Origin of the sequence: Rhodoferax sp. (genome assembly GCF_028689305.1) — a bacterium.
Lineage (GTDB): Bacteria > Pseudomonadota > Gammaproteobacteria > Burkholderiales > Burkholderiaceae_C > Rhodoferax.
Genome location: NZ_JAQTWM010000007.1, coordinates 13,532 through 68,700, shown reverse-complemented (window position 1 = coordinate 68,700; position 55,169 = coordinate 13,532). Strand labels below are relative to the sequence as shown.

The 55,169-nt window shown below is 61.2% G+C and carries 43 protein-coding genes; 13 read left to right on the top strand and 30 right to left on the bottom strand.

Translation table 11 applies throughout. The features are described from left to right. Positions 1 to 3,419, bottom strand: a 3,419-nt coding sequence (locus tag PHW99_RS02925; protein ID WP_300173641.1) for an EAL domain-containing protein, incomplete at its 3' end; no start/stop codon positions are given. 9 nt (positions 3,420 to 3,428) lie between these two features. Beyond that, on the bottom strand, positions 3,429 to 4,199 hold the full coding sequence (locus PHW99_RS02920) for a sulfite exporter TauE/SafE family protein (RefSeq protein ID WP_300173639.1): 771 nt from the start codon (positions 4,197 to 4,199) through the stop codon (positions 3,429 to 3,431). A 190-nt stretch (positions 4,200 to 4,389) separates the two neighbouring features. Here PHW99_RS02920 and ald point away from each other — a divergent pair, with 190 nt between their 5' ends. Continuing rightward, positions 4,390 to 5,505 carry an alanine dehydrogenase gene (gene ald, locus PHW99_RS02915; RefSeq protein WP_300173638.1) on the top strand — a complete coding sequence of 372 codons (1,116 nt, stop codon included), beginning with the start codon at positions 4,390 to 4,392 and terminating at the stop codon, positions 5,503 to 5,505. A 37-nt stretch (positions 5,506 to 5,542) separates the two neighbouring features. Here the strand turns inward: ald and PHW99_RS02910 are convergent, their stop codons facing one another. Together PHW99_RS02910 and PHW99_RS02905 are read right to left on the bottom strand one after the other, a co-directional pair. Next, on the bottom strand, positions 5,543 to 8,242 hold the full coding sequence (locus PHW99_RS02910) for a cation-translocating P-type ATPase (RefSeq protein WP_300173637.1): 2,700 nt from the start codon (positions 8,240 to 8,242) through the stop codon (positions 5,543 to 5,545). 49 nt (positions 8,243 to 8,291) lie between these two features. Next, a complete protein-coding gene (locus PHW99_RS02905; protein ID WP_300173636.1) occupies positions 8,292 to 9,731 on the bottom strand; it encodes an FAD-linked oxidase C-terminal domain-containing protein in 1,440 nt (479 codons plus the stop codon). Between the two features lie 53 nt (positions 9,732 to 9,784). On the opposite strand from PHW99_RS02905, the gene PHW99_RS02900 reads away from it, so the two are divergent. After that, the gene (locus PHW99_RS02900) at positions 9,785 to 11,368 is read left to right on the top strand and encodes a hybrid sensor histidine kinase/response regulator (RefSeq protein ID WP_300173635.1); all 1,584 of its coding nucleotides are present in this window, start codon (positions 9,785 to 9,787) and stop codon (positions 11,366 to 11,368) included. 27 nt (positions 11,369 to 11,395) lie between these two features. Continuing rightward, the gene (locus PHW99_RS02895) at positions 11,396 to 11,974 is read left to right on the top strand and encodes a cob(I)yrinic acid a,c-diamide adenosyltransferase (RefSeq protein WP_300173634.1); all 579 of its coding nucleotides are present in this window, start codon (positions 11,396 to 11,398) and stop codon (positions 11,972 to 11,974) included. Positions 11,975 to 12,021: 47 nt separating this feature from the next. Here PHW99_RS02895 and PHW99_RS02890 read toward each other — a convergent pair whose 3' ends face one another. After that, entirely contained in the window at positions 12,022 to 12,240 is a 219-nt protein-coding gene (locus PHW99_RS02890) for a YdcH family protein (protein ID WP_300173633.1), read from the bottom strand. Between the two features lie 184 nt (positions 12,241 to 12,424). After that, positions 12,425 to 12,847, bottom strand: coding sequence for a PaaI family thioesterase (locus PHW99_RS02885; RefSeq protein ID WP_300173631.1), 423 nt, complete (start codon positions 12,845 to 12,847; stop codon positions 12,425 to 12,427). Between the two features lie 172 nt (positions 12,848 to 13,019). On the opposite strand from PHW99_RS02885, the gene PHW99_RS02880 reads away from it, so the two are divergent. Beyond that, the gene (locus tag PHW99_RS02880; protein WP_300173629.1) at positions 13,020 to 13,778 is read left to right on the top strand and encodes a hypothetical protein; all 759 of its coding nucleotides are present in this window, start codon (positions 13,020 to 13,022) and stop codon (positions 13,776 to 13,778) included. A gap of 13 nt (positions 13,779 to 13,791) precedes the next feature. Continuing rightward, a complete protein-coding gene (locus PHW99_RS02875) occupies positions 13,792 to 14,430 on the top strand; it encodes an MBL fold metallo-hydrolase (RefSeq protein WP_300173627.1) in 639 nt (212 codons plus the stop codon). Between the two features lie 110 nt (positions 14,431 to 14,540). Here PHW99_RS02875 and PHW99_RS02870 read toward each other — a convergent pair whose 3' ends face one another. From PHW99_RS02870 to PHW99_RS02855, 4 genes are all read right to left on the bottom strand, one after another. Then, a complete protein-coding gene (locus PHW99_RS02870; protein WP_300173625.1) occupies positions 14,541 to 15,824 on the bottom strand; it encodes a TRAP transporter large permease in 1,284 nt (427 codons plus the stop codon). Continuing rightward, the gene (locus PHW99_RS02865) at positions 15,821 to 16,534 is read right to left on the bottom strand and encodes a TRAP transporter small permease (RefSeq protein WP_300173623.1); all 714 of its coding nucleotides are present in this window, start codon (positions 16,532 to 16,534) and stop codon (positions 15,821 to 15,823) included. The genes PHW99_RS02870 and PHW99_RS02865 overlap by 4 nt, the downstream gene beginning before the upstream one ends. 52 nt (positions 16,535 to 16,586) lie before the next feature. Beyond that, positions 16,587 to 17,582, bottom strand: a complete 996-nt coding sequence (locus PHW99_RS02860) for a TRAP transporter substrate-binding protein (RefSeq protein ID WP_300173621.1) — start codon at positions 17,580 to 17,582, stop codon at positions 16,587 to 16,589. Between the two features lie 89 nt (positions 17,583 to 17,671). Then, the gene (locus tag PHW99_RS02855; protein WP_300173619.1) at positions 17,672 to 18,700 is read right to left on the bottom strand and encodes a DctP family TRAP transporter solute-binding subunit; all 1,029 of its coding nucleotides are present in this window, start codon (positions 18,698 to 18,700) and stop codon (positions 17,672 to 17,674) included. Between the two features lie 34 nt (positions 18,701 to 18,734). Between PHW99_RS02855 and PHW99_RS02850 the strand changes: the two genes are divergently transcribed. The 4 genes from PHW99_RS02850 (at position 18,735) to PHW99_RS02835 (ending at position 22,976) form a co-directional block, all read left to right on the top strand. Further along, positions 18,735 to 20,798, top strand: coding sequence for an ATP-binding protein (locus tag PHW99_RS02850; protein ID WP_300173617.1), 2,064 nt, complete (start codon positions 18,735 to 18,737; stop codon positions 20,796 to 20,798). Then, positions 20,795 to 21,418, top strand: coding sequence for a response regulator (locus tag PHW99_RS02845; protein ID WP_300173615.1), 624 nt, complete (start codon positions 20,795 to 20,797; stop codon positions 21,416 to 21,418). The genes PHW99_RS02850 and PHW99_RS02845 overlap by 4 nt, the downstream gene beginning before the upstream one ends. A 63-nt stretch (positions 21,419 to 21,481) precedes the next feature. Beyond that, complete coding sequence (locus PHW99_RS02840) at positions 21,482 to 22,591, top strand: ATP-dependent 6-phosphofructokinase (RefSeq protein ID WP_300173613.1); 1,110 nt, start codon at positions 21,482 to 21,484, stop codon at positions 22,589 to 22,591. Continuing rightward, positions 22,581 to 22,976, top strand: a complete 396-nt coding sequence (locus PHW99_RS02835) for a thioredoxin family protein (protein WP_300173611.1) — start codon at positions 22,581 to 22,583, stop codon at positions 22,974 to 22,976. The genes PHW99_RS02840 and PHW99_RS02835 overlap by 11 nt, the downstream gene beginning before the upstream one ends. A gap of 22 nt (positions 22,977 to 22,998) precedes the next feature. On the opposite strand, the gene PHW99_RS02830 is transcribed toward PHW99_RS02835, so the two are convergent. From PHW99_RS02830 to PHW99_RS02815, 4 genes are read right to left on the bottom strand one after another with little or no spacing between them, the layout of a single operon-like run. Next, positions 22,999 to 23,442 (bottom strand): CBS domain-containing protein, encoded by a 444-nt coding sequence (locus PHW99_RS02830; RefSeq protein ID WP_300173609.1) that lies wholly within the window; start codon positions 23,440 to 23,442, stop codon positions 22,999 to 23,001. 46 nt (positions 23,443 to 23,488) lie between these two features. Then, on the bottom strand, positions 23,489 to 24,544 hold the full coding sequence (locus tag PHW99_RS02825; RefSeq protein ID WP_300173607.1) for a 2-oxoacid:ferredoxin oxidoreductase subunit beta: 1,056 nt from the start codon (positions 24,542 to 24,544) through the stop codon (positions 23,489 to 23,491). Further along, entirely contained in the window at positions 24,541 to 26,391 is a 1,851-nt protein-coding gene (locus tag PHW99_RS02820) for a 2-oxoacid:acceptor oxidoreductase subunit alpha (protein ID WP_300173605.1), read from the bottom strand. Before PHW99_RS02820 ends, PHW99_RS02825 begins: the two co-directional genes overlap by 4 nt. After that, entirely contained in the window at positions 26,388 to 28,232 is a 1,845-nt protein-coding gene (locus tag PHW99_RS02815; RefSeq protein ID WP_300173603.1) for an FAD-dependent oxidoreductase, read from the bottom strand. Before PHW99_RS02815 ends, PHW99_RS02820 begins: the two co-directional genes overlap by 4 nt. A gap of 224 nt (positions 28,233 to 28,456) precedes the next feature. On the opposite strand from PHW99_RS02815, the gene PHW99_RS02810 reads away from it, so the two are divergent. Further along, the gene (locus PHW99_RS02810) at positions 28,457 to 28,951 is read left to right on the top strand and encodes a hemerythrin domain-containing protein (RefSeq protein ID WP_300173601.1); all 495 of its coding nucleotides are present in this window, start codon (positions 28,457 to 28,459) and stop codon (positions 28,949 to 28,951) included. Between the two features lie 9 nt (positions 28,952 to 28,960). Here the strand turns inward: PHW99_RS02810 and PHW99_RS02805 are convergent, their stop codons facing one another. The 7 genes from PHW99_RS02805 to PHW99_RS02775 all read right to left on the bottom strand — a co-directional run bounded on the left by PHW99_RS02805 (position 28,961) and on the right by PHW99_RS02775 (position 36,358). After that, positions 28,961 to 30,238, bottom strand: a complete 1,278-nt coding sequence (locus PHW99_RS02805; protein ID WP_300173599.1) for an amidohydrolase family protein — start codon at positions 30,236 to 30,238, stop codon at positions 28,961 to 28,963. Positions 30,239 to 30,644: 406 nt separating this feature from the next. Continuing rightward, on the bottom strand, positions 30,645 to 31,517 hold the full coding sequence (locus PHW99_RS02800; RefSeq protein WP_300173597.1) for a DUF6544 family protein: 873 nt from the start codon (positions 31,515 to 31,517) through the stop codon (positions 30,645 to 30,647). A gap of 32 nt (positions 31,518 to 31,549) precedes the next feature. After that, complete coding sequence (locus PHW99_RS02795) at positions 31,550 to 32,455, bottom strand: hypothetical protein (protein ID WP_300173595.1); 906 nt, start codon at positions 32,453 to 32,455, stop codon at positions 31,550 to 31,552. 28 nt (positions 32,456 to 32,483) lie between these two features. Beyond that, positions 32,484 to 33,299, bottom strand: coding sequence for an ABC transporter permease (locus PHW99_RS02790; protein ID WP_300173593.1), 816 nt, complete (start codon positions 33,297 to 33,299; stop codon positions 32,484 to 32,486). Next, entirely contained in the window at positions 33,296 to 34,180 is an 885-nt protein-coding gene (locus tag PHW99_RS02785) for an ABC transporter permease (RefSeq protein WP_300173591.1), read from the bottom strand. Before PHW99_RS02785 ends, PHW99_RS02790 begins: the two co-directional genes overlap by 4 nt. Then, complete coding sequence (locus PHW99_RS02780; RefSeq protein WP_300173589.1) at positions 34,177 to 35,259, bottom strand: ABC transporter ATP-binding protein; 1,083 nt, start codon at positions 35,257 to 35,259, stop codon at positions 34,177 to 34,179. Before PHW99_RS02780 ends, PHW99_RS02785 begins: the two co-directional genes overlap by 4 nt. Positions 35,260 to 35,266: 7 nt before the next feature. After that, positions 35,267 to 36,358: an extracellular solute-binding protein gene (locus PHW99_RS02775; protein ID WP_300173587.1), complete on the bottom strand. Its 1,092-nt coding sequence runs from the start codon at positions 36,356 to 36,358 to the stop codon at positions 35,267 to 35,269. 147 nt (positions 36,359 to 36,505) lie between these two features. Here PHW99_RS02775 and PHW99_RS02770 point away from each other — a divergent pair, with 147 nt between their 5' ends. Further along, positions 36,506 to 37,978 (top strand): PLP-dependent aminotransferase family protein, encoded by a 1,473-nt coding sequence (locus PHW99_RS02770; protein WP_300173585.1) that lies wholly within the window; start codon positions 36,506 to 36,508, stop codon positions 37,976 to 37,978. A gap of 80 nt (positions 37,979 to 38,058) precedes the next feature. Here the strand turns inward: PHW99_RS02770 and PHW99_RS02765 are convergent, their stop codons facing one another. The 7 genes from PHW99_RS02765 to PHW99_RS02735 form a co-directional block, all read right to left on the bottom strand. Beyond that, positions 38,059 to 38,766: a DJ-1/PfpI family protein gene (locus PHW99_RS02765; protein ID WP_300173583.1), complete on the bottom strand. Its 708-nt coding sequence runs from the start codon at positions 38,764 to 38,766 to the stop codon at positions 38,059 to 38,061. Beyond that, complete coding sequence (locus tag PHW99_RS02760; protein ID WP_300173581.1) at positions 38,763 to 40,175, bottom strand: amidase family protein; 1,413 nt, start codon at positions 40,173 to 40,175, stop codon at positions 38,763 to 38,765. The genes PHW99_RS02765 and PHW99_RS02760 overlap by 4 nt, the downstream gene beginning before the upstream one ends. Continuing rightward, positions 40,165 to 41,796, bottom strand: a complete 1,632-nt coding sequence (locus PHW99_RS02755) for an ABC transporter ATP-binding protein (protein WP_300173579.1) — start codon at positions 41,794 to 41,796, stop codon at positions 40,165 to 40,167. The genes PHW99_RS02760 and PHW99_RS02755 overlap by 11 nt, the downstream gene beginning before the upstream one ends. Beyond that, positions 41,793 to 42,635 carry an ABC transporter permease gene (locus PHW99_RS02750; RefSeq protein WP_300173577.1) on the bottom strand — a complete coding sequence of 281 codons (843 nt, stop codon included), beginning with the start codon at positions 42,633 to 42,635 and terminating at the stop codon, positions 41,793 to 41,795. The genes PHW99_RS02755 and PHW99_RS02750 overlap by 4 nt, the downstream gene beginning before the upstream one ends. Beyond that, on the bottom strand, positions 42,632 to 43,606 hold the full coding sequence (locus PHW99_RS02745) for an ABC transporter permease (RefSeq protein ID WP_300173575.1): 975 nt from the start codon (positions 43,604 to 43,606) through the stop codon (positions 42,632 to 42,634). Before PHW99_RS02745 ends, PHW99_RS02750 begins: the two co-directional genes overlap by 4 nt. Before the next feature lie 18 nt (positions 43,607 to 43,624). Continuing rightward, the gene (locus tag PHW99_RS02740; protein WP_300173573.1) at positions 43,625 to 45,175 is read right to left on the bottom strand and encodes an ABC transporter substrate-binding protein; all 1,551 of its coding nucleotides are present in this window, start codon (positions 45,173 to 45,175) and stop codon (positions 43,625 to 43,627) included. Positions 45,176 to 45,390: 215 nt separating this feature from the next. Beyond that, a complete protein-coding gene (locus tag PHW99_RS02735) occupies positions 45,391 to 47,775 on the bottom strand; it encodes a TonB-dependent receptor (RefSeq protein WP_300173571.1) in 2,385 nt (794 codons plus the stop codon). A gap of 882 nt (positions 47,776 to 48,657) precedes the next feature. Between PHW99_RS02735 and PHW99_RS02730 the strand changes: the two genes are divergently transcribed. Together PHW99_RS02730 and PHW99_RS02725 are read left to right on the top strand one after the other, a co-directional pair. Next, complete coding sequence (locus tag PHW99_RS02730) at positions 48,658 to 49,827, top strand: M20 aminoacylase family protein (protein WP_300173570.1); 1,170 nt, start codon at positions 48,658 to 48,660, stop codon at positions 49,825 to 49,827. A 54-nt stretch (positions 49,828 to 49,881) separates the two neighbouring features. Beyond that, entirely contained in the window at positions 49,882 to 52,254 is a 2,373-nt protein-coding gene (locus tag PHW99_RS02725; RefSeq protein ID WP_300173568.1) for a penicillin acylase family protein, read from the top strand. Positions 52,255 to 52,278: 24 nt separating this feature from the next. Here the strand turns inward: PHW99_RS02725 and PHW99_RS02720 are convergent, their stop codons facing one another. Together PHW99_RS02720 and PHW99_RS02715 are read right to left on the bottom strand one after the other, a co-directional pair. Beyond that, positions 52,279 to 54,333 carry an FAD-dependent oxidoreductase gene (locus PHW99_RS02720; protein WP_300173566.1) on the bottom strand — a complete coding sequence of 685 codons (2,055 nt, stop codon included), beginning with the start codon at positions 54,331 to 54,333 and terminating at the stop codon, positions 52,279 to 52,281. A gap of 141 nt (positions 54,334 to 54,474) precedes the next feature. After that, positions 54,475 to 55,169, bottom strand: a 695-nt coding sequence (locus PHW99_RS02715) for a TetR/AcrR family transcriptional regulator (protein ID WP_300173564.1), incomplete at its 5' end; no start/stop codon positions are given.

Below are 55,169 nucleotides of genomic sequence, written 5' to 3'. Positions count from 1 at the left end.
AATTCATCCAGCATGATCTGACTCAGGGCTTCGAGTTCGGCCAGGCTGGCATTGGCGTCGATCAATGTATTGTTCTGAACACTGTCCAACAACTGCGCCGCCACTTGGTGGATGGCATGATGGGTCTGCTCAAGATGAACAAACAGCGGACGGCGGCCAAAACGCTGGCGTGTGGTCGGCTTGTTCAGCCACAGCCCAAAACGGCAGGTGACATCGTCATTGCCAGGTACTTTCGAGATTTGTCGGGCCACATAGGCATGTATCTGTTTGCACCAGGCACGGTGTTCAACTTCCGCCAGCAAAACCGGGACGTCACGTGGTGCAACCGCCTCACTCTGCACCCAGCTTCCGGGGGCTCGCCAATGCGCCAGCCAATGTGCCACCTCGGCTGCGGGCATCGGTCGGGCAATGAAGTAGCCTTGGCCATAGTCGCAGCCGAACTCGATCAGTAAACAGCCATGGGCTTCGGTTTCGATGCCTTCTGCCAGCGCCAGTCGGTCAAAGTTGCGGGCCAGGCCCAGCACGCTGTTGACAATGGCAGCATGCCCGGCGTCATCCAGCATGCCGCGCACAAAACTCTGGTCGATCTTGATGGTGTGTGCCGTCAGTTGTTTCAGAAAAGTCAGCGACGAATAACCGGTGCCAAAGTCATCGAGCGCGCAGGACATGCCCATGGCTTGCAGGCGGGCGATCAACGCCGAAACCTGAGCCATGTTCTCCAGCGCACCGGTTTCAAGAATCTCCAGTTCCAGTTGCGCCGGCTGCACCATCGGGAACTGGCCCAATTGCTGCTGCAGCCGGTCCGCAAAGTCCGGGTCCAGCAATTGCTGGGCATCAATGTTGACACTGACCGTGGTACGCAAGCCCTGGGTCTTCCATTGGGCCAATTGCCCCAAGGCCGTCTCAATCACCCAGTCACCCAGTGTGATCGCCAGTGGATGCTGATCCAGCAAGGGAATGAACACCACTGGCGGCAGCAGACCCCGCTCGGGGTGCTGCCAGCGGATCAGCGCTTCAAAACCAATGACTTCGCCACTGCTGAGACGAACCTTGGGCTGATAAAACAGCACAAATTCGTTGTTGCTCAAGGCTTGGCGAACCTCGTCGATACGCGTCAGCCGCGCACGCGTGCTTTCGTCGTTGACCGGGTCAAACAGGTGGTAGCGGTTCTTGCCAGCCAATTTGGCCAGATACATGGCTTGATCGGCCTGGCGCAGCAGTTGCTCGGCATCCACCTTGTCATGTTGCGGAAACAGCGTGACACCAATGCTGGCCGTCACAGCCAGGTTCAGTCCGTGCACACTCAGTGGCTGGGACACCACAGTCAACAGATGACCGACCGGTTCGATCAAAGCTTGCGGCTCTGCCAGATTGCTGAGGATCACGGCAAATTCGTCGCCACCGATGTGGGCCAACTGCTGGTGTTCGCGCATGGCCAGCGCCAGCCTGCGACTGACTGCCACAATCAGCTGATTGCCAATTTCTTCACCATGGTCCTGGTTGAAGGCCGCAAAACCATCAAGGTCGATGTAGGCCACCGCCAGATGGTGCTGCACTGAGGTGGCGGCCATGCTGGCGGCCAGCAGATCCACAAACAGTTTGCGGTTGGGCAACCCGGTCAGGGCATCGTGATGGGTGAGGTAATCCAGTTGTTCACGGTGGGTTTTCTGGTCGCTGATGTCAATGCTGATGCCCGCCACCAGCGCCGGTTCCCCTGCGGCTGCGCGTTGCATGACCCGCCCCAGAGTGCGCCACCAGACCCAGTGGCCGTCCCGATGGCGCAGACGCAACTCTGCCTCAAAACGCGGCAATTCACCACTGAGATGCCGTGCCATCAGCTCATGCTGGCGCGGCTGGTCGTCCGGGTGGAGCAGGTTGACAAACTGTTCATACGCACCCTGCCGGAGTTCCATGGCTGGATACCCCAGCATGGTGGCAGCACGTTCGCTGAAACGCACCTGCCCACCCGGAACATCCCACTCCCAGGTGCCGGCTTGTGCTGCATCAATGGCGTTTTGCAGGCGCAATCGTTCCGCTTCCAGCGCTTCAGCATGGGTGCGGCGTTCGGTGATGTCGTGGCCAATGCCCAATACCCCTAGTAAATGGCCTTCCGGGTCAAGCATCGGCACCTTGGTGGTCTCCAGCAGTGCCCGCTGGCCGTTGTCGGCAAAAGTGATCCACTCCTCGTTGACCACGGGCCGTTGCGCCGCCATGGCCGCCTGGTCTTTCTGACGGAAAAAGTCGGCGAGTTCCTTGGCAACAAAGTCGTGGTCGCTCTTGCCCGCGATATCCGCCTCCTTGGCACCAAAAAAGCGCTCAAAAGCCGGATTGCAGGAGAGATAGACACCCTCGGTATTCTTGAGCCAGACCAGATCCGGGATGGTGTCCACCAGCGTGCGCAAATGTGATTCACTGGTCCGCAGCGCCTGTTCGGCCTGCAGACGTGCCGTCACGTCGGTAAACACCGCCAACACACTGAGTTGGCCCTCCAGCTCAATCGGCACCCGCTCGATGTTGGCCATAAAGCGGCTACCGTCCTTGCGCAGCGTGGGGATGGCCAGCGAGTCCCTTTTCTGGCCGACCTTCATGCTCTGAATATCCTGCTCAACCTGCGGCATGACTTGCGCCGGGTGGATGTGTTGCGGCGTCATGTCGAGCAATTCATCCAGACTGTAGCCGAGCATCTGACTAAACCAGGAGTTGGCAAACACAAAACGCTGGGTCCGGGCATCCACCACCACCACGCCAGCAGGCACATGGTCCACCACCACCCGCAGGCGCTGTTCCAGCGGTGTGCCCGGCATGTGGCCACCCTCGTCATCACCGAGGAAAAACCGCCAACGCTGCCTGCCGTGGCGCAGCGCCTCTTCGGCACGCTGGCGGGCCAGTTTCTCGTGCATCAACTCCAGCGCCTGTGCGCTGACGGTCTGGTACATGGACAGCACGGTCTGGATCAATACAGCGGTGGCCCCGCGCATCTGCGCGTCAGCACGCTGGCGCGCAGCCTCCACACTGAGGCCTTCACGCACCCCTTTGACTGCCAGGGCCATGCGTTTGTCGTTGTCCAGGATGTGGTAGGTCAGGTACGAAAACAGGTCGTCCAGGATAGCCTGGAAAGGACGTTGGCCTGATCGCAATTCAACGATGTGCTCAAAAAAGCGCTGATGGCTGGCGATGTGCTCCTCAAGCCAGCTGTCCCCAGGCATCGCCGTTTGCCAGACGCCTTCCTCGGTCTGGAAGTGGTAATGGGCGTAATCCGCCAGCTCCGCCAGGATGGCGTGGATCTCTGCCTCCGAGGCGCCCTGCACATGCTGCTGGGCCAGACGGTTGAGCAGGCTCACCAACATCCGGTGCTGCTCATCAATTTCGGCAATATCCGTTTCGAGCTGTTTGTTCCACGGAAAGATTTCAAACATCATGCTGTCCCATCAAGCCTGTCGGACAAAAAAGGCCCCACTCATCACCAGTCCTGTGACGATCACCCCGGCGCGGATCCAATGCACCGGCCATTGTCTGGCCCAGCGGGCACCCATAAAACCACCCGCCGTGGCCGCCAGCATCATCAGGATCCCCGCGCGCCAGACGATAACACCAGCCATCACAAAAGTCGCCACGGACAACCATGACAACACCAGTGAATTGAGGTTTTTGAGCGCATTGGCCGTATGGATACGCGATTCACCCGTCACGGCATACAAGGCCATCAACAAAATCCCCAACCCGCCATTGAAATAACCGCCGTAAATGGCCACCACCAGCAGCCCTGATTCACGCCAGCGCGCCACCCCCTGGCCAGCGTGAGACACCACACTGGCACGCCGTGCCAGGGCCGGACCAGCGGCGAACAGCAGTGTGGCAAACAGCAGCAGCCAGGGCACCAAGTTGGCAAACAGTTTGGCGGGTGTCACCAGCAGCAACAGCGCGCCGACCATGCCCCCGACCGCCGACAACACCATTTCACGCTTCAAACGAATCAAGGGAAGCTGACGCAGCTCGGGGCGAAAACCCAGGGTGCTGCCCAGATAACCGGGGCTAACCGCCAGCGCACTGGTGGCATTGGCCATGATCGGGGGCACACCCACAAACACCAGTGCCGGCAGCGTCAGAAAGCTACCACCACCGGCAATGGCGTTCAGCACGCCAGCGGCAAAGGCAGCGCCAGCCAGCAGCAGCGAAGAGGTCCAGATATCGGTCAACATGACCAGATTGTCACCGGGCAACCGTGGGTACCGCCGTCGGATTGTCGATGGCCCTTCAGAGCTCCATGGCAAAGCCATCCACACCTGATCGCCATTAGCCACGTGAATGCCGCGCAGATTAATCTGATCCTTGTTTCCTTGTTGCCTGACCTGTCACACACTGCGGCTTTCGCAACTCATGGAGACAAACATGCTGATCGGACTCCCCAAGGAAATCAAGAACCACGAATACCGCGTCGGCTTGACGCCGGCCAGTGTGCGCGAGCTCACCAGCCACGGCCATCAGGTGCTGGTGCAAAGCGGCGCCGGTGCCGCCATCGGACTGACCGACGCACAATACCAGGCCGCTGGCGCCACCCTGGCGGCCACACCCGCCGAGGTGTTTGCCGCCGCCGACATGATTGTCAAGGTCAAGGAACCGCAGCCGCAGGAGTGCGCCATGCTGCGCCCCGGCCAAATCCTCTACACCTACCTGCATCTGGCGCCGGACCCGGAGCAAACCGCAGCGCTGGTGAAATCCGGCGCGGTCTGCATCGCTTATGAAACCATCACCGGCCCCGGCGGCGGCCTGCCGCTGCTGGCGCCCATGAGTGAAGTCGCTGGCCGCATGGCGGTGCAGGCCGGTGCCGCCCACCTGGAAAAGTCCAAGGGCGGCATGGGTATCTTGCTGGGTGGGGTGCCGGGGGTGCCGGCCGCCCAGGTGACCATTCTGGGCGCGGGGGTGGTCGGCACCCATGCGCTGCAAATGGCCGTCGGCATGGGCGCCCAGGTGACGGTGCTGGACAAGAACGTCGACCGGCTGCGCCAGCTGGACCTGGTGTTTGGCAACCGCATCCACACCGTGTATTCGTCCGCCCAAAGTGTCGACGACGCCGTGCTGGCCGCCGATCTGGTGGTCGGTGGGGTGTTGATCCCAGGCGCAGCTGCGCCCAAGCTGGTGACCCGCGCCATGATTGCGCGCATGAAAAAAGGCGCAGTGGTGGTGGACGTGGCGATTGACCAGGGCGGCTGCTTCGAGACCTCACACGCCACCACCCATGCCGAGCCGACCTTTGAGGTGGACGGCGTGGTGCACTACTGTGTGGCCAACATGCCCGGCGCGGTGGCACGCACCTCGACCTTTGCGCTCAATAACGCCACCATCGGCCACGCCGTGGCGCTGGCGGATAAAGGCTGGAGAGAAGCGCTCAAGGACAATCCGCACCTGAAAAACGGTCTCAACGTGTGTGCCGGCCAGGTGACGTATGCCGCCGTGGCCAACGATCTGGGCTACAGCTACGTCAACCCCGACCAGCTGCTGGGCTAGTCCGACACACCCTCAACCGCCATCGGACGGCGCCGCTTCAGGGCGCGTCCATGGCGGTGTCCGCGCCAGACTCGCGCCGCGTGCGCCGCCAGGCCTTTTCGACTTCCACCACCACCCAGACCACAGCGGCAGCGGCCAGGCACAGCCCCATCTCAAACGCCGACAGCGGCTGGGTTTTGAAAATCGGGTTGAGCGCCGGCACATAGATGGTGGCCAGTTGCAATACAAAGGTCAGCAACACCGCGCCCAGCAGTGGCCGGTTGCTCAGCAGGCCCTGGCGCCACAGGGCTTCGGTTTCCGAGCGGATGGCCAGCACATGCGCCATCTGCGCCAGGGTCAGCACGGTGAACACCATGGTCTGCCAGTGGGCATGGCCGGTGTTGATGGCCCAGGCCTGCACCCCCAGACACAGTCCACCAATCAGCAGGCCCACGCCCAGGATGTGCTGCCACATGCCATGGGCAAACAGGCTTTCCTGCGGTGGCCGCGGTGGCCGCTGCATGATGCCGCGCTCGGCCGGTTCGGCGGCCAATGCCAGGCCGGGCAGACCGTCGGTGACCAGATTGACCCACAGGATGTGGATCGGCAGCAGCGGAATCGGCAACAACAACAAGGGCGCCAAGAAGATCGTCCAGATTTCGCCGGAGTTGCCGGTCATGGCGTAGCGCACAAACTTGCGCACGTTGTCGTAGATGCGTCGGCCCTCACGCACCGCCGCCACGATGGTGGCAAAGTTGTCGTCCAGCAGCACCAGGCTGGCGGCCTCACGCGCCACATCGGTGCCGCCCTTGCCCATGGCCACCCCGATGTCGGCGCGTTTGAGCGCGGGCGCATCATTGACACCGTCGCCGGTCATGGCCACAAACTGGCCATGGGCCTGCAGCGCCATCACGATGCGGATCTTCTGCGCCGGATCCACCCGGGCATACACCCGCACCTGGGTCACGCGCGCCTGCAGCGTGGCGTCGTCCATGGCGCTCAGGTCGGCGCCGGTCAGCACCGGGGCCTGTTCGTCAGTCACGATGCCCAGCCGGAAGGCGATGGCGCGGGCGGTGGCCGGATGGTCGCCGGTGATCATGATCGGGGTGATGCCCGCGCCAATGCAGTCGCGCACCGCGGCCATGGCCTCCTGCCGCGGCGGGTCGATCAGGGCGATCAGCCCCAGCAGTTCCAGCTGGCTTTCCACCGCATCCAGCGCATTGGTGTCCGGCAGGCGGCCATGGTTGCGCCGCGCCAGCGCCAGCACGCGCAGGCCACGCGCCGCCAGGGCCTGGGCGGCCGCCATCTGGGCCGCCGTGTCCAGCGCCACCGCACCCTCGGGCGTCCATTGCGCGACACAGCGCGGCAGGACCGATTCGGGTGCGCCCTTGGTGTAAGCAATGCAATGGTGCTTGCCACCCGGCGCCACCCCGGCCGGATGGTGAAAGGTGGTCATGCGCTTGCGTTCGGCGTCAAACGGTTGCTCCTGCACCCGTGGCCAGTGGGCGTCCAGCGCGGTCTTGTCCAGTTGGGCACTGTGGGCCGCCAGGACCAGCGCGGTTTCGGTCGGGTCACCCTGCCACTGGCCGTTGGCGCCGAGGCTGGCGTCATTACACAGGGCGGCGGCGCGCAGGGTTTCGGCGTGCACGGCCGAGGGCAGCGGGTCACCGGGCAACCAGAGCTGGTCCAGCGCCAGCACCCCTTCGGCATGCATCCGGTTTTGCGTCAGTGTGCCGGTCTTGTCCGAGCAGATGGTGGACACCGAGCCCAGCGTCTCGACCGAAGGCAGGCGCCGGATCAGCGCATTCACCGCCACCATGCGCCGCGCGCCCAGCGCCAGCAGCACCGTCACCACGGCCGGCAGCGCCTCGGGGATGGCCGCCACGGCCAGACTGATGGCGGTCAGCGCCATCAGCAACGGGGCTTCTCCGCGCAGAATGCCGACGACAAACACCACGGCACAAATCGCCAGCACCGCCAGCGCCAAGCGTTTGCCAAACGCGGCCAGGCGCTGCTGCAGCGGCGTGCTGCGGTCGGCGCTGTCAAGCAAACCGGCCACCCGGCCCAGTTCGGTGGCCGTGCCGGTGGCCACCACCAGCCCACGCGCCCGGCCATGGGTGGCGGTGGTGCCCTTGAAAGCCATGTTGAGACGGTCACCCAGAGCGCTGGAACCAGCGTCAGCCAACGCGGCGGTGTGTTTGGCCACCGTCACCGACTCCCCGGTCAGCGCCGATTCGTCCACCTGCAGCTGGGCAATCTCCATCAGCCGCAGGTCAGCGGGCACCTGGTTGCCGGCCTCCAGCAACACGATGTCGCCCGGCACCAGGGTGCTGGCCGGCACCACCTGGATCTGGCCGTCGCGCAGCACCGTGGCCTGCGCCGCCGCCAGCTGGCGCAGCGCCGCCATGGCCTGATCGGCGCGCCACCCCTGGAACAGGCCAATGGCGGCATTGAGCACCACGATGACCAGGATCACCAGGGTGTCGACCAAGTCGCCCATCACCCCCGAGATGAGCGCAGCAGCCAGTAGCACCAGGATCATGAAATCACTGAACTGCTCCACCACCAGTGCCCACAGGCTACGCTGGCTGCCCGTGGGCAACTCGTTGGCGCCATAGCGCAGTCGGCGCTGGTTGACCTGCGCCTCCAGCAGGCCATGGTTGGGGTTGACCTCATGGACCTGGGCCAGTTCGTGGGCCTCGCGCAGGTGCCAGTCGCCATTCACTTCGGTGGTGGCGGGGGCGTTGTGGTGGTTCATGGCAACAAAGTGATGAACAAAATTGGCCTCCAGCCCGGAAGGAATATGCCTAGATAGCTACATTATCTATAGCAAATATCTTGCCAGGGTTCATGATGTTGTCCGGGTCCAGCGCCCGCTTGATGGTGCGCATCATGGCCACGGCGCCGCTACCGGTCTCTTGCACCAGGAAGTCCATCTTGTGCAGGCCCACGCCGTGTTCACCGGTGCAGGTACCGCCCAGCTGCAGGGCACGCTGCACCAATTGATGGTTGAGCTGCTCGGCAATGTCACGCTCCGAGGCGCTGTCAGGGTCGATCAGGTACCCCATGTGGAAGTTGCCGTCGCCGACATGGCCGACCAGGAAATAGGTCAGGCCGCTGGCCTGGGCCTCGGTGACCGAATCGAGCAGCGCCGTGGCCAGGTTGGAGATCGGCACACAGGCGTCGGTGGTGATGGCCTTGCAGCCCGGGCGCGACTGGACACCGGCAAAATAGGCGTTGTGCCGCGCCGTCCACAAGCGGGTGCGCTCCTCCGGGGTGTTGGCCCACTCAAAGGTCTGGCCACCCAGCTCAGCCGCAATCGCCTGCACGGTTTCCACTTGCTCCTGCACGCCGGCTGGTGAGCCGTGGAATTCCATCAGCAGCATCGCCCCCTCACGCAGGTTCAGCCGGGAATGCTGGTTGACCATGCGGATGGTGTTGGCGTCCAGCAGTTCACAGCGGGCAATCGGCACGCCCATCTGGATGATCTGGATGGTGGTGTTGACGGCATCGGCCAGGGTGGGAAAGCTGCAGGTGGCGGCCATCACCGCCTCGGGCAGCGGGTAGAGCTTGACGGTGATTTCGGTGATCACGCCCAGGGTGCCCTCGCTGCCGACCAGCAGCCGGGTCAGGTCGTAACCGGCGCTGGACTTCTTGGCCCGGGTGCCGGTGCGGATGATCTCGCCCTGTGCCGTGACCACTTCCAGCGCCAGCACGTTTTCGCGCATGGTGCCGTAACGCACGGCGTTGGTGCCGCTGGCGCGGGTGGCCGCCATGCCGCCGATGGTGGCATCGGCGCCGGGGTCGATCGGGAAAAACAGGCCGGTGGACTTGACTGCCTCATTGAGTGCCTTGCGGGTCACGCCGGGCTGCACCGTCACGGTGAGGTCTTCGGCATTGATGGACAGGACCTGGTCCATGCGACTGACATCCAGGCTGATGCCGCCCTGCACCGCCAGCAGATGGCCTTCCAGCGACGAGCCAATGCCAAACGGGATCACTGGCACCTTGTGGGCAGCGGCCAGTTTGACGGCGTCGGCCACATCCTGGGTACTCTGGGCAAACACCACCGCGTCAGGCGGCGGCACGCTGAAGGAGGATTCGTCGCGGCCATGCTGCTCGCGAACGATCTGGGCGGTGGACAGCTGGCTGCCAAAGCGCTGGCGCAAGGCGTCGATCAAGGCACCGGGAACGGCGCGGACGTGGATTTCAGGCAGCTTGTGGCTGCCGGCAAGAGGTGCATTCATGGGAGGTCTCCGTGATAATGATCCATTATGCAAAATCGTCCTGGTCCACGCCCATGAACCTGCACCAACTCAACTACCTGATTGTGGATGATCTGGAACTGATGCGTGCCGTCACGGTCAACCAGCTGCGCGGCATGGGGTTCGAGCGCGTCAAGGTGGCACGCAACGGCGCCGAGGCGCTGGAGATGTTGCGCGCGGCCAAGTTTGACGCCGTTTTGTCCGACTGGAACATGCCCGTGATGTCGGGCCTGGAGCTGTTGCGGGCGATCCGTGCCGACGCCAAGCTGGCCCAGCTGCCATTTCTGATGATCACCGCCGAGGCAGAACGCCAGCGCATCGAGGAAGTCATTGCCGCCGGGGTCAGCGCCCTGCTGGTCAAACCCTATAACGCCAGCAGCCTGCGCGCACGGCTGGAGCGCATGCTCAGCCGCCGCCCGGTCACCGTGGCCAAACCTGCGCAAACCCCGGCTGCCGCGTCGGCCGGCCCGTCGGACGCGCTGGAGCTGGGGGCGACCATGCCGCCGTCGCGCATTCTGGTGGTGGACGACTATCCGGTCAGCCTGAAGCTGATGGAGCAGTTGTTCAAGGACGAATACAGCGTGCTCACCGCCACCGATGGCGCCAGCGCCCTGACCCTGTGCCAGGCCGAACCCGCCCCCGACCTGGTGCTGATGGATGTGCTGATGCCGGGCATGGACGGTTTTGAAGTGGTGCGCCGCCTGCGCGAGCAAGCCGCCACGGCCAATATCCCAGTGATTTTTGTCACCGCCATGGCCGACGAGGAAGCCAGGCTCAAGGGCATGGCGCTGGGTGCGGTGGACTTTGTCTCCAAGTCCTCCGATCCCAAGGCCTTGCGCACGCGCGTGCGCAACTTCATCCAGTTTGTCGACATGCGCCGACGCCTGCAGGCCGACTACGACGCCATGCTCGACGCCGCGCGCATCCGGGAAGATGCGGAAAACATCACCCGCCACGACCTCAAGGGGTCACTGGCCGGCATTGTCGGCATGGTGCAGACCCTGGCCGACGACGACAGCATGGCCCCCAAACACGCCGCCATGCTGCGGCTGGTGAAACAAACCGCAGAGCAGGTGATCAACATGGTCAACCTCTCCGGCGAGTTGTACAAGATGGAAATGGGCCGTTTCAAGCTCAAGCCGGTGGCGGTGGATGTCGGCGACATCCTGCACCGCATCGTCGACCTGTCACGCGCCGGTTTTTCCGACAAACACCTGACGATTGAGGTGGACACCGATACCCAAGTGGGCACGGAGCTGCCACGCGCCGAGGGCGATGCCATGCTGTGTTATTCGCTGTTCCAGAACCTGATCAAAAACGCCTGTGAGGCCGCGCCACCCGGCAGTCGCGTGCTGGTGCAGCTCAAGGACGAAACCCCGCTGCGCATCCTGATCATCAACCAGGGGGTGGTGCCGGCGGACATGCGGGGGCGGTTTTTCGAGAAATTTGCCACCAGCGGCAAGACCGGTGGCAGCGGCATCGGCACTTATTCGGCCAAGCTGCTGGCCAAGGCACAAAACGGCACCCTGGAGATGGCCACCAGCGACGCCCAGAACCGCACCACCCTGACGGTGACGCTGCCGCGCCATACTTTTGTGGTCGGCGCCGCACCCGCCTGACCTCTCCTGACCAGAAAGACTCCTCTCATGGGCAACCGACTGACACAGATCGCCACCCGCACCGGCGACGACGGCACCACCGGCCTGGGTGACAACACCCGGGTTTCCAAAAACAGCTTGCGCGTGCACGCCATGGGGGAGGTGGATGAACTCAACTCCCACATCGGCGTGCTGTTGTGTGAGGCCATGCCAGACAGCGTGCGGGCACTGCTGGTGGAGATCCAGCACCAGCTGTTCAATCTGGGCGGCGAGCTGTCGATCCCGGGGTTTGAACTGCTCAAGGCCGAGGCGGTGCTGGCCCTGGATGAGGCGCTGGCCGAGCACAATGCCGCCTTGCCCCGGCTGCAGGAATTCATTTTGCCGGCCGGTACCCGGGCCGCATCGCTGGCCCATGTCTGTCGCACGGTGGCGCGCCGGGCCGAACGGGCGGTGGTCGGCTTGGGTACGCAGGATGCGCTGCGCGACACACCGCGCCAGTACCTCAACCGCCTGTCGGACCTGATGTTTGTGCTGGCACGGGTCCTCAACCGCTACCGCACTGACGGCACGGCAGGCGACGACGTGTACTGGCGCAGCACGCGGCTGGCGCAGGCCACAGCAGACTGACACACCTGCCAGCGCCCAGGCGGCAGGCAGGCGTGTCTCGCGCCAGTTCAGGTCTGGGCGGCCTTTTTCAGGAGGGTGTAGATCTCGTCCTTGAGCTGCAGTTTTTCTTTTTTGAGCCGTTCCATTTGCTCCGAGGTGCTGGGCTCGTTGTGGGAGGCCATGCGCTGAACCTGCTGGTCCAATGCGTTGTGCCGTTCAAACAGACGAACAAAATGCGGGTCCTGGGTCTTGAGCTGGGTGATTTGGTCGCGGTATTCAGGGAACATGGACACTCCAAGTAGTTGAACCGGGCCGTGCACAGATGGCATGGCGCGTTGACCATTATGCGTCAATCCCGGGCCCGACCCAAGCCCTTTGGCGGCATCGGACAGGGTTCAATTTAGCTATTATTTATATAGCTAAACATAACCATTTTATGCGGGCTAGAGGCCTGTTTTGTGCATGATTTGATCAGTTCGGGGCCAGGATCGCCATGGTGATGCGCGACACACAGCTGAGCTCCCCGGCTTCGTTGCGCAGCTCAATCTGCCACACCTGGGTGGTGCGTCCCAGATGCACCGGGCGGGTGATGCCGGTCACCCAGCCGCTGGTGACCCCCTTGAGGTGGTTGGCATTGATGTCCAGCCCCACGGCCCGGTGACCCGGTGCGCAGGCAAAGTTGGCAGCGCAGGAGCCCAGCGTTTCGGCCAGCACCACACTCACACCACCGTGCAGCAGGCCAAAGGGCTGGCAGGTGCGCTCGTTGACTGGCAGACGGGCGGTGATGCTGTCCTCACCCACCGCCACAAATTCGATCCCCAGGTGACTGACCGCCGTGTTGGTGCACAAGGTGGTGAGAGTTTGCACAGAGATGGGTTGTTGCCAGACGGACATCACGGGTTCCTGGTTTGAAAAATGGGAACCGCACTATAGCCAATGGCAAAACGCCGCCGACCATATGGTCCACCCTCTAAAATCCGGTGCCAGCGTTGGACATCCTGTCTCAACCATCATGGCGGGTGAGACTCACCCCCGGTTTTCCTGTTCGTCAATCAAGGATCCTCCCATGTCCATCCCAAGTTCGACCCTCACTGCGATTCAACAAGTCGGCGCTGCGGCGTTCGCGGCAGATGCCAATCTCAAAGAAGTGGTCAAAGATTATGCCGAGCGCGCCCGAACGGCAATCATGCAGAACCCGTACGACCTGGGTAACGACACCCTGATTGAAAACTGGAAGACCGCCGCGCGGCTGTCCCAGACCTTGTCACTGATCGAGGAAGATCTGCGCAAGGTCTATCAGGTAGCCAGCGAGCTCAACGACGATCACCAACTCGCCGTCAGCGATGTCCTGGTGCTGACGGCCCCCGCGTCCGTCAAGGCCAAGCCCCACAAGAAAACCGCCAAGACCACACCTGCCGCCGCCAGGAAAAAGCCCAAGGCCGCCGCCCGGCCCCAGGCCACCAGCCAGACCAGCCAGCCGATTTCGGACGCCGTCATCACAGCCAAGAAAGCCTCGGCCCCGGCCAAGAAATCACGTTCTGCCGTCAAGTCGCCCGGCGCGGCCACCCCCGGTCAGGTGCTGCCACTCAGTGGCAACGCTGCGAAATTGCTGCAGCATCTGGAGAGTGTGCTCAATGCCCAGACCTTCACCGAGATCAACCAGACCGCAGTGAGCCAGGCCACCGGCATTCCCATGGGCTCGATGACGGCGGCCCTCAAGAAGCTGGTCCAGACGGGGCACCTCAAAACCGGCACCAATGGCAGCCTGAAGCTGGCCAAACCGGCCGCTGCCATGGCGGATGCCCAGGCACCATCGGCAGCCTGAGTGGGCTGATGCCATGTTTCAGTACCTCACCATTCCAGTCACTGCTTTTGCCCAGAACTGTTCGCTGGTCTGGTGCGACCAGACCCTGAAGGCCGCCGTCATCGACCCCGGTGGAGATCTGGATGTGGTGCTGGGTGAGGTCGCCCGGCTGGGTCTGTCACTGGAGCAGATCTGGCTGACCCATGCCCATATTGACCATGCTGGCGGCGCTGGTGAACTGGCCCAACGGCTGCATCTGCCCATCATTGGGCCGCACGAGGGTGACCAGTTCTGGATCAACGGCCTGCCGCAACAAAGCCAGGCCTATGGCTTTGCCCCGGCGCAGACCTTCACCCCCACCCGCTGGCTGCATGACGGCGACACGGTCAGCGTCGGCCACTGCACCCTGACGGTGCGGCATTGCCCGGGCCATACGCCAGGCCATGTGGTGTTTCACTCGGCCCAGGCCAAACGGGCGTTTGTGGGCGACGTGCTGTTTGCCGGCTCGATTGGCCGCACCGACTTCCCGCAGGGTGATCACGCCACGCTGATTGCCAGCATCAGGCAGCGGTTGTGGCCGATGGGCGACGACACGGTGTTCATCCCCGGCCATGGCCCGGAAAGCACCTTTGGCCGAGAACGGCGCAGCAACCCCTATGTGGCCGACCAATAAAGCTATTTAATTTATAGCTAACAACCCTTTCAACATCCGGGCTGACAAGCAATTTGGTCATTAAAAAAGCCCGGACAAAACCGGGCTTTTTTGCGCCAGCGCAGGCGTGCCTACATCATGCCCAGCATGCGCGGGAACCAAGTGGACATGGCCGGCCAGTAGGTCACCACGCCCAGGAAGCCCAGCATCGCCAGCAGCCACGGCCAGACCGCCACCGTCAGCTCGGTGATGCCCATCTTGGTGATGCCCGAGGCCACATACAGGTTCAGGCCGACCGGCGGGTGGCACATGCCCACTTCCATGTTCACCACCATGATGATGCCGAAGTGCACCGGGTCAATGCCCAGCTTCATCGCCACCGGGAACAGGATCGGGGCGAAGATCAGCACAATGCTGGAGGGCTCCATGAAGTTGCCGGCCAGCAGCAGGATGACGTTGCAGGCCAGCAGGAAAGTGATCATGCCCAGACCATGACCCAGCATCCAGTCGGCCAGGGCCTGCGGAATGTTCTCGTTGGTCATGATGAAGCTGAACAACACCGCGTTGGTGATGATGTACAGCAGCATGGCCGACATGTTGGCCGAGTTCAGCAACACCTTGGGCACGTCTTTGAGCCCCATGTCTTTGTAGACAAACACCGCCACAAAGAAGGCGTAGACCGCGCTCATGGCCGCCGCTTCGGTGGGTGTGAACATGCCGCTGTAGATGCCACCCATCACAATCACGATCAGCAACAGCCCCCAGACCGAGGCCTTGAAGGCCTTGAAACGCTCAGCCCAGGTGGCTTTGGCCAAACGCGGGTAATTGAATTTGCGGGCGCGGTACCAGGTGACACCACCCAACACACCGGCCAGCAGCAGACCCGGCACCACACCGGCCATGAACAGCGCGCCGACCGAGGTATTGGTGGCCACCGAATACATCACCATCACAATCGACGGTGGAATCAGGATGCCCAACGCACCCGAGGTGGTGATCACCCCCGCGCCAAAACTCTGGGGAAAACCGGCGCGGGTCATGGCTGGCAGCAGGATTGAGCCAATTGCCACCACCGTGGCCGGGCTGGAGCCCGACACCGCCGCAAACAGGGCACAGCCCAGCACCCCCGCCAGCCCCAGGCCACCGTACCAGTGACCGACCATGCTGGAAGCAAAACTGATCATGCGTCGCGCCACACCACCGTGGGTCAGGAAGTTGCCCGCCAGGATGAAGAACGGAATCGCCATGATCTCGAACTTCTCAATACCGGTGAACAGTTTCAGGGCCACCGATTCCAGCGGCACATGGGTAAAACCGAACAAAAAGGTCAGCACCGTCAGGCCAAGCGAGATCGAAATTGGCATGCCGGTGAGCATCAGCACCATCAGCAAGATGAAAATAATGGCGGCATTCATTGGGCTGACCCTCCAGTGGTGCTGTCGTTCTTGCGGGTTTTGCCTTCGAGTGAATGGTGCAGATCACGGGCGTGCAGGTTGTCGCCCATGGCATAGGGATTGGCATCCACCGCCACGGGCGCGTTGTCATCGAGTCCGTCCACATGACCGTGGTCATGGTGTGGCAGATCACCCGTTTTGAGAAAGTTGACCAGCACCTGCAAAAAGCGGAAACACATCAGGCTGGTGCCCAGAGGAATGGCGCTGTAGACCATCCAGGTGGCCCACTCCAGATCGGGGGTGGTGGGGCCTTCGGGGATGTCGGTGATCGACAGCCCCATGAGGTTGTAGAAAAAGTAGTGGGCGCCGTTTTCCCAGACAAAACGCGCCCCCAGCGTGGCCACGATACCGGTAAACAACGCGCCAGCACACAAGCCCAGAATAACGAACTTGGCGCGGTTTTCCTTGCTCAGGCGGTTGATCAGCACGTCCACCCCGACGTGGATGCCGGTGCGCACCCCGTAGGCCGCACCAAACTTGGCCATCCAGACAAACATGATGATGGTGAGCTCCTGCGCCCAGCTCATGCTGATCGACAGGAGCCAGTCCTGCAGGCCCGGAATGGCCAGGCCGGCGGCATAACGGTGCAGCACCGCAACAAAGATGATCAGCGTCGCGCCGCCCATCAGGAAGGTGATCAGCCACTCTTCCAGGTGATCAAGGAATTTCATGTGTTCAACTCCGCCATTGCGTCATCGATGTTGCTTCTGCACTCAAACCAGCTTAGAGCTTGGCCGGATCAAAGCCAGTGGCGGCGTAGAACTTCTGCAGCGTTTCCTTGCCGACGCGGTCAGCCATTTTGAGGTGCACCGGGGCCATGGCTTTCTTCAAAGCCATACGCTCTTCCTTGGTCGGGGTGTAGACGGTGGTTTTGCCACTCTTCTTCACACCTTCAAGGGATGCATCGTTTTCTTCCTGGGCGATCTTGTTGGCATAGTCGGTGGCCTCTTTCATGGCCTGTTCCAACTGGCCACGCACGTCGGCAGGCAGTCCGTCCCAGAACTTCTTGTTGACAATCACCGCATAACCCAGATAACCATGGTTGGTCAGCGAGAGGTGCTTCTGCACTTCATGCATCTTCTGGGTGTAGAAGTTGGAGATCGGGTTTTCGGTCCCATCCACCACACCGGTCTGCAGCGCCTGGTACACCTCCGAGAATGCCATCACCTGCGGAATGCCTCCCACCGAGCGGATTTCCTCTTCCAGCACCTTGGACGACTGGATGCGGAATTTCTTGCCTTTGTAATCTGCCGGATTTTTCAGCGGTGTGTTGGCCGAGAACGACTTGAAGCCATTGTCCCAATAGGCCAGGCCCTTGATGCCCTTGGGTTCCAGCTTGGCCAGCATGGCGGCACCGACCGGACCCTGGGTGATCTTGTGCAGTTCGGCGGTGTCGTCAAAAATGAAGGGGAAGTCAAACGCCTCAAACTCCTTCACGCCCAAAGGACCAAATTTGGCCAGTGACGGCGCCAGCATCTGGACCGAGCCGATCTGCAAGGCTTCCATTTCTTCCTTGTCCTTGTACAAGGCGCTGTTGGCATAAACCTCCACCTTGACCTTGCCCTTGGTCAGTTCAGCGGCCTTCTTGGCGAAAAACTCGGAGGCCTTGCCCTTGGGGGTGTCTGCCGCCACCACGTGGCTGAATTTGATGATGGTTTGCGCACTGACGCTCAAGCCGACGGCCAGCAAAGCAGCGGCCAAGATGGATTTCAGTTTCATGAAAGTCTCCTGATGGAATGAAAGAACGAAGCCGGCCAAGCGTAACGCGCAGGCCAGCGTAGAACAACTGTGGCGTTCAACAGCTAGGGTTAACCCTGACTCATGGCCTCGTGCAGGGCCTGCGTCCAGTTGGCGCCGATCCGGGCCGCCAGCGCCCGATGCACTGGCTGCACCGCCTGGCGCAGATGGGCGCGTTGCGGTTCCGACAGGCTGTGAATGCGTGTGGTATTGGCCTGGCGCAGCGCCACCAGTGCCAGATCATTTTGCCTGTCGGCAATCTGGTTGGCATAACTCAGCGCTTCCTGCAAGGCCTGGTTGATCAGTTGCCGATCAGCATCCCGCAGGTGCTGCCACAAACGTTGGTTGGTCACCACCGCATAACCCAGGTAACCGTGGTTGGTCAGGCTCAAATCACTCTGCACCTGGTGCATGGCCTGGGTCCAGAAATTGGAGACCGGGTTTTCGGTGCCATCCACCACCCCGGCAGCCAGGGCCTGCCGGGTTTCACTGAAAGCCAGCGTGACCGGGCGTGCGCCCAACGCGCGCATTTGTTCGGCAATCACCCAGGACGCCTGGACCCGCATGCGCAGACCGGCAAAGTCAGCCGGCGCCAGCAGGGGCCGTTTGGCACTCATCTGCTTGAAACCATTGTCAAAATAACCCAGGCCAACCAGGCCCTGACGCTGCAACCCCCTGAACAGGCGCTGGCCCAGCGGGCCCAGCGTGATGCGGCGCACATCACTGAGGTCATCGAACAAAAACGGCAGATCAAACAGCTCAAACTCCGGCAGCCCAATACGGCCGAACTTGGACAATGAAGGCGCCACCAGGTCGATGGCCCCGAGTTGCAGTGCCTGCATTTCGTCACGATCACCGTAAAGCTGCCCATCGGGAAAAACCTGCACGGCGATGCGCCCGCCGGAGCGCTGCTCCACCAAGGCCTTGAACCGGCTAGCGGCCAGGCCCTTGGGCGTCTCCTGTGCCACCACATGCGAAAACCGCAGCGTGATCTCGGGTTGGTCGGCACCACGCGTCAGCCCCGGGGCCAGTGCGGACGCGGCCAGCGCCCCGAGCCAATGGCGACGGCGTTGCAGGTGGGTGTAGGCAGACCTTGGCATGATGGCTATTATGCGCAGGCACCACGCCTGTTCCATGCCACCGACCGACCACCCTGCCGCTGACCATTCGCTTGACTTTGCCCTGCTGCAACAGTCAGCCTCGCGCCATTCCGGGCGCAATCGCATCGCCTTGCTGTGGCTGCTGGGTCTGCTGGTGCTGCTGGTGGGTGCCGTGGTCACGCTGCTGGTGTACCTGAACAATTTCGAGGCCGACGAGGCAGCACGCCGGCGCGCCGCCGACGCCCAGTGGCTGGAACAAAGTGTGCAATTTCACTTCCGCCGGCTCGAAGACGACCTGCTGGTGCTGGCACGCCAGGCCATCGCGCAAGGCAGCCGCGCGGCTGACCCCGCATCACCTGGCCTGGCCTTGCAGGGCGGGCTGTTGTGGCGCGAACCCGGCGTGCTGCTGTCCAGCGGCTGGATTGCAGCTGGCCGACTGGGTGATCAGCAGGCCGGGCCGCCACGTTGGCACCCGGACCAGTCCGCCCACCCGGAAAACGCGCAGGCGCTGCAGATCATGCAAACCACCACCCAGGGGCTGCGCCGTGCTGCCTACGCCGGTCTGATGCTGCGCGCCGACGGCAGCCCCAGCGATGTGATCTGGCTGGCTGTGCCGTTTTTTGACCGGGGCCAGTTTGCCGGCAACTATCTGGCGGCAGTGTCACTGGAGCGCGCCCTGGTCGCCCTGGTGCCGGACTGGTTCTCACAGGACCACAGCGTGCGGCTGCTGTCAGACGAGTCCCGGACGACTCCCGGCGCAGCAGCCGGGCACGGACCGGACAACACCGCCTACCGGGTAGCCCTGAACCTGCCGGGCACCGACCTGTTTGTCCAGGTAGATCAGACCCGCGCCCAGCCTGCCACCGTGCCACGGATCTTCTTCCTGGTAGCCCTGCTGTTTTTGTTGGGCATGCTGGTGGCCCTGTTTGCCTTGCGCCGCGACTTTGTCAAGCGCCAGCAAGTCCAGGCCCTGCTGCAGACCCAGGTGGCCCTGCGCAGCGCCATGGAGAACTCGGTCACCATCGGCTTGCGCGCCTGGGATCTGGGCGGCAAGATCCTGTATGTGAACGAAGCTTTTTGCCGCATGCTCGGTTACCGCGCCACCGAATTGGTCGGCCTGCGCACACCGTTTCCCTATTGGCCCGCGGATCAGGTCGACACCTTGCAGCGGGTGCACGACAACCTGATGCGCCAGGGCACCAGCGGCGAAGGTGTGGAGGTGCAATTCCAACACCGCCAGGGCCATCTGGTCGACGTGCTGATTCACGAAGCACCCCTGAACACCGCCAGCGGTGAACAGATCGGCTGGATGAGCTCGGTGCTGGACATCAGCGAACGCAAGCGCGCCCAGCGCATGGCCGCCCAGCAGCAGGAAAAACTGGAAGCCTCGGGCCGACTGGTGGCCGTGGGTGAAGTGGCCTCCACCCTGTCACACGAGTTGAACCAGCCACTGGGGGCGCTGAGCAGTTTTGCCAACGGCCTGCTCAACCGGCTGCGCGACGGCAACATCACCTTACCCGAATTGCTGCCGGTGGTGGAACGCATGGCCCGGTTGGCCGAACGGGCCGGCGGCATCATCAAGCGCGTCAACGCGTTTGCCCGGCGGCGGGAACTGTCACGCCAACGGCTGGACCTGGTGGGGCTCATGACCCGGGTCCTGGCCAACGCCGCTGACCAATCCGACACCCCACCCCAGTGGGCTGCCCCCACCACACCGATCTGGATCGAGGCCGACGAGCTGCTGCTGGAACATCTGGTGAACAACCTGGTGAGCAATGCGCAGGACTGGGCCCGACACGGCAGCCAGACCCCGCAGGTGTGGGTGGACTTGCGCCGGGATCCCACCCGGGGGGAAGCCATTGTGTCGGTCGCAGACACCGGCCCCGGGGTGGATGACGAAGTAGCGGGCACCATTTTCAATGCCTTTGTCAGCCGCAAGGAAGGCGGCATGGGCATGGGGCTGGCCATTTGTCGCTCGATTGTGGAAGCCCATCACGGCCGCATCGACGTTGGCCGTGACCCGGTACTGGGAGGCGCCCGCTTTACCGTGGTGCTGCCGCTGGCGCCCCCCCCCGCCCCACCCTTGGAGACAACATGAGCCGCCCCAGCATTCACATTGTGGACGACGACCCGGATATCCGCGACGGCCTGGCCTGGCTGTTCAACTCGCGCGGCTACGCCCCCATCACCTGGGATGGCGGGACCACGTTTCTGGCTGCGGCCCAGACACATCGGAGCCATTGGGGCGCGGCCGTGGTGCTGATGGACATGCGCATGGCACCACTGTCGGGCCAGGCCACCTTTGAGCAACTCAAGGCCATGGGCTGCCCGTGGCCGGTGTTGTTCCTGACCGGCCACGGTGACGTCAGCATGGCGGTGGCCACCGTCAAGAACGGCGCCTGGGACTTTCTGGAAAAACCGTTCCAGGACAATGAACTGGTGGACCGGGTGGCCCAGGCGCTGGCTGCCGCCAGTGCCGCCCAGGACGGCGACACCGAGGCACGCCGCCTGCGCCAGGCGCTGGCCTCGCTGAGCCCGCGTGAACGCGAGGTGCTGGATGAGCTGATTCAGGGCCACTACAACAAAACCATCGCCGACCATCTGGGCATCACCCCGCGCACCGTCGAATTTCACCGCGCCAATATCTTTGACAAAATGGGGGTCAGCAGCGCGATCGAACTGGCGCACAAACTTGGCCAACTGCACCCTATCAAGTAAAAAATAGGCCTCTAGCCCGCTTGAAATAAGCGCTATTAGCTATCAATTTTGGAGTAAACCAGCATGAGCAAACCCATCAAACGTATTGCCATCAACACCGGCGGGGGTGATGCACCGGGCCTGAATGCCGTGATCCAGTCGGTGGTGGTCTCCGCAGTGAACCGGGGCTGGGAGTGTTATGGCATCCGCGACGGCTTCAACGGCATCCTGTTTCCCGAGCGTTACCCAGAGGGTGGTGTGCTGCGTCTGACACGTGAACGCGTGCTTGGCATCGGACATCTCGGTGGCACCATGCTGGGCACCACCAACAAGGGCAACCCGCTGCACTTTCCGGTCAACATGCCCGACGGCAGCACCCGCGAAATTGACCGCTCGGACGAAATCCTGGCCTACTTTGCCACGCACGAAATTGATGCCCTGGTGTCGATTGGCGGCGACGGTTCGCTGACCATCGCCCATGCCCTGCACCAGAAAGGCCTGCGCGTGGTGGGCGTGCCCAAGACCATCGACAACGACCTGGACAAGACCTTCACCACCTTTGGTTTTGACACGGCCGTGAGTTTTGCCACGGATTGTCTGGACCGGCTGCACAGCACCGCAGCCAGCCACCAACGCGTGATGGTGGTGGAGGTGATGGGGCGTTACGCCGGCTGGATTGCGCTGCACACCGGCATTGCCGGCGAAGCCCACGCCATTTTGATCCCCGAAATTCCTTTCAACCTGGACAAGGTCGCCGAACATCTTCGTTGCCGTGAAGCGGACGGGCAGCAATACTCGATCGTGGTCGTGGCCGAAGGCGCCATGCCGGTGAACGGCCACCGCGAGCTGCTGGCGCCGGCTGAAGCCGGGCACGCCGAGCGCCTGGGTGGTCTGGGTGAACGTGTGGCCCACGATCTGGCTGAAAGCACCGGCAAGGATGCGCGGGTGGTGGTGCTGGGCCACCTGCTGCGCGGCGGCAGCCCAACCTCGTTTGACCGGCTGGCCGCCTTGCGTTTTGGCGCGGCGGCAGTGCGAGCTCTGAACGAGAACCAGAGCGGCATCATGGTGGCGCTGGGCTTGCATGGGGTGAACTACGTGTCGCTCGACGAAGTGGCGGGTCGCATGAAGGCCGTTCCGCTGGACTGCGACACGGTGCAAACCGGACGTGACCTGGGGATTTGTTTTGGCGACTGACCCCCACGCCCAACCGTCGCCGCTGGTGGTTTGTCTGTGCGCCGCGTGGTGCGGCGTGTGCCGCGACTACCGCAGCCACTTCGAGCAGGTGCGGGTGCAGGTGCAGGCCAGCCAGCCGCAGACCCGGTTTCTTTGGATCGATGTGGAAGATGAAGCTGACCTGCTGCACCCGCTGGATGATGTTGAAGACTTTCCGACGCTGCTGCTGGCTGCTGGTGATCAGGCCCGTTTTTTTGGCCCGTTGACACCCCAGGCAGAGACCCTGGAGCGCATGATCCGCATCAAACTGCAAGACGACACGGCGGCGGCCCTGACCCAGCACGACGTGACGGCACTGGTGGCACGGATCCGGGCAGCTTACCCGGGCACGGCCCAGGCCGACTGATTGGCCGCCGCGGGGGCGCGCATCAACCCAGGGCGTCGTTCACCTGCTCGTGAAACTCGGCCAGACTGACGGCGGCGTTCACTTCGCGCGGCATGGCGTCACGTACCGAGAAGACGCCCAGAATCTTGCCACTGTCTGCCGCAATGACCGGCAGGTGTCGAAAGCCGCACTCGATCATGATCAGCACCGCATCGGCGACCTTGGTCTCGGGCGGTACGCAGCGCGGGCCCCGCGTCATCACGTCCGACACCAGGGCCTTGGCCGGGTCCAACGCCTTGGCCACCACCCGGGTCATGAGGTCGCGCTCGGTGACGATGCCCAGCAAGGTGCTGGCCGCATCAATCACCAGCACACTGCCGCAATTGGCGCGCGTCATCACACAAGCGGCGTCATACACCGAGGCCGAAGGCCCCACGCTGACCACATGGCGCTGGGCCATCGATTGGAAAACGGTGCGTTCGGTCATGGTCAAACTCCTGATGCATCAACAAGGGACAGTGAAGATATTGCGTTCAGCGTAGCGCCGCATTGATCTTGGCCAGCGCCACCGCACCGGGGCAGAGCTGCGTGGCATTCAGGGTGTTGAGCGGAACCGCGCTGGTATTGAGTGCCGTATGCAAATCGGTGGACAGCGGGTCCAGATACAGCAAACCGGTGACGATCTCACCGCGGGCCATGTGCTGCTGCATATAACTCATGGCAGCGTAGCGGTCGGTCGGGTCGTAGTCGGTATGCAGTTTGTGCAGGTTCAGGATCGAACCGTCGTGCTGTTCGACCTGCACCGTCTCACCCGGCGCGTACTCGGTGGTGATCTCGCTGTGCAGGGGCATGAAGTCGATGCGGCTCACGGCATCGTTGTGCTGGCGCACGTAGTCGTAGCTCTTGGTGCTGCCGGAGTGGTTGTTGAAGGTCACGCACGGGCTGATGACGTCGATGAAGGCCGCGCCGCCGTGCGCCATGGCGCCCTTGATGAGGGGCACGAGTTGCGCCTTGTCGCCGGAGAAGCTGCGCGCCACGTAGGTGGCGCCGAGTTGCAGCGCCAGGCCCACCAGGTCCACCGGACTGTCGCTGTTGACCACGCCCTTCTTGCTCTTGGAGCCGCGGTCGGCGGTGGCGGAGAACTGGCCCTTGGTCAGGCCATAGACGCCGTTGTTCTCGACGATGTAGGCCATGCGCACGCCGCGGCGCATGGCGTTGGCAAACTGCCCCAGGCCGATGGAGGCGGAGTCGCCGTCGCCGGACACGCCCAGGTACAGCAGCTCGCGGTTGGCCAGGTTGGCGCCGGTCAGCACCGAGGGCATGCGCCCGTGCACGGTGTTGAAGCCGTGCGAAGCGCCCAGGAAGTAGTCCGGCGTCTTGGAGCTGCAGCCGATCCCCGAGAGCTTGGCCACGCGGTGCGGCGCGATGTCCAGCTCCCAGCAGGCCTGGATGATGGCCGCCGAGATGGAGTCATGCCCGCAACCGGCGCACAGGGTGGAGATGCGGCCCTCGTAGTCACGGCGCGTGTAGCCAACCTTGTTCTTGGTGAGCGTGGGGTGGTGCAGCCGGGGTTTGGCGATATAGGTCATGCGAGCTCCTTGGGCTTCTGGGCTTGAGCGACGTCAGCGCCTGCGGGTGACACGCTGTCATGAATGGCACGGATGATGAAGCGGGCAGTGATGGGCGTGCCGTCGTAGTGCAGCACCTTGACCAAGCGCGCCGGATCCACCTCCAGCTCGTTGACGAGCATGGAACGCATCTGCGCGTCGCGGTTCTGCTCGACCACGAACACCTTGTCGTGCTCGGCAATGAAGCGGTTCACCGATTCCGGGAACGGGAAGGCCTGCAGACGCAGGGCATCGACGTGCACACCCTGCTCTTCCAGCACGTCCAGCGCCTCGCGCATGGCCGGTGTGGTGGAGCCGAAGTAGATCACGCCCAGCGCGGTCTTTTGCGGGGCCTGGCGCAGCACCGGTTGGGGCACCAGATCGGCCGCGGTCTTGAACTTGCGCAGCAGCCGTTCCATGTTGTAGATGTAGTCCGGGCCACGCTCGGAGTATTGGGCGTAGGGGTTGCGCGTGGTGCCGCGGGTGAAGTAGGCGCCCTTGCTGGGGTGGGTGCCGGGCAACGTGCGCCAGGGGATGCCGTCGCCGTCCACGTCCTTGTAGCGACCGAAGTCCTTGCCCGCCTCCAGTTCCTCGGCGGTCATGACCTTGCCGCGGTCGTAGGCGCGGGCGTCGTCCCACACGAAGGGCTTGCACAGGCGCTGGTTCATGCCGATGTCCAGATCGGTCATGACGAACACGGGCGTCTGCAGCCGGTCGGCCAGGTCCAGCGCCGCGGCGGAGTGCGTGAAGCACTCGTGCGGGTCCTGCGGGAAAAGCAGCACGTGTTTGGTGTCGCCGTGCGAGGCGTAGGCGCAGGACAGCAGGTCCGACTGCTGCGTGCGCGTGGGCATGCCGGTGGAGGGGCCGCCGCGCTGCACGTTGACGATGGTCACCGGAATCTCGGCAAAGTACGCCAGCCCCAGAAACTCGGTCATGAGCGACACGCCGGGGCCGGACGTGGCCGTGAAGGCGCGCGCGCCGTTCCAGCCTGCACCCACCACCATGCCGATGGAGGCCAACTCGTCTTCGGCCTGCACGATGGCGTAGTTGTGGCGGCCGGTAGCCGGGTCCACGCGGTACTTGTCGCAGTATTTCTGGAACGCCTCGGGGATGGACGACGAGGGCGTGATCGGGTACCACGCGGCCACGGTGGCGCCGCCGTAGATCAGGCCCAATGCGGCGGCGCTGTTGCCGTCGGTGAATATCTGGTCGCCCACCTTGTCGGAGCGGCGCACGCGGATGCCCAGTGGGGCCTGCATGTGTTGCTTGACGTAGTCGCGCCCAAGGTGCAACGCCTTCACGTTCGAGTCCAGCAGCCGCTCCTTGCCTTTGTATTGTTCGGCAAAAAGCTTTTCGAACACGTCAGCATCCACATCCAGCAGCACGGACAGGGCGCCGACATAAATGATGTTCTTGAACAGCTGGCGCTGACGCGGATCGGTATAGGCCGCGTTGGTGATGTCGGTCAGCGGCATCCCCATGATGTGCACATCGTCACGGAACTTGTTGGCCGGCATCGGGCGTGTGCTGTCGTAAAACAGATAACCACCGGGCTCAATCTCGGCCACATCGGCGTCCCAGGTCTGCGGGTTCATGGCCACCATCATGTCCACACCACCACGGCGGCCGTGGTAACCCTTCTCGCACACCCGGGCTTCGTACCAGGTTGGCATGCCCTGGATGTTGCTGGGGAAGATGTTGCGCGGGCTCACCGGCACACCCATGCGCATCACCGCCTTGGCGAACAACTCGTTGGCCGAGGCCGAACCGGAGCCATTGACGTTGGCAAACTTGATCACAAAATCATTGATGGCTTCGATGCGCTTCATGCAGCCTCCGAGTGAGCAACTTGGGCCGAATCGGCCGGTTTGGGGTCGCGGCAGCGCGGCCCGGCCTGCGTGGTGTTGAGCAGGAACTTCTGCATGTCCCAGGCCCCGGTGGGGCAACGTTCGGCACACAGGCCGCAATGCAGGCAGACATCTTCGTCCTTGACCATGACGCGCCCGGTCTTGAGGGCCGCCGACACATAGAGGTCCTGCGCCGTATGGGTGGCCGGAGCCTTCAGACGGGTGCGCAAATCGGCTTCTTCACCGTTGCTGGTGAAGGTGATGCAGTCCATCGGGCAGATGTCCACACAGCCATCACACTCGATACAAGTGTCGCGGTTGAACACCGTCTGGACATCGCAGTTGAGGCAGCGGCTGGCTTCCCTGAAAGCCGTGGCCGCGTCAAAACCCAACTCCACCTCGATCTTGATGCTGGCCAGTGCCTGTTCAGCAGCGGCCCACGGCACCTTGAAGCGGTGATCGTTGGAGACATCGTTACGGTAGCTCCACTCATGAATGCCCATCTTTTGTGACAACAGATTGGTCGCTGCTGCCGGACGACGGCTGACGTCTTCCCCGTTGAGCAAGCGGTCAATCGACACCGCCGCTTCATGGCCTTGCGCCACGGCAGTGATGATGTTTTTCGGACCATAAGCCGCGTCACCGCCAAAAAAGACCTTGGGCAGGGTGGACTGGAAGGTGCCTTCACCCAGCACCGGCAGACCCCATTTGTCAAACGCGATACCGCAGTCGCGCTCGATCCATGGGAATGCGTTTTCCTGGCCCACCGCCACCAGCACGGTGTCACACGGTACCAGCACATCGGGCTCACCAGTGGGCACCAGGCTGCGTTTGCCCCTGGCGTCGTATTCGGCCCGTACGATTTCAAACGTCATGCCGGTGAGCTTGCCATTCTGATGTTCAAACGACTTGGGCACATGGAAGTTGAGGATCGGAATGCCTTCGTGCAGCGCGTCTTCCTTCTCCCAGGGAGAGGCTTTCATTTCTTCAAAACCGCTGCGCACAATCACCTTGACGTCCTTGCCACCCAGGCGGCGGGCCGAGCGGCAGCAGTCCATGGCGGTGTTGCCACCACCCAGCACAATCACCCGCTCACCTATGCTGGTGATGTGGCCAAACGACACCGAGGCCAGCCAGTCAATACCAATGTGAATCTGGGCCGCGGCCTCCTGACGGCCGGGCACCTGCAGGTCACGCCCGCGCGGCGCACCACATCCAACAAACACGGCGTCATAACCCTGCGCCAACAAGGCCTGCATGGAGTCCACCCGCTGGCCACTCTTGAATGTCACTCCGAGGTTCAGGATGTAGCCGGTTTCTTCATCCACCACCGATTCCGGCAACCGAAAGCGCGGAATCTGCGAACGGATGAAGCCGCCCGCCTTGGCCTCACCATCAAACACCGTGACGGCATAGCCCAGCGGTGCGAGGTCACGCGCCACCGTCAGTGACGATGGACCCGCCCCAACACAGGCAATGCGTTTGCCATTGGGCGGGGCCACCGTGGGCATCCGTGATGTCACGTCATCCTTGTGATCAGCGGCCACGCGCTTGAGGCGGCAAATCGCCACTGGTTCGGGCTTGGCGCCGTTGTTCTCCTCGACTCTGCCACGTCGACAGGCGGGTTCACAGGGCCGGTCACAGGTGCGCCCGAGTACACCCGGAAACACGTTAGACACCCAATTGATCATGTAAGCGTCGCTGTAGCGCCCCTGGCCAATCAGCCGGATGTATTCAGGTACGGGGGTGTGGGCCGGACAGGCCCATTGGCAATCAACGACCTTGTGGAAATAGGACGGATTCGCGGTGTTGGTAGCTTGCAAAGTTGTCTCCTTGCCCTGCCCTCGGGTCAATGGTCCCGTCGCAGGTTGTTGCGCATCCTACGCCAAGGCAACGGTTCTAAGCCACTCGAATTTGCCCGAAACTACAGGTTTATTGATTTACATCAGCATTTTTGGCGTTTTGGAAACAGAGTGGCTTTTGATTTAGCTCAATTTGACGCGGATCGGTTTCACGACAATGAACGCCGTCCATTCAGGAGGGGTTTATGAAAATGGTTTCATCCACGGACAGGTTCAAGGCACTGGATGCCTGCCATCAACAAATACTGCAGTACCTGGCAAACCTGACGGCTTTGTTGCCACAACTGGAAACCGACAGCAACAGCGAGCAGATCCGCAAACAGGTCCGCGTGATTGAAGCGTATTTTTCACACACCGCGCGCCAACACCACGCCGAAGAAGAAAAAAGCGTGTTTCCACCGCTGCTGCTGAGCCAGGACGCTGAACTGGTGCAGGTTGTCCACACCTTGCATCAGGACCATGGCTGGATCGAACAGAACTGGCTGGAACTGTCTCCCATGCTGCGCGCCATTGCCCAAGGTGAGGACTGGGTGGACATGGCCGAACTGCGCCACACCATCGAAGTGTTTGTGAACCTGTGCAACGAGCACATCACGCTGGAAGAAACCCTGATTTACCCGCATGCCAAGGAGCAACTGGCAGCCGAGCTGGCCGGACGCGCCAAACGCCTGGCGCAGTAATCAGCCAGGCTATCGGTTTGACATCCAGGCTGTCTGGGTCGGCCGGCCTGCCACATGCAGTTGTGCGACGGCCGATGCTGACTCGGCCAACAACTGGCCGCGCCTGAACACCTTGAGCCTGGTCGCGCGCAGGCGCAGGGCTTCGACCGGGTCACGGGCTTGCAGCAGACAGAAGTCGGCGTGGCAACCTACGTCCAGCCCGTAATTTTCCAGCCCCATGACGCGGGCGGCGTTGACGGTGACCGCGTCAAAACACTGGCGCATGGCGGCCTGACTGGTCATTTGCGCCACGTGCAGACCCATGTGCGCCACCTCCAACATGTCGCCACTGCCCAGGCTGTACCACGGGTCCATCACGCAGTCGTGGCCAAACGCCACGTTGATGCCCGCCGCCAGCAGCTCGGGCACGCGGGTCAAGCCCCGGCGTTTGGGATAGGTGTCGTGCCGGCCTTGCAGGGTGATGTTGATCAGCGGGTTGGCCACCGCGTGCAACTGCGCTTCTGCCATCAGGGCGATCAGCTTGCTCACATAGTAGTTGTCCATGCTGTGCATCGAGGTCAGGTGCGAGCCGGTCACGCGGCCATGTAACCCGAGCCGCTGAGTCTCGAAGGCCAGGGTTTCAACGTGGCGCGAGAGCGGGTCGTCCGACTCGTCACAATGCATGTCGACCCGCAGACCACGCTCGGCAGCCAGTTCACACAGCAGTTTGACACTGGCTGCACCATCCGCCATGGTACGTTCGAAATGTGGGATGCCGCCGACCACATCGACCCCTTTGTCCAGCGCACGTTTCAAGTTGGTCAGCGCACCGGGCGCGCGCAACACGCCGTCCTGCGGAAAGGCCACCAGTTGCAGGTCAATGTATGGCGCCACCTGCTTTTTGACCTGCAACAGCGCGTCCACCGCCAGCAGGCGCGGGTCACAGATGTCCACGTGGGTGCGGATCGCCAGCAGGCCCTTGGCCGCTGCCCAGTCGCAGTAGGCCAGAGCGCGCGCCACCAGGGCCTCCTGGGTCAACAGGGGTTTGAGTTCACCCCACAGCGCAATGCCTTCCAGCAGCGTGCCCGACTGGTTGACCCGCGGCAGACCGTAGCTGAGTGTGGCATCCATGTGAAAGTGTGGGTCAACAAACGGCGGGCAAAGCAGCTGGCCTTGGGCGTCGATGCGCTGGTGTGCCGGTGCCTCCAGCTGGGGTGCGACTTCAACGATTTTGCCGCCGCTCACCGCGACCGACATGGCGTTGCGCCCGTCGGGCAAAGTGGCATTGTGGATGAGAAGGTCGAGCATAGTGACGCCTTTTTCTAGCGAGTGATTGGTATCTGCCGTTGATGACTTGCTTGGTGGGTCGAGCGAATTTTGGCACGGCACAACACGATCAGAACCCAATTCACAAACACGAGGAAGCCGACAGTATCACGGGAGCAGAAGACAGGGACTGATATCGCCAACGGCCAGACAGTCACCTTCATGGGTGACGCCAATGCAGTGCTGCTGGGGCAGTCGTTCCTGTTGAAATTTGACATCTCGATAGGGAAGGACCAGATGGTGTTGCGGGCATGCTGACATAGTTGCTCCGCCTGTCGATCCGAATCAAGTTTTGAATTCTGGTACGCTATCTATTTAATAGCATATAACATCGATAATATGCGGGCTAGAACCTGCTTTTATTTGACAAATTCACACCCGGGCCGCTTCAGGCTGCGTACTCGTAACGCAACGCAGTCACGCTCCCGCGGAAATACGGTTTGCGCCCGTCAGGCCACATCCATGCCACCTCACAGGTGAACGGTACGGTCATGCCGTCCCGTGTCTGGTAATTGAACCACTTGCCCTCCCACGGCAACATGATGATTTCCTTACCCACCACTGCACCTCTGGCCTCGGCGCGGACCGAGTCGATCAGGCTGGCATCGTTGAATCGGAACAGCAGGGTCAATGTGTGAGAACCATCCACCAGCGTGGCATTGGCAGAATGGTCATCCACTGCCTGCCATTGCACACCCTGACTGGGCAGCAGCGCAGTTGGATACCACGCCGCTTCGGCAAAAAAACGCATGAACTGACCACGGGCAATATCACCGCTACCACGCATATCCGCCACAGTGAACAGTCCCAGCATCGCCACTTGCAGCAGGCCTCGACCGGCGATGTAACTGTCCACCGCCAGCGCTGGCAAACCCGGCAGCACGACGACCCGGGCGTTCCACAGGAAACCCGGGCGCTGGGTGACGATCCGTTGCGTTGAGGTGAACGGCTTCCATTGCTCGGCGGTCGCAGACAGGTTGAAGCTGCCAGTGGCCTCGACCATGGCGGCAGCGACAATGGGCTGGCCTTCTTTGAGCACCGCGCGGAAGTAGCGTTGCACTGGCGCCGGCAATCCGTCAAGCTCGCGCGAGTCGTAGCGGCGCAGAGATAGCGGCTGGACCTGGTCACCGATGCGGGCCGCGTCCAGCGCACCGGTCAGCGTCCGTGTGGTGTTAGCCCACCGTTTGGCCCCATACGCCCCGAGGCCAGCGAACACGACCAGCAGACACAGGACCAGCCCGAACCATAGAGACCATGTCACTTGCTCTCCTTTACGCTTGAACGACAGTGGTGTCAGGCGCCACGCCGGATTGGGCCAGTTTGGGCAGCAGCCGTCAACGTCAGGCGGTGCAACGCAACCAGCCCCGGCCGGTCCAGTCCGTCCCCCATATAACCACCAGCCAGGAAAAAGGCCACCGGGATACCTTGTTGGCGACACCAATCGAACACCAATCGTTCACGGGCAGCCAGAATGTCGTGTGTGATCCCCGCCAGAGCACCATCGGCACATCCCTCGAACGGGTCCATGCCTGCGTTGTACAGGCACACATCAAACCTGGGGCCCGATCGCGCCAAATCCGCCAATCCGTGTTCAATTTCAGTGAGATAAACACAGCTGTCTTTGACCAGTCGCAGCCAGACATGATCGTTACCCTCGTAGTGATCATAAGGATCCACCGAGATGTCCAGCTGCCAGATCCGGGGACTCTGTGCAATCAGCGACGCCGTACCGCCACCACAATGGGCGTCCAGGTCCAGAATCAGCACGGACCCGGCACCTGCTGCCAGTGCTTCCTGAGCCGCAATGACCAAACCGTTGAACGTGCAATATCCACGACCTGTATCGCGCCTGGCGTGATGCAATCCACTGGACAAAGAACCTGCCAACCCGTGCTGCAAGGCATCCAGCGCTGCCGAGACAGTCCCCCCGTTGGAGGCCAGTACCATGGGCCACAGACCCGGGTCCCAGGTGAAGCCCTGGGACTGGGCGAGTTCACGCGGACTCCCGGTTTGCACCGCACGTGCATAGGCCGGGTCATGCACCCGGGTGAGTTGCTCCCAAATCAGCGGCTGCGGCGTGATCAGTTGGAGGTTGGCGATCGGATCCACGTGCAATGCATCGGCAACCCATTGTGATTTACGGGTGGTTTCAAATGCATAACCGGCGCCAGCATACGCCGGGCTGAAATAAACATTCATGTCCAACAAGCCCTTCGTCCAGTACTTTTCATGACACCTCGGCTTTCGAGCCTGACTCGCCCAGGCGCTGGGTGACCCAAAAAGCCGTCGTGATCACCACCATCGATACCAGCAAAAAAATGGCCGACAGAGCATTCACCTCGGGGGTGATTCCGGTGCGGATCATTCCGAAAATATAGACTGGCAGCGTCGTGGCACCCGGGCCCGCCACAAAATAGGTAATGACAAAGTCACCTAGCGAACTGATGAAGGCTAGCAGTGCACCAGCAAAAATTCCTGGGCTCAGCAGCGGCAACTCCACTCGTGTGAACCGTTTCCAGGGGGGTGCATACAAATCTGCTGCAGCCTCAATCAGGGCTGGATCAAGTCCCGCCAGGCGTGACCGAATTGGGTAGTAAGCGAACGGTATGCAAAAAACCGTGTGGGCCAGAATCACCGAAACCAGACCTAATGGCACGCCGCCAAGAACAAACAGCATGAGCAACGCCACCGCCGTGACAATTTCCGGCACCAGCAAGGGCAGGCTCAGCAGCCCTTCTACAACACCGCGGTGCACCGTTCCCGCACGAACCACGCCCAACGCAGTGGCCGTTGCCGCTGCCGTCGCCAGCGTCGTGGCAATACTGGCCACAATCAGCGAATTCTTCGCGGCTTGCAGGATGTCACCATTGTCGAGCACCGCCACATACCACTTGATGCTCAAACCTGACCAGATGGTGGTCAGGTCATTGGCGTTGAATGACAGCGCCACCAGTGTAAAGATGGGAATATAGAGAAAAATCAGTGCGGCTACGGCAATCATGGCATGACCGCGGCTGGCCAGGAGATTGGGTTCCCGCATCATATCGGCCGCTCCACACGGCGCTTGACCCAATGCGACAGCACCAATGTCAGCAACAGAACCGCCACCAGCACCAGCGCCAGTGCCGCTCCAAAAGGCCAGTTTCGGGATGAGCCAAACTGGGCCTGAACCAGATTGCCAATCATCAGCGACTTGCCGCCACCCAGCAATTCGGGGCTGACATAGGCACCCAGACAGGGAACAAAGACCAGGACAGCCCCCGCAAGAATGCCCGGCATGGCCAAAGGCAACACAATGCGTGTCAACACCCGCAATCGGTCCGCCCCCAGATCAAATGCAGCCTCAATCAGGCGCTTGTCCACCCGTTCCAGCGCCACATAAGTTGGCAGGATCATGAAGGGAAGAAAGGAGTACGTCAGACCGATGCCTGTGGCCAGTGGTGTGTAGAGAATATCCAGCGAGTCCTTCGTGAAGCCCAACCATTGCAGAGCCTGATCCAGGGTGCCGCCGTTTCTCAGAATCAGGATCCAGGCGAAATTTCGCACCAGCAAATTGGTCCAAAACGGGATGGTGACCAAAAACAGGATATAGGCCGCACGACGTCGCGACAGCGTAGTCATGTAAAGCGCTGTGGGCAAACTGACCGCCAAGGTCAACACCGTGGTGATGGCCGCCAGACGGAATGACCTGGCGAAGATCGCAATGTAGTCGCTGTTAAAGGAAAGACGGCCTGCCAGATCTCTCTCAAACAACAGCTTTTCATAGGCCACACCGGTGTGACTGTCCCACACCACGCCGCCAAAGGGCGCGCGCTCCAGCGTCGAGACATAAAGCATCAACAGCAGTGGCACGATCATGAAAACGGTGAGAAACAACACCGCCGGGCCGCTCAGAGCCAAGTTACCAACACGCGTCGAGTTCATGCCGCAAACACCCGAACAGCCTCACCGGCTATGGCAAAACCGGTACTGCCACCCAGCAAGGCAGTGGCATCCACAGCACCAGACAGGCGTGCACGCAACAGTGTTCCATCAGTCAACCTGGCATGCAGCATCAGGTCACTGCCGCTGTAGATGGTTTCAGGCACTTCACCACGCAACAGACCCGGCTCTGGCGGCACCAGTTTGACGCGCTCAGGACGTACCACCAGCGTGGCTTTAGCACCCGCTGCAAGGCCATTGGCATCGTTGACCGCGATGTGAACATCATCTGCAGCGCAACTGAGCCTGAAACGGCCGCCAGCACCATTTCTCTCCACGCAGATCGCTGGCAGAAAATTGGCATCCCCAATGAACTCCGCTACAAACAGATTGGCCGGGCGCTCGTAGATATCTGCCGAACGCCCGACCTGCATGACCTTACCGTTGCTCATGACCGCTATGCGGTCAGACATCCGGAGCGCCTCTTCCTGATCGTGAGTCACAAAGACAAACGTGATACCCGTCGCCAATTGAAGACGCTTGAGTTCCACCTGCATTTCCTTGCGCAACTTGAGGTCCAGCGCAGAAAGCGGTTCATCGAGCAACAGCACTTTGGGCTCAGGCGCCAAGGCCCGTCCCAACGCCACCCGCTGTTGTTGCCCCCCAGAAAGCTGGGTAGGACGACGGTCACCCAACCCCTCCAGGCGCAGCAGCCGGATCATCTCCGCCACCCTGGCGCGAATGGCATCGCGCGGACGACCCTGCATCTCCAGAGCAAAACCGATGTTCTGTGCCACACTCATGTGCGGAAACAGGGCATAACTTTGGAACACCGTGTTGACAGGACGATGGTTTGGTGGTGTATGCCCCATCACAACACCGTCGAGTTCAATACTGCCCTGATCTGGATGCTCAAACCCCGCAATCATGCGCAATAAGGTGGTCTTGCCACAACCCGAAGGCCCTAGCAAGGTAAAAAATTCGTTCTTGAGAATATCCAGCGACACGCCAGCCAGCGCCGGATGACTGGCGCCGGGGTAGGTTTTGTAGACCCCGGCAACGGCAAAAGCAGTTTCAGTCATCGGAACATCAGCGGCGCAGTCGTGTCCAGACACCATCGCGCAACTCGCGCGCCTTGACAGAACAGTCCTTCACCGGACGGAAGCGACTCTTCAGCGCCTCTGGTGGGTTGATAGCGGGACTGTTGCGCAACTCGGCACTCATAAAGGCTTCCGATCCCTTGATGGCATTGTTATACCCACCAAAATTCGACGCCTCGGCCGCGTTCTTGGGGTCCATCATCCAGTTCAGGAAAGTCTTGGCGCTGTCAGGGTTCGGTGCGCCTTTGGGCACCGCAAAATTGTCACCCCACAGGTTCATGCCCTCAATCGGATAGACAAATACTGCCGTCGGCAACTTGAGATGCGATTTGTAAGAAGCGCCATTCCATTGCTGGTGCATCGTGACCTCGCTGGCAGCCATCCGGCCAATGGTTCCGGTAGAAGAATAAATCTTCACACTGGCCTTCTGCTTTTCCAACAGATCCAGAATACGCTGCGCGTCGGCAGAGTTTTCGGTACAGGTATCGATGCCAAGGTAATGGGCTGCAGCCGTGTACATTTCGCCTTGGTCATTGAGCGCTGCAATCTTGCCAGCGACTTCAGGACGTGGCTCGAAAAATTCCTTCCAGCTTTCGTTAAGCTTGCCTCCAGGCACTTTGGAAGAGTCGTAAGTGAAGCCGGTTGAACCCCACAGGTAGGGTACCGAATAATCCCTACCCGGGTCGGTTGCCGGATGGTCATGCGGTGCCATCACGTTCTTGAAGTTCGGCATCTTGGAGGCATCCACCTTCTGCAGCAAACCAGACTTGATCATGCTGCCCAACACCGAATTGCTGGGAACCACGATGTCATAACCACCACCACCGGCCTGCAGCTTGGCCAGCATGGCATCGTTGCTGTCATAGGCATCAACGCTGACCTTGATGCCGGTCTCAGCTTCAAAGCGCTTGAGCATGTTCGGCGGAACATAGTTGGCCCAGCTGTAGATGAACAATTGTTTGGATTGGGCCAAAGCCATGGCGGGCAGACAGGCAACGGCCAATCCCGTCACCACAACTCTGCGAAGGCGGCTTTTCAGTTGATGAAAGGCCGCAGCCTGATGATTGAATTTCAGATTCATGACTGTCTCCAAGTTGTTATGCGTTTCATTGTTCTCTCTCCGGCTGACTCATAATGGAACCAATCCACAAAAAAACATAGTACCAATTTTGTGTGACAAAACCCGTCTGCCTACTCTCGCCAGATCGTCCAGGGAACCTTCCTACCCATGCTCACTGAATACCTGTCTGCCGAGATCAACCGTCTGGCCTTGCTGGGCAAACTGCCCCTGCATCGGCAGCTTTACGAAGCGCTGCGCAGTGCAGTCCTGGGGGGCAAGCTCACGAGCGGCCATCGTCTGCCGTCCAGCCGGGACTTGGCACAGGACCTGCACCTGTCGCGCAATACGGTCATTGCCGCGCTGAACCAGCTGGTCATCGAAGGCTACCTGGCAAGCCACGTGGGTCAAGGCACGTTTGTGACAGACCGTGCACCTGCAAAACACACGCGCCGCAAACCCGTGCTGGCAGACCAGGGTGCCAAGTTGTCCTCACGTGGTGAAGCACTATTGACCCATTTTTGCGCGGCCCAGCTAGAGATTTATCCATTCACGCCAGGCATCGTCGACTTCACCGCCTTCCCCATGGCCTTGTGGCAACGCCTGCAACACAAGCATTGGCGCATGGCCTACCCCGACATGCTGGACTACAGCTATTCAGGCGGCTATGCACCTTTGCGCAAGGCTGTGTCTGACTACTTGAGGGTTTTCCGGAACATGCCGGTGGATACCGAGCAAGTGATCATCACAACGGGGACCCAGCAATCGCTTGAACTGTGCTCACAACTGCTAGCTGACTTCAACGACACCGTCTGGCTTGAAGACCCGGCTTACTGGGGCGCCGTCAAAGCTTTCATGGCCACCGGATTGCGCCTCCATCCAGTGGCGGTGGACCAGCAGGGTATTGCGCCACAGGAAGCCGACGAGGCGACGCCACCACGCCTGATCTACGTCACACCATCGCATCAGTACCCCACTGGCACGGTGATGTCCCTGAGGCGCCGACATGCCATTCTGGCTGCCGCAAGGCACCACAAGGCATGGATTCTGGAAGACGACTACGACAGCGAATTCCGTTTCAGTGGCCCCCCCATTGCCTCTCTGGCGGGACTCGACTCGGACGAGCGCGTGCTTTACATGGGTTCATTTTCAAAGGTGCTCTACCCGGGACTCAAGCTAGGCTACCTGGTCGTCCCCAAACGACTGGCGGCACCGCTCAAGCAGGCTCACTATGACCTCAACCGACCCGGTCAAATTCCGCTGCAGGCCGCTTTGGCAGAGTTCATCGAGATGGGACACTTCGCGACCGCATTGCGCAATGCCCGCCAAACCTATGCCGAACGCCGCCGTTGCCTGCTGGAATCTCTCAGGCCCTGTCTGGGATCAAGTGCACAGATCAGTGGCGCCGAGCAGGGCCTGCACCTGTGCGTGAACCTGCCTGATACGCTGGACGACAAGGCGCTGGCCCAGCGTATCGGTGCCATGGGTTTGACCGTGCGACCGCTGTCCGCCTATTGCATCCGGCGTACCGATATCAGGGGTATTGTCATCGGTTATGGGTATGCACCTTTCGCTGATATTGAACAGCACGGCCCCACCCTTGCCAAGGCCATGACTGCAGCGCTTGCACGTTACGGTGGTTGAACCCATTCGGAGAGACTGGCTACATGCCTCTCAGGCATCCATTTTTTGAATCACCGAGGCGGATGCAACACGTGGTCGGACTAGACCGGAGTCGCTGATGCAGCAGCGCAAGGAACCCAGCGTTTGGCAGTTTCTGTCGCCGCTGCCAGAAAAGGTGAGAGCATGTCACGCATCTCATCTGTCGTCGCCGGCCCTGCGCTCGCGGGTGAACCCGCATTGAAGGGAGGTGCTGGGTCGTACTCAGCCACGAGTTGAATCTTATGCGCGTGTGCGGTGTCCGACATCTCAGCCGCCAGCGTCAAGGCGAAATCAAGCCCAGCCGTCACACCTGCCCCGGTGAGCACAGGTCCGTCACGCACGACCCGCTGATCCACCGGAATCGCCCCAAAGTGTGCAAGCAAATCGCGTGCGACCCAGTGCGACGTGGCACGACGACCTTGCAGCAACCCGGCCGCACCAAGAATCAACGATCCGGTGCAGACGCTGGTCACCCAGCGGGCCTGCTGGCCGCGCTCGCGCATGAAGGCCAGGGTAGCCTCGTCTTCCATGGCAGCCAGCGTACCGCGTGTGCCACCAGGGGTAAACAGCACTTCCAACTGCTGCGGACAGTCGTCGAACGTGATGCTGGGCGTGATCACCAGGCCGAGGTCGCTGGTGATGGGGTCCATCGTCTTGGCGACAAGGTGCACGCGCACATTGGGTACCATCGACAGAATGTGGTGCGGGCCAATCAGGTCCAAGGCTGTCATGGAGGGGTAAGTCAACAATGCGACATGGCGAAGGGTCATGGGAGTCCTTGTGTCAGGGTGGGGGGTAAGCGCTGCGCCCAGGGTTGTGCAGCTTCAAGTTGGTAGGCCAGTTGGAGCAGCAGCTCGTCGCCGTGTGCGCCTGCGGCAAAGTGCACTCCCACCGGCAGCCCGTCGGGAGTCCAGTGCAAGGGCACCGACATGCCGGGTTGCCCGGTGATGTTTTGCAGCGGCGTGAAGGCCACGTTGCGGCTGACGCGGGCGTGCAGTGTGGCGTAGTCAAGGTCGGGCGCGTGCTGGCCCAGCAGCACCGGGTGCTCGGCGGAGATGGGGGTCATCAGGATGTCCCATTCCCGGTGGAATTGCGTCATTTGGGCACCGGCGTGCAGACAGGTTTGCACCATGGCCTCGACCCGCTCGGGGGCCAGGGCCGCGCCCTCACGTGCCAGCCCCTGCGTCCAGGGCTCCATGCCTTCCATGAAACTTTTGCGCTGCACCTCGGGCACGCCCGCAAATTCGCGGTGAACCGACCAGGCCCAGCGGTCAAAGAATGCTGCATGCAAGGCTGGCGCGTCCATCGGCCAGTCGCAGGGAACCACCTGATGGCCCAGGCTACGCAGCAGCTCGGCGGCGTGTGCCATCGCCGCCGCAAAAACACCGGCCAGCGGCCCGCCGTGCAGCGGCTGCGTGATCAGCGCCACTTTGAGTTGGCGTGGTTTGCCCGCCCAGGGCTGAACCACCTGGCCAACTGTGCCCCGGCACGCCGACTCGGCAATCGCCAATGCCAGGGCGCTGTCGCGCACGCTCACGGTCAGCGCGTGCGAGGCCACCACAGAGCGCAGGCGCGGGTCAAACTCGGGTTGCGGCGTGGTGGTGCGCCCCAGCGTCGGTTTGAAGCCGAACACACCGCAGCAAGCCGCCGGGTAGCGGATCGACCCACCGCCATCGCTGCCATGCGCAATCGGTGTGATGCGTGCCGCCACCGCCGCTGCGCTGCCGCCGCTGGAGCCGCCGCTGGCCACGTCCGCGCGCCACGGGTTCAGCGTCGGCCCGAAGGCCATGGGCTCGGTGACATCCATCAGGCCAAACTCGGGGGTGTTGGTTTTCCCGAGAAAAATCGCCCCCTGGGCCTGCATGGCAGCCACCCACGGGTCAAGGCTGCTGCCCATGACCTCTTTGCGCAACCGGGAGCCTTTGGCAAAGCGCCGCCCAGGGTAATCCACCGTGTCTTTCAGCAAAAAGGGAACACCGGCCAACAAGCCCATCGAGACTCCGCCACGGGCGCACTCCAGTGCTTCGTCTTCCCAACTGTCGATCACGGCATTCAGTGCCGGGTTGCGTGCATGCAGGCGCTTGATGGCCGCTTCAACCACTTCCAGAACGGACAGTTGGCCGCTGCGTACGCACTGCGCCGTGGCGACCGCATCAAGCGTTTCAAGTTCAGGCGGCATGCGTCATTTCCTTCGGACACAGGGCAAAATTGGGCGCGGCGGCGATCAGCTCGCGCGTATAGGCATGCTGTGGCCGACCCAGCACGCTGGCGGTGTTGCCGATCTCGACAATGCTGCCCTTGTGCATCACCGCGATCCGATCACACATTTGGGCTGCCACGCGCAGATCGTGCGTGATGAACACCATGCTGAGCTGGAACTCACGCCGCAGTTGTTCAAACAATTCCAGCACCTGGGCCTGTACCGACACGTCAAGTGCCGACACCGGCTCGTCGGCCACCAGCAGTTGCGGGCGCAGCGCCAGTGCCCGGGCAATCGCAACGCGCTGGCGCTGGCCACCCGAGAATTCATGGGGGTAACGTTCGGCAGCGTCCGGGCCAAGGCCCACCTTGTTCAGCAACTCCAGCACCAATGTGTTGACTTCGTGCCGAGGCTGTCCCTGCGCCAGTGGGCCACAGGCAATGGCAGCCCCGACCGTGTGGCGCGGATTGAGAGAGGCATAGGGGTCCTGGAACACCATCTGGATGCGCGAACGCTCGGATGCCGGGCGATGCCGCAGTTCAGCGGCCAGTTCGCGGCCCTCAAACTGGATTTGCCCACTGTCTCTGGCCATCAGCCCGGTCAGCAGGCGGCCCAGCGTGGACTTGCCCGAACCCGATTCGCCGACGATACCCAGTGTTTCGCCCTGGAACAGGGTGAAGTTCAAATTTTGCGCTGCCGGCACCTCACGCCCCCGGCGCAGCAGACTGCCCGCAGTGCGGTAGGTTTTACACAAGCCCTGCACTTTCAGCAGCGGCGCGGCTTCGAACGCGCTACTTTTGCGAGCCCGGCCATGCGGAATAGCGGCAATCAACGCCTGGGTGTAGGCATGCTGGGGCGCACGCAAGACCGCCTGCGCCGGGCCGGATTCGACCACCTGCCCGAAGCGCATCACCACCACCTGGTCGGCAATCTCGGCCACCACGCCAAAGTCATGCGTGATGAACAGCAGCGCCATACCTTTGCGGCGCTGTAGTTCACGCATCAGTTCAAGAATCTGGGCCTGGGTGGTCACATCCAGCGCCGTGGTGGGCTCATCGGCAATCAGCAGCACCGGCTCCAGCACCAGCGCGGCGGCAATCATCACACGCTGGCGCTGGCCGCCTGACAATCGAAACGGGAAGGACTGGGCGATCAGCTCGGGCTCGGGCAGGCCCACGTCGGCCAGGGCGCTGAGGATGCGGGCCTGCCGTTGCGCGGCGGGCAGGGGGCAGTGGGCATCGAGCACCTCGCCGATTTGTTCGCCAATACGCATCACCGGGTTCAGCGAGGTCATGGGCTCCTGAAACACCATGCCGATGCGCTGGCCGCGCAGTGTGCGCAGCTCGGTTTCGCCCAGCATCAGCAGGTCGTGCCCTTCAAACATAATGCGCCCGGCCACCGGGGCCACCTGCGGCTTGGGCAGCAGCCCCATGAGGGCGCTGGCCACCATCGACTTGCCTGATCCGCTTTCGCCCACCAGGCACAGGGTTTGACCCGCGCTCAGTGAAAAACTGACACCTTCAACCGCCAGCGCCCGATCCGCCCCGGCGGGCAGGCGGATCGACAGGCCTTGCACTTGCAACACAGACGGTGCGCTCATCGTGTTCTCCCATCCAGTCGGGTGTTCAGGCCATCGGCCAGGCCTTCGCCGACCAGGTTCAGTGACAGCACGGTGAGCATGATCGCCAGGCCCGGAAACATCGCCACCCACCAGGCTTGGCGCAACGCAGTGCGTGCCGCCCCCACCATGTAGCCCCAGCTCATCACGTTGGGGTCACCCAGGCCGAGAAAGCTCAGGGCCGATTCCAGCAGGATCGAGCTGGCCACCATCAGTGAGCCCATCACCACGATGGGAGAAACCGCATTCGGCAGAATCTGTGTGAAGATGATTCTGCTGCTGCTTTGCCCGGCCAGTTGGGCGGCGGCCACAAACTCACGGCCACGCAGGGTCAAAAACTCACCGCGCACCAAGCGAGCCACTGGCGGCCAGGAGACGATGGCAATCGCCGCAACAATGGACTGCACCGAGGGCTGAAAAATCGCCACCAACACCACCGCAAAGGCAAAACCTGGTACCGCCTGGAACAGTTCGGTGAAACGCATCAACAGCGCATCAACCCAGCCACCGTGATACCCGGCGATGGCTCCCAGGCCAATGCCCAGCAGCAGCGCCACCGCCGTGGCCGTGAGCCCGATGAGCATGGACACCCGAGCGCCGTAGAGCAAGCCGGCGGCCACGTCGCGCCCGAGTGCGTCCGAGCCCATGGGCAGCCCCTGGATGGCACCAGGTGCCAGAAAGGGTTGCTGCACCATCACCCAGGGGTCGTTGCCAGCCAGCCAGGGGGCCCCCAGTGCAGACAGTGCCACCAGTACCAAAAGGGCAGAGCCGAGCAGCGCTGCACGATTGCGCCTAAAGCGCCGCCAAAAACCGTTGTTCATGAGAGTTCGATGCGTGGGTCAACCAGCGTGTACACCAGGTCGGTGACCACGTTGAAGGCGACGGCCAGCGCCGCAGTGAATAAAAAAGTGCCCAGCAGCAGGCTGTAGTCGCGCTGACCCAGCGCGTCATACAGCAGCCGACCAATGCCAGGCCAGGCGAACACGGTTTCGATCAGCACCGCCCCCCCCACCATGGCACCGGCCTGCATCCCGGCCATGGTCACCACCGGAAGCAGCGCATTGCGCAAGACATGGGCGCGTTGGATACGCCCGGGGGAAAGACCCTTGGCACGCGCCACCCGCACAAAGTCCTGGCTGGCCACTTCGAGCATGGAGGCTCGCGTCATGCGGGCATAAATCGCCATGTAGAACATGGCCAGTACCGTTGTTGGCAACACCAGGTGGCGTGCCACATCCAGCACATGATCCAGCCCGGTATAGCCTGCGCCCACAGTCTGTTGGCCATACGGCGGCAACCAGGGTAGCCAGACCGAGAACACCAGCACCGCCAGCAGCGCCAGCCAGTACAGCGGCGTGGCATAGAACAGCGTGGCCAGGGCGGAAATGGCGCTGTCTTTCCAGGTGCCCACACGGGCGCTGGCCCAAACTCCCAGCGACACCCCGAGCAGCAGCGAAAGAGCCAGCGCCGTTCCGGTCAGCAGCAGGGTTGCGGGAAGGCGCTCCATGATCAAGTCCAGTACCGGCTGCTGCTGGCGATACGAATCACCCAAATCACCGTGCAGCAAATGGCCGAGGTAACTGGCAAGCTGGGCCGGTAGCGGACGATCCAGGTCGAAGCGCTGGCGCAACTGTTGCAAAAACAATTCGTCGCCTGCGCCCGCCTCACCCGCCATCACCATGGCCGGATCACCCGGAGCCATGCGGATCAGCATGAAGTTGAGCATGGCAATGAGCAGCAGGGTGGCGACACCTTGAAGCAGGCGGCGTGTGATGAACCAGAGTTTGTTCATGTTGCTGGCGTTCCTGCCTCAGCTGCGCAGGCTCGCGCGTGCCAGGCTGTCGTTCAGGCCCAGCGCACTATTGACCAGGTTGTCGATGCGCGTGCGGTAAACGGTCGGAAAGTTCAGCTCCAGCAACCAGGCGGCGGCCACATCGTCGACCATGGTGCGCTGGACTTCGGTGTAGATCTCGGCACGTTTCTTCGGGTCGATTTCGCGCGATCCGCGCTCGAACAGCGCGTCTACCTTGACGCTTTGATAGCCGCCCACGTTGTTGAAGGAGGAGCCCTTCTTGATTTCGCTGCTGACGTAGTTGCGTGCCACGCCGAGTGCCGGGTCACCGTATTGGTAGAAGTAGGTGAACGCGAGGTCAAAGTCCCAGTTCGCCTGGCGTGCGACAGTGCCCGGCAGATCGGCGCTGACCAACTGCACGTTGAAGCCTGCGGCCAGCAGGTTTTGCTTGACCATTTCGGCCGTGCGTGTCCATATCTCGCCGTAGGGCAGCCCGAGCAGGCGTACTGGCTCACCTTTGTAGCCTGCCTGGGCCAGTAGCTTTTTGGCCTTGGCGGGGTCATGCGGGTAGGCTCGCACATTGGATGTGTGAAATGCCGTCAGGTGGTTCAACGGGCCGTTGGCCGGTGTGGCAAAGCCCTGCCAGGCCACCTTGGCGATGGCATCGCGGTCGATGGCGTGCATCAGGGCCTGGCGCAGGCGAACGTCCTGCAGCAGCGGAACACGGTGATTGATCCACAGCATGGACAGCGGTGTCAACTTTTCCCAGCCCTTGGTGGTGACAGCTACGCCAGGCAGCTTGGACAGGCGTGCGACATCAAAGAACTCGACCAATCCGCCTGGCAGCACGTCGATGCGGCCGGACTCGAAAGCCGCCACCCGCGAGGCCGCGTCGGGAATCACATGGAAATAGACGTTCTCCACCGTCGGCAAACCAGCGACGTGGTAGGCCGCGTTGCGCTCAAGCTGGATGAACGAGCCACGCTGCCATTCCTTGAACTTGTAGGCCCCGGTGCCGATGGGTTTGAGCGCGGGCGGGCGTGAAAGATCGACCCCCTCGAACTGGTGCTTGGGCACCACCGGAAAACCGTTGACGTCAAAAAATTGCAGAAACGGCGGGTAAGGGTAATTCAGCCGGAACTCCACCGTGTGGGTGTCCAAAGCCTTGATGCTTTGCATCAGCTGCAGTATCAATCTGAAGCGCGGATTGAGCTGGCGCATGAAGATATCGGCCGTGTAGACCACGTCGGCGGCGGTAAACGGTTGGCCGTCATGCCAGGTGACACCACGCTTGAGTTTGAAGGTGTAGGTCAGCGCATCCTTGGAGACCGTCCATTCGGTGGCCAGATTGGCTTGTGGCTGCAGTTTCTCGTCAAAACGCAGCAGGCTTTCGTAAATATTGCCATTGATCATTTGCGCCTGTGCGACACCCCCGAAGGCGGCCAGCAGTGTGGGCGGCTCTGGATGAATCGCAATGTTGAGGCTGCGGGCGTTTTGTGCCCAGGCTGGCAGAGCGATGCCACAGGCCAGGGAGCCCGCGGCGAGAAAGTCACGTCGATTAAGTTTCATAAAAATCATCACCAATTGTTAGTCGCAAATCATGGTTCATATGATGCCACATGAAATACTACCAATAAATTAAAAATTAATCATTTAGTAAATATTTATCAATGTCAAAGAAACCCACATTCAACAGGTGTCTTTCGACTCGGACACCGATGACACGTTTTCCTCTTCTTGAAGAGAACGGCCATCGCATGGGTGGCATGGAAATGCCGGATTGGCTAGAAAGAATACCGCCCTTCCAGGCCAAATGTGCGCGGCTCACCGTACATACGCTCGTAGCCACTGAGACCATCCGCAGCAGGAGAAAGAATGACCGCTGTGTTTGCCAGATTTTTGACATAAAACGCCAATTGCCAGCGGTCATCAGCCGAACTGTAGGCCACGCGGGCATTGACCTGGGTGTAGCCTGGCAACGCTTGTAGTGCCGCGTCCACCGGGGACCCGGCACCTTGACTGGCGTCGGTGCGACCATTGATATCCATGCTTAAGCGCACATTGGCCCCGCTGGTCAGTGGAACGTCGTATTGACCACGCAGTGTCCAACTCCACCTTGGGGCATATATGCGCTGCTGGTCCTGGTAGCTTGCGATCTTGCCGTCATTTGTGTAATAGGGTTTGTCATCGAGGAATTTTGCATTGAGGTAACCCACCGAAGCATCCAGACGCAAGGCATCGGTCGGTCGCCAGAAAGTCTCGATCTCAGCTCCCAGGTGCTTCGCACGGCCAATATTGTCCAAACGTGTGACGGGGCCGTTGAGCAGGCTGCTGTATACCGTGGTAAATGCCTGCGCATCACGATAGTTGTAGGCGAAGACGGCTGCGTTAACACCGTATTTGCCATTGCGCGCCGCCCACTTGATCCCGAGTTCCAAGGCGTCATTGGTCTCCTCTTTGTAAGGCAAGATGGCCGCTGTACCATTGAGCGGAAATCCGCCGAAAAAGCCCCCCACTTTGAACCCACGTTGCAGCGAGGTGTACAGCGTGGTTTGGCGATCAGGCTGCCAGCGCAGGTTCAAACCGCCTGACCAGTGGTTAGCAAGCTGGTAGTCGGCCTGAAGCGTGTTGCTGGCAATGGGCAGCACGGCGGCTGCAATGGGACCGCTGTGCTGATCAAACCCGAAACCACCGTTGCGATAGGTCTTGGTTTCGTCGGTGTAGCGTAGTGATCCCCCCAGGCTCCAAAGTGGCTTGAAGGCCCAGTCAAACTGGCCAAATGCCGAACTGGACTGGGTGCGTTGGTCATAACGCAAGGAAGCAATAAGTTCAGATGCATTGCGCACACCGTAGGCCGCAAAGCTGCTGACTTTGAACTTGGCATCCCGGAACAGGAACGAGCGATCTTCGTGCAGATTGTCCTGCGCATAAATCAGACCACTCGACCACTTGAAGTCACCATTGTTCTGTTGAAGCCGAAGTTCTTGCGAGCCAACATTGAAATGCGTCATTTGATCTGAATGCGCATACTCCCCCTGAGACGCATCGCCGTCAAGACTGCGTCCGTAATTCATATTGCGCAGGTTGGTGATACTCACCAGATCAAGGCCACCAAGCTTGAACTGCCCCTGTAGCGTCGCGCCAGTGTTGGTGACATTGAATTGACCATAGGGGTCAGACAACGAGGACTGACCCGGCGTGGCTCGAGACGGGCTTTGATTGCTAGTACCAGTGGTGAATATTTGCGTCAACTGGGCATAAGATGCACAGTTGACATTGTCAATTTGTCCCGCCAAAAGCGGGGCGCAAATCCTCTGTGCCAAAGGTGGGGGGACAGCATAAACCCCAAGTGCTGTCAGGCGCGGCGTTTCGCTTTTATCACGCGCCGCATCCACAATCAGCGTGAGCGAATTTTCCGCTGACAACTTGAACAGATTGGATACCCGAAGCGCCAGACTGTTCGGGGAACCGTAATGGCGGTCGTAATTGACAAGTTGGTACGGACCAACATCGCTGCCAATTCCGGTGGTCGCATTGAACGCTATACGCGTGGCCACAACGTCAGGTTTGAGTGTGGTGGCTAAGCTTCCGCTGACGCGCGCCCGTTTCCAGTTGTCAACACCCATGGAAACGCTTTGCTGGGTGGCCCCGAATTCGGGTTTGACGCTCATGACTTTGATGGCGCCACCACTGGCATTTCGCCCATAGATACCGCCCTGCGGACCTTTAAGCACCTCGACGCGCTCAATATCGAACATTGAGAGCTGACTCATCGCATTGGAGGTGAGGTAAACATCGTCCTGATAGACGGCAGCCGTTGGTGTGTTGTTGGGACTGAAGTCAGTGAGTCCTACGCCACGAATAACCCAGGTGGGCTGGCCAGACGCCATTTTGAACATGGACACATTTGAAACCGAGTTGGCAACATCCTCAAGTTTGACTGCTCCGAGTTGTTCAAGTGTGCCTGCACTAAAGGCAGACATGGTGATCGGCACATCCTGAATGCGTTCATTGCGCCGCTGAGCGGTAACAAAAATTGTCTGCAGCTCGCCGCCTTCTGCCTCGGCGCTGGCGCTGGGTGTGGTTGGTGTCGACTGGGCGAAAGCTGAGTGAGCTACGAGAGCGATCAGAGTTGGGGAAAAGTAACGAAGTGAAGGAGCGATGCGCACGATAGAAAACCTCCAGGTTGGGGGTGTCTACAATGCCATCTAAATATTTACGAGTCAATAGTATTTTTACTTATTGGTAATATGAAAGGAAAAAATTCCTGCCCGATGTCGATGAGTTCTGATGAACTGCTTGACGGTGAACTTCGGTTTTGACGAGTGCTGGCACCAAAAAGGGGCAACCTTTTGCCTGCTACTGATGCAGGCATACCAACCCGACTCACATTCCAAATGGGTGTATACAGCTTAGGATTGGGTAGCGGCACCAGATGGAAGGTCCGGGAATGGCGTTTGCTTCCAGCTTCACCTGAAATTCGGAACGGACAAAATTGACCTGCATAGAGATGCAGGTTGATCGAATCGACTCGGGTACTCTGGACTGTGCGTGGGTGCTTACCGGAAAGTCAACGTTGTCTTTCAGATAGATGCCCAAGGGGACCACATCGCTGATGCCAGCGCTGACTTCACTCAATGCATCCAAGATCAACGGCAAATGTAGCGTGCCCGCAAGCTGGCACCTCATCGGCCACGAGTTGCTTCATTCTTCCCGCGTTCAATCTACAATTTATTTATCAATTGATAAATTTTTAATATGGTAGTAAACTCATTATGCCTGCCATCATTGGCTCCAATGGCCGCAGACAGGTTGCCGGGCCAGCAGCCAAATCGTCAAGAGGAAGCTATAGGAAAACTGAAGCACTGAACGAATGTTGTCAGAGAACCTTGATGTTGCTACTGCCCAGAAATAGTTCGCAGTGATGATATTTCTCTCTGCCTTGCTAGCCATATCGAGTGTGACGATCTACTGCACCCCGCTTACGCGTCCAAATATGTTCGTCCGTGGCAGAACCTACTCCGATCAAACACTCACTGAAATAACTTCCGATGAAACACATTCTTGACTTTCTACAACAGCATCTCGATGAGTTCGTGGAACTGCGTCGTGACCTCCACGCTCATCCTGAGCTGGGACTCAAGGAAGTTCGCACCGCCGATCTACTGACCGACAAGCTTATGAGCTGGGGTTACGAAGTCACTCGGGGGTTGGCAGGAACGGGCCTCGTTGCTCAGTTGAAGCGGGGGACTGGCAGTAGGCGCCTGGGCTTACGGGCGGACATGGATGCCCTGCCGATTCTCGAAACCACCGGCCTGCCTTATGCCAGCCGCACGCCCGGCCACATGCATGCCTGCGGCCATGATGGGCACATGGCCATGCTGCTGGCTGCGGCCCGCTGCCTGGCGCAACAAGGCCAGTTCGACGGTACGCTCAACCTCATCTTCCAGCCGGCCGAGGAAGGGCCGGGTGGCGCGAAGCTGATGATCGAAGACGGCCTGTTTGAGCGCTTTCCCTGTGATGCGGTTTACGCCATGCACAACATGCCGGGCTTTCCCCAGGGGCATCTGGTGTTCTTTGACGGGCCAGCCACCGCCTCGTGTGATGAAGTGGTGATCACTTTACACGGCACTGGCGGGCACGGCACGGCCCCGCACCTGGCCGCCGACCCGATCATTGCCTGTGCCAGCATCGTGATGGCCTTGCAAACCATTGTGTCGCGCAATGTTGATCCCCGGCGCATGGCCGTCGTTGGTGTCGGGGCCATGAGTGCAGGCACGGCCAGCAACGTGATTCCAGACACCGCCAGCCTGACCGTGACCGTGCGGGCTCTGGATCGGGAGGTGCGCGAGCTGCTACAACGGCGCATCTGCGCCCTGGTTCAGGCGCAGGCCGAAAGTTTTGGGGTACGCGCCGAGGTGGATTACCAGCGCGGCTATTCGGTGATGGTGACCACCCCGGCCGAGACGGCCCTGGCGCGCCAGGTGGGGCTGGCGCTGGTCGGCCCCGAGCGGGTGACTTTGCAGGGTGAACCGGTGGCGGGCAGCGAGGACTTTGCCATCATGCTGGATCACTGCCCAGGCAGTTTTCTGCTGATTGGCAATGGTGCAGGGGAAAACGCCTGCATGGTGCACAACCCCGGCTACGACTTTGATGACCGCAACATCGAGGTCGGCGCGGCCTATTGGAGCCTGCTGGCGGAACGCTTCCTGCAAGCCTGACGCTTCACTCCCCCGCAAACCCCTTTCACCGAAATCACATGAGAAACCAAACCCATGAAATCAAACCCGCAGCCCGTTGATCTGGGCCACGATGTCGAAGTCCGCTACACGCCGCTGGGTGTTGCCCACATCCACGCCCGCGACTACCACGGTGCGGGTTTTGGCTATGGCTGGGCTCTGGCACGCGACAACCTGGCTTCGGTGGTTGAGCGTATGGTGACCATTGCCGGTGAGCGCAGCCGGGCCATGCCTGCCGACGGCAGCTACTTTGATGTGTTTGCGGGCAGTGACATCCGCAATGTGGACAGTGATGCGGCTTACCGCTATTTGTTGCCAGCATCGGTCATTGAGCGCACCAAGGCGGGGGCATCTGCACAGGTGCAGGCGCTGGTGAGGGGTTATGTGCGGGGCTTCAATCACCATGTGAACAGCGCACCGCTGCCAGGGGAATCCTGCCGCGCCTGTGCCTGGTTTCGTGAAATCACCGAGGACGATGTCTGGCGGCGCATCGCGCATTTCCCGATTCTCGAAACCTCGTTGATCATGTTGCGCGAAATGCTGGCCGCCAGTCCGCCCGCCAGTGTGGCGGCAGTCGCAGCGCCGACCGACACGGCGCTGCGTTTGGCCGAATTTCAAACCTTGCGCGGCGGCTCGAACTCAGCCGCCTTTGGCCGTGACATGGTCGAAGGTGGCGTGGGCGGCATCAGCTTTTCCAACCCGCATTACTTCTGGCACGGCACCGAGCGGCTGCACGCCTTTCACCTGATCGTGGACGGTGAACTCAATGTGTTTGGCTCAACCGCCTATGGTTTGCCGTTCCCGCTGATGGGCTTTAACGAGCACGTCGGCTGGGGCCTGACCCATGCCAATGACAAACGCTCGACCCTGTACGAGTTGAAACTGGACCCGAGCGACCCGACCCGCTACCAAATCGGTGATCAGATCGAAGCCATGCGCCCGGTGACGGTGGAGGTTGAAACCCTGGCCGGCCCGGTGCGGCGCGTCTTTTGGGAAACCCGCTACGGCCCCATCGTCAAAGGCCAGTACCTGCCATGGAACGAGCAATTGGCCTATGCCTTTGCCGACCCGAATCTGGGCAACAACCGTTTTGCCGATCAGTTTCTTGACATTTCACGCGCGCGCAGTGTGCGTGAAATTCGTGACTCGCAGTTCAAGTACCAAGGTTCGCCCTGGTCTCATATCACCGCGGCAGACACCACGGGTGAAGTCTATTACTCGAACATTTCCGTGGTGGCCAACATCACCGATGCCCAGTTGGAGCGCTGCCTGGTGACCAGCCCGGCACGGGCTTACATGGACTTGACCGATGCCACGGTGCTTAATGGGTCAGACCCGGCCGCGGCCTGGACGCGCGATGTGCGTGAGGTGCAGCCCGGCATCCTGCCACCGGCAGACAAGCCGTGGATGATCCGCACCGATATGACGTTCAACTCCAATGACAGCCACTGGGTGGCCTCGGTGACTTCTGAGAGCCGTCTTGAAGGCTATGCACGGGTGATTGGCAGCGAACACACGGCGCGGGGTGAACGCACCCGGGTGGCGGCCCTCTACATGCAGCAGATCAAACAGGGCAGCGCCGTGACGGGCTCCCCAGGTGCTACGCCACACAAGTGGGAGCGGCTGTTTTTCAGCTCGCGCAACCTGATGGCCGAACTGATTCTGGACGACGTGCTGGCCGACTGCCAGGCCAATCCCCTCATCCAGATGACGCAGATGCTTGTCCAGTGTGGTGTTCATCGCCCACAGGCCCACCACGCGCCACCCGCAGTGGGCATGCCCGACGTGATGGACTTGACACCGGCCTGTCAAGCCCTGGCCGCATGGGATCGGGCCGATACCTTGCAGTCTTGTGGTTCTGCGCTGTTCGCCGAGTTCATCTCTGAGCTTGAGGTGACCCCCACCGTTGACCTGGTGTTGGCATCTCGCTACTGGCGTGTGCCGTTTTCTGTGCAAGACCCCATCCACACACCACGCGGTTTTCTGCCCAGCGAAGAAACACGGCAAGCCCTGGCGCGTGCGTTGTGGCGTTTTCAGTCAGCCCAAGTGCCCATCAATGCACCGCTGAGCGAGGTGCGCAGCGTGACCCGTGCTGGCTGTCGGCTGCCCATCTCCGGCTCGTATTTTGGCTACCACTTGACCCGCCCCTCGCAGTTCACGCCTGGCCAAGGGGTGACCGAGTTGCGCAATGGAGACGGCTACATGCACATCGTGTCGCTCAAGCCGGGGCGTGTCGAGGGTCGCTTTCTGGTCACGTTCTCGCAATCGACCAATCCCCAGTCGCCGCACTATGCGGACATGACCGAGGTATATTCACGCGAATCACTGGCCGACATCGTGTTTTACGATACAGACATCAGCGCTGCGCAAATCGGTGAGACCGTGATCCTCAACAGTCAGAAAAATTGAACCGTCACGGCATTGAGTCAACGATCAGGATTCAATCCTGATCATTTCGCGCCTGAAAGGCACTGCATCAGGATCAGTGATCACGCTGTCAAACTCACGCGCAGTTTTATGACCAGCATAAACCGCCGCGGCCACCGTACCGGGTGCGCAGGCGTCGCCAATACACTCGACCGTCAGCACAGCCGATTCGTGCCAGAGTTCCCGTTTTGCCAGCAACTCCCGCCAAAGCTCGTCGCAGGGGTCTCGCATCGTCACCAGCACCAAGCTGGCGCAGCTCAATGCCGACTGTCGAGCGCTGGTGTAGATGCTGTCAAGCTGAATTGCAAGGCCAGTGCCTGCGGGACTGACTCCCACGATTTCGACTGCGGTGTGAAGATGCACGCCTAACTCAAGCAGTCGGCCCTGGATGCGTGCCTGCTCCATCGTCATATCCGTCCATTCCGAGACTTTGGCCGCAGGCGTGACGAAGTGAACCTCCAGCCCGGCGCGGGCCAGTTTTTCGGCAAGCAGGCCACCCATCACATAGTGGTCATCGTCGTAGACCAGCACCGGCGAGCTCGGCATGGCCCCGGCAAACACATCGTCGGGGCTGAAAACCTGGGGCAGTGTCGGGTCAACAAGGGGCTGGCGATGCTGACGGCCCAGGCCGTCTTTGCGCCAGTGCGCACCCGTGGCGACAAACACCCGGTTAAAGCCGAAGTCAAGTACCTCGCTGGCACTCATCGGGCTCTCCAGCGCAATGGTGACGTTGGGCATGCGCTTAAGCTGGTGCACACGGTGATCCACTACACGCATCCACGATGCCAACCCTGGCAGCGCAGCTTCGTGGATCAGCCGCCCGCCAAGTTGCCGGGTGGCCTCGGCCAGCATGACTTCCACACCGCGCTGACCCAATGCCCGTGCCAGCTCCAGACCAGCCGGGCCAGCCCCGATCACCAGCGCAGTTTCCTGGGCCTGCTTGGCATTCACTGGCGCAATGCGTTCAGGATGCCAGCCGCGACGCCACTCCTCACCCATGGTCGGATTCTGCGTGCAGCGAATCGGCACACACAGGTTGTCGCCGGTCACGCAGATGTTGCAGCCGATACATTCGCGAATCTCGTCGGTGCGGCCCTGGTTGATCTTGTTGGGCAGGAACGGGTCGGCAATCGATGGCCGGGCTGCACCCACCATGTCCATCACCCCGCGCCGAATCGCCGAGACCATCGCGTCGGGCGAGGTGTAGCGACCCACACCCACCACCGGACGGGTAGTCACGGATTTCACGAAGCTGATATAGCGCTCCTGATAGCCCTCTTCGGCAAAACGAGCGGTGATGCTGTCGTTGGACCAATCGGCAATGTTCACGTCCCAGAGGTCCGGCAATTCGGCCAACATGGCAATGATGTCGCGCCCTTCGGACTCGGCCGTGATGCCACCTTGACCAAGCAGCTGGTCAACCGCCAGGCGCACCACCACGCCGCAGCGGTCTCCAACCGCGTCTTTGGTGTCTTCAATCAGTTCGCGCAAGAAGCGCACCCGGTTCTCCAGGCTGCCGCCATACTCATCGGTGCGCCGATTGGTGCGGCGCGAAATAAAGTGCATGGGCAGACCCAGATCGTGGCCCGCGTATACGTAAACCAGATCGAAGCCCGCGTCGCGGGCACGCAGGGCAGCGTTACGATGCCAGCGCCTGACGTTGGCAATGTCACGCTTATCCATGGCCCTTGCCTGAACCGGGTCGAGATGGCGCACCGGCAGGTGGGATGGGGCCATCGGTATCTCGCGACTGTAACGATTGGGGGTTGCATAACCATTAAACATCAGTTCAATCCCGGCGAGTGCACCGTGTTCATGGCACGCCTGGGTCATCAGTAGCAGCGCTGGGACATCATGCTCATCCCACAGACGACCTTCGAAATTGGGAGCAATTTCGGAATGCGGACTGATCTCGATCTCTTCGGTACAAACCACACCCCAGCCGCCTTCAGCCTTCACGCTACGCATGGCCGCCAAGGTAGAGGGTTTGCCATGGCCCATGCCATTGCAATGCGGCACCTGGTAGAAGCGATTCTTGGAGATCACAGGGCCAATACGCACAGGCTCAAACAAAATGTCAAAGCGTGGGTCACGCCATGTACCCGCTGTTGGCCCAGGGATGCCTGGGGTTGCAAGATTTGTATTCAACCTGAATCCTGTTTGAAGGAGTCGCCTGAGCGTTTTGTTTTGAGTGAGCGAAACTTATTTGCGCGCACTGCGCGCAGGCGTTGCAGCAGGCTGCGGCGCAATGCCAAGGAGCTGCAAGGCAGCTGCCACCTGCGCATCCATCAAGTCGGCCAAGCGCTGGCCCTTGCGTGGGCGATACCAGACACTGGAATACTGAAGTACCGCCAGCACATTAAACGTCGCAATGCGGGCATCCGCCACCACAAACTCACCATTGGCGACACCTTCATTGATGAGGTCAAGGAACACCTTCACAAGCAGACGCTGGCGTTCGCGCAAGGCCTCACTTCGCTCGGGTAGCAACACCTGCGTCAGGTACTGCGGGCCATACAAGTGGGCATTGACCAGTGATGCCGCGCCCCCGCTACCCAACTCGACCTTGAGTTGAGCCCGCACAACGCGAACCATACGTTCCTGCACCGTACCTTCACTCGCGGCCGCTACGCTGACATCAGCATGAAGTTGTTCGAGGACAAAGTCCATGCAGGCATAGAGCAATTCCTCTTTGGTGCGGAAGTAGTGGTACAGCGATGGCCCCGTCATTTGGAGCGTATCAGCAATATCAACAGTGGTTGTGGCCTCAAAGCCGCGAGAAGCAAAGGCTTCCAGCGCCACTTCAATGATGCGCTTGCGCAGTGCAGCGCGTTTGGCTTCGATTCGTTCACTGGCCATGATATTGCCCGCCAATCGATGTTGACGGCTCGGTTGTG

Bases quoted from the DNA above. Each gene is read 5' to 3' on its own strand.
- PHW99_RS02890 (WP_300173633.1), bottom strand. From the start codon at position 12,240: ATGTTCCCTGAATACCGCGACCAAATCACCCAGCTCAAGACCCAGGAC.
- PHW99_RS02790 (WP_300173593.1), bottom strand. From the start codon at position 33,299: ATGATGCGGGAACCCAATCTCCTGGCCAGCCGCGGTCATGCCATGATT.
- PHW99_RS02855 (WP_300173619.1), bottom strand. From the start codon at position 18,700: ATGCCAAGGTCTGCCTACACCCACCTGCAACGCCGTCGCCATTGGCTC.
- PHW99_RS02795 (WP_300173595.1), bottom strand. From the start codon at position 32,455: ATGAATGTTTATTTCAGCCCGGCGTATGCTGGCGCCGGTTATGCATTT.
- PHW99_RS02730 (WP_300173570.1), top strand. From the start codon at position 48,658: ATGAAACACATTCTTGACTTTCTACAACAGCATCTCGATGAGTTCGTG.
- PHW99_RS02825 (WP_300173607.1), bottom strand. From the start codon at position 24,544: ATGACCTATATCGCCAAACCCCGGCTGCACCACCCCACGCTCACCAAG.
- PHW99_RS02810 (WP_300173601.1), top strand. From the start codon at position 28,457: ATGAAAATGGTTTCATCCACGGACAGGTTCAAGGCACTGGATGCCTGC.
- PHW99_RS02865 (WP_300173623.1), bottom strand. From the start codon at position 16,534: ATGAAATTCCTTGATCACCTGGAAGAGTGGCTGATCACCTTCCTGATG.
- PHW99_RS02850 (WP_300173617.1), top strand. From the start codon at position 18,735: ATGCCACCGACCGACCACCCTGCCGCTGACCATTCGCTTGACTTTGCC.
- PHW99_RS02725 (WP_300173568.1), top strand. From the start codon at position 49,882: ATGAAATCAAACCCGCAGCCCGTTGATCTGGGCCACGATGTCGAAGTC.
- PHW99_RS02885 (WP_300173631.1), bottom strand. From the start codon at position 12,847: ATGTCCGTCTGGCAACAACCCATCTCTGTGCAAACTCTCACCACCTTG.
- ald (WP_300173638.1), top strand. From the start codon at position 4,390: ATGCTGATCGGACTCCCCAAGGAAATCAAGAACCACGAATACCGCGTC.
- PHW99_RS02845 (WP_300173615.1), top strand. From the start codon at position 20,795: ATGAGCCGCCCCAGCATTCACATTGTGGACGACGACCCGGATATCCGC.
- PHW99_RS02895 (WP_300173634.1), top strand. From the start codon at position 11,396: ATGGGCAACCGACTGACACAGATCGCCACCCGCACCGGCGACGACGGC.
- PHW99_RS02870 (WP_300173625.1), bottom strand. From the start codon at position 15,824: ATGAATGCCGCCATTATTTTCATCTTGCTGATGGTGCTGATGCTCACC.
- PHW99_RS02770 (WP_300173585.1), top strand. From the start codon at position 36,506: ATGCTCACTGAATACCTGTCTGCCGAGATCAACCGTCTGGCCTTGCTG.
- PHW99_RS02805 (WP_300173599.1), bottom strand. From the start codon at position 30,238: ATGCTCGACCTTCTCATCCACAATGCCACTTTGCCCGACGGGCGCAAC.
- PHW99_RS02765 (WP_300173583.1), bottom strand. From the start codon at position 38,766: ATGACCCTTCGCCATGTCGCATTGTTGACTTACCCCTCCATGACAGCC.
- PHW99_RS02750 (WP_300173577.1), bottom strand. From the start codon at position 42,635: ATGAACAACGGTTTTTGGCGGCGCTTTAGGCGCAATCGTGCAGCGCTG.
- PHW99_RS02785 (WP_300173591.1), bottom strand. From the start codon at position 34,180: ATGAACTCGACGCGTGTTGGTAACTTGGCTCTGAGCGGCCCGGCGGTG.
- PHW99_RS02920 (WP_300173639.1), bottom strand. From the start codon at position 4,199: ATGTTGACCGATATCTGGACCTCTTCGCTGCTGCTGGCTGGCGCTGCC.
- PHW99_RS02900 (WP_300173635.1), top strand. From the start codon at position 9,785: ATGAACCTGCACCAACTCAACTACCTGATTGTGGATGATCTGGAACTG.
- PHW99_RS02875 (WP_300173627.1), top strand. From the start codon at position 13,792: ATGTTTCAGTACCTCACCATTCCAGTCACTGCTTTTGCCCAGAACTGT.
- PHW99_RS02775 (WP_300173587.1), bottom strand. From the start codon at position 36,358: ATGAATCTGAAATTCAATCATCAGGCTGCGGCCTTTCATCAACTGAAA.
- PHW99_RS02910 (WP_300173637.1), bottom strand. From the start codon at position 8,242: ATGAACCACCACAACGCCCCCGCCACCACCGAAGTGAATGGCGACTGG.
- PHW99_RS02860 (WP_300173621.1), bottom strand. From the start codon at position 17,582: ATGAAACTGAAATCCATCTTGGCCGCTGCTTTGCTGGCCGTCGGCTTG.
- PHW99_RS02740 (WP_300173573.1), bottom strand. From the start codon at position 45,175: ATGAAACTTAATCGACGTGACTTTCTCGCCGCGGGCTCCCTGGCCTGT.
- PHW99_RS02745 (WP_300173575.1), bottom strand. From the start codon at position 43,606: ATGAACAAACTCTGGTTCATCACACGCCGCCTGCTTCAAGGTGTCGCC.
- PHW99_RS02760 (WP_300173581.1), bottom strand. From the start codon at position 40,175: ATGCCGCCTGAACTTGAAACGCTTGATGCGGTCGCCACGGCGCAGTGC.
- PHW99_RS02880 (WP_300173629.1), top strand. From the start codon at position 13,020: ATGTCCATCCCAAGTTCGACCCTCACTGCGATTCAACAAGTCGGCGCT.
- PHW99_RS02820 (WP_300173605.1), bottom strand. From the start codon at position 26,391: ATGAAGCGCATCGAAGCCATCAATGATTTTGTGATCAAGTTTGCCAAC.
- PHW99_RS02830 (WP_300173609.1), bottom strand. From the start codon at position 23,442: ATGACCGAACGCACCGTTTTCCAATCGATGGCCCAGCGCCATGTGGTC.
- PHW99_RS02780 (WP_300173589.1), bottom strand. From the start codon at position 35,259: ATGACTGAAACTGCTTTTGCCGTTGCCGGGGTCTACAAAACCTACCCC.
- PHW99_RS02840 (WP_300173613.1), top strand. From the start codon at position 21,482: ATGAGCAAACCCATCAAACGTATTGCCATCAACACCGGCGGGGGTGAT.
- PHW99_RS02755 (WP_300173579.1), bottom strand. From the start codon at position 41,796: ATGAGCGCACCGTCTGTGTTGCAAGTGCAAGGCCTGTCGATCCGCCTG.
- PHW99_RS02905 (WP_300173636.1), bottom strand. From the start codon at position 9,731: ATGAATGCACCTCTTGCCGGCAGCCACAAGCTGCCTGAAATCCACGTC.